Annotated in this window: 51 protein-coding genes (1 of these 51 only partly in view); 27 read left to right on the top strand and 24 right to left on the bottom strand. The window is 74.6% G+C overall.

Annotated elements, in window-relative coordinates:
• Window positions 1–77 carry the start of a hypothetical protein gene (locus JOE68_RS30230; protein WP_204845763.1) on the bottom strand. The gene continues 1,006 nt to the left of window position 1, outside the view, so 77 of the gene's 1,083 nt are visible here — the first part of the coding sequence; its start codon is at window positions 75–77; its stop codon lies off the left edge, out of view.
• Window positions 78–429: 352 nt separating this feature from the next.
• On the opposite strand from JOE68_RS30230, the gene JOE68_RS30235 reads away from it, so the two are divergent.
• Window positions 430–1,935: an amidase gene (locus tag JOE68_RS30235; RefSeq protein WP_204845764.1), complete on the top strand. Its 1,506-nt coding sequence runs from the start codon at window positions 430–432 to the stop codon at window positions 1,933–1,935.
• A 30-nt stretch (window positions 1,936–1,965) separates the two neighbouring features.
• Here JOE68_RS30235 and JOE68_RS30240 read toward each other — a convergent pair whose 3' ends face one another.
• Genes JOE68_RS30240 through JOE68_RS30255 form a run of 4 tightly spaced genes read right to left on the bottom strand, consistent with a single transcriptional unit; the run spans window position 1,966 to window position 6,006 of the window.
• On the bottom strand, window positions 1,966–2,739 hold the full coding sequence (locus tag JOE68_RS30240; protein ID WP_239562402.1) for an NUDIX hydrolase: 774 nt from the start codon (window positions 2,737–2,739) through the stop codon (window positions 1,966–1,968).
• Between the two features lie 20 nt (window positions 2,740–2,759).
• Window positions 2,760–4,022 carry an adenylosuccinate synthetase gene (locus JOE68_RS30245; protein ID WP_204845765.1) on the bottom strand — a complete coding sequence of 421 codons (1,263 nt, stop codon included), beginning with the start codon at window positions 4,020–4,022 and terminating at the stop codon, window positions 2,760–2,762.
• A complete protein-coding gene (locus tag JOE68_RS30250) occupies window positions 4,019–4,999 on the bottom strand; it encodes a hypothetical protein (RefSeq protein ID WP_204845766.1) in 981 nt (326 codons plus the stop codon). Before JOE68_RS30250 ends, JOE68_RS30245 begins: the two co-directional genes overlap by 4 nt.
• A gap of 2 nt (window positions 5,000–5,001) precedes the next feature.
• Window positions 5,002–6,006, bottom strand: coding sequence for a protein kinase family protein (locus tag JOE68_RS30255; RefSeq protein WP_204845767.1), 1,005 nt, complete (start codon window positions 6,004–6,006; stop codon window positions 5,002–5,004).
• A 747-nt stretch (window positions 6,007–6,753) separates the two neighbouring features.
• On the opposite strand from JOE68_RS30255, the gene JOE68_RS30260 reads away from it, so the two are divergent.
• Complete coding sequence (locus tag JOE68_RS30260; RefSeq protein ID WP_239562403.1) at window positions 6,754–7,884, top strand: nucleotide disphospho-sugar-binding domain-containing protein; 1,131 nt, start codon at window positions 6,754–6,756, stop codon at window positions 7,882–7,884.
• A 105-nt stretch (window positions 7,885–7,989) separates the two neighbouring features.
• Here JOE68_RS30260 and JOE68_RS30265 read toward each other — a convergent pair whose 3' ends face one another.
• Window positions 7,990–8,499: a DUF805 domain-containing protein gene (locus JOE68_RS30265; RefSeq protein WP_204845768.1), complete on the bottom strand. Its 510-nt coding sequence runs from the start codon at window positions 8,497–8,499 to the stop codon at window positions 7,990–7,992.
• Between the two features lie 472 nt (window positions 8,500–8,971).
• Here JOE68_RS30265 and JOE68_RS30270 point away from each other — a divergent pair, with 472 nt between their 5' ends.
• Both JOE68_RS30270 and JOE68_RS30275 read left to right on the top strand, forming a co-directional pair.
• Window positions 8,972–10,495 carry a tannase/feruloyl esterase family alpha/beta hydrolase gene (locus JOE68_RS30270; RefSeq protein ID WP_307819995.1) on the top strand — a complete coding sequence of 508 codons (1,524 nt, stop codon included), beginning with the start codon at window positions 8,972–8,974 and terminating at the stop codon, window positions 10,493–10,495.
• Window positions 10,496–10,790: 295 nt separating this feature from the next.
• Window positions 10,791–12,839: an acyltransferase family protein gene (locus JOE68_RS30275; RefSeq protein ID WP_204845769.1), complete on the top strand. Its 2,049-nt coding sequence runs from the start codon at window positions 10,791–10,793 to the stop codon at window positions 12,837–12,839.
• 82 nt (window positions 12,840–12,921) lie between these two features.
• Here JOE68_RS30275 and JOE68_RS30280 read toward each other — a convergent pair whose 3' ends face one another.
• From JOE68_RS30280 to JOE68_RS30290, 3 genes are all read right to left on the bottom strand, one after another.
• On the bottom strand, window positions 12,922–14,382 hold the full coding sequence (locus JOE68_RS30280; protein ID WP_204845770.1) for an aldehyde dehydrogenase family protein: 1,461 nt from the start codon (window positions 14,380–14,382) through the stop codon (window positions 12,922–12,924).
• 269 nt (window positions 14,383–14,651) lie between these two features.
• Window positions 14,652–15,323, bottom strand: a complete 672-nt coding sequence (locus JOE68_RS30285) for an HNH endonuclease family protein (RefSeq protein WP_204845771.1) — start codon at window positions 15,321–15,323, stop codon at window positions 14,652–14,654.
• Between the two features lie 167 nt (window positions 15,324–15,490).
• Window positions 15,491–16,573 (bottom strand): chitinase, encoded by a 1,083-nt coding sequence (locus JOE68_RS30290; RefSeq protein WP_204845772.1) that lies wholly within the window; start codon window positions 16,571–16,573, stop codon window positions 15,491–15,493.
• 310 nt (window positions 16,574–16,883) lie between these two features.
• Between JOE68_RS30290 and JOE68_RS30295 the strand changes: the two genes are divergently transcribed.
• From JOE68_RS30295 to JOE68_RS30305, 3 genes are all read left to right on the top strand, one after another.
• Window positions 16,884–17,819 carry an FAD-dependent oxidoreductase gene (locus JOE68_RS30295; protein WP_204845773.1) on the top strand — a complete coding sequence of 312 codons (936 nt, stop codon included), beginning with the start codon at window positions 16,884–16,886 and terminating at the stop codon, window positions 17,817–17,819.
• Window positions 17,820–17,879: 60 nt separating this feature from the next.
• The gene (locus JOE68_RS30300) at window positions 17,880–18,401 is read left to right on the top strand and encodes a hypothetical protein (RefSeq protein WP_204845774.1); all 522 of its coding nucleotides are present in this window, start codon (window positions 17,880–17,882) and stop codon (window positions 18,399–18,401) included.
• Between the two features lie 95 nt (window positions 18,402–18,496).
• Window positions 18,497–19,117 carry a class I SAM-dependent methyltransferase gene (locus JOE68_RS30305; RefSeq protein WP_204845775.1) on the top strand — a complete coding sequence of 207 codons (621 nt, stop codon included), beginning with the start codon at window positions 18,497–18,499 and terminating at the stop codon, window positions 19,115–19,117.
• Between the two features lie 70 nt (window positions 19,118–19,187).
• Here the strand turns inward: JOE68_RS30305 and JOE68_RS30310 are convergent, their stop codons facing one another.
• Together JOE68_RS30310 and JOE68_RS30315 are read right to left on the bottom strand one after the other, a co-directional pair.
• A complete protein-coding gene (locus tag JOE68_RS30310; protein WP_204845776.1) occupies window positions 19,188–19,772 on the bottom strand; it encodes a helix-turn-helix domain-containing protein in 585 nt (194 codons plus the stop codon).
• Between the two features lie 303 nt (window positions 19,773–20,075).
• Entirely contained in the window at window positions 20,076–20,831 is a 756-nt protein-coding gene (locus tag JOE68_RS30315) for a methyltransferase domain-containing protein (protein WP_204845777.1), read from the bottom strand.
• 400 nt (window positions 20,832–21,231) lie between these two features.
• Here JOE68_RS30315 and JOE68_RS30320 point away from each other — a divergent pair, with 400 nt between their 5' ends.
• Entirely contained in the window at window positions 21,232–22,116 is an 885-nt protein-coding gene (locus tag JOE68_RS30320) for an AraC family transcriptional regulator (protein WP_204845778.1), read from the top strand.
• Here JOE68_RS30320 and JOE68_RS30325 read toward each other — a convergent pair.
• The 3 genes from JOE68_RS30325 to JOE68_RS30335 all read right to left on the bottom strand — a co-directional run bounded on the left by JOE68_RS30325 (window position 22,090) and on the right by JOE68_RS30335 (window position 26,003).
• Window positions 22,090–22,923, bottom strand: coding sequence for an ion transporter (locus JOE68_RS30325; RefSeq protein ID WP_204845779.1), 834 nt, complete (start codon window positions 22,921–22,923; stop codon window positions 22,090–22,092). The genes JOE68_RS30320 and JOE68_RS30325 overlap by 27 nt on opposite strands.
• 256 nt (window positions 22,924–23,179) lie before the next feature.
• Window positions 23,180–24,403, bottom strand: a complete 1,224-nt coding sequence (locus JOE68_RS30330) for a pentapeptide repeat-containing protein (RefSeq protein WP_204845780.1) — start codon at window positions 24,401–24,403, stop codon at window positions 23,180–23,182.
• Between the two features lie 382 nt (window positions 24,404–24,785).
• On the bottom strand, window positions 24,786–26,003 hold the full coding sequence (locus tag JOE68_RS30335) for a cytochrome P450 (protein ID WP_204845781.1): 1,218 nt from the start codon (window positions 26,001–26,003) through the stop codon (window positions 24,786–24,788).
• A 730-nt stretch (window positions 26,004–26,733) separates the two neighbouring features.
• Here JOE68_RS30335 and JOE68_RS30340 point away from each other — a divergent pair.
• The gene (locus JOE68_RS30340; RefSeq protein WP_204845782.1) at window positions 26,734–27,873 is read left to right on the top strand and encodes a S1 family peptidase; all 1,140 of its coding nucleotides are present in this window, start codon (window positions 26,734–26,736) and stop codon (window positions 27,871–27,873) included.
• A gap of 262 nt (window positions 27,874–28,135) precedes the next feature.
• Here JOE68_RS30340 and JOE68_RS30345 read toward each other — a convergent pair whose 3' ends face one another.
• Window positions 28,136–29,518, bottom strand: coding sequence for a KamA family radical SAM protein (locus JOE68_RS30345; protein WP_204845783.1), 1,383 nt, complete (start codon window positions 29,516–29,518; stop codon window positions 28,136–28,138).
• A 107-nt stretch (window positions 29,519–29,625) separates the two neighbouring features.
• Between JOE68_RS30345 and JOE68_RS30350 the strand changes: the two genes are divergently transcribed.
• The 10 genes from JOE68_RS30350 to JOE68_RS30395 all read left to right on the top strand — a co-directional run bounded on the left by JOE68_RS30350 (window position 29,626) and on the right by JOE68_RS30395 (window position 39,522).
• Window positions 29,626–30,105 carry an FxsA family protein gene (locus JOE68_RS30350; protein WP_204845784.1) on the top strand — a complete coding sequence of 160 codons (480 nt, stop codon included), beginning with the start codon at window positions 29,626–29,628 and terminating at the stop codon, window positions 30,103–30,105.
• Window positions 30,106–30,180: 75 nt separating this feature from the next.
• Complete coding sequence (locus JOE68_RS30355) at window positions 30,181–31,140, top strand: TIGR03885 family FMN-dependent LLM class oxidoreductase (RefSeq protein ID WP_204845785.1); 960 nt, start codon at window positions 30,181–30,183, stop codon at window positions 31,138–31,140.
• The gene (locus tag JOE68_RS30360) at window positions 31,137–32,669 is read left to right on the top strand and encodes an alpha-amylase family protein (RefSeq protein WP_307819996.1); all 1,533 of its coding nucleotides are present in this window, start codon (window positions 31,137–31,139) and stop codon (window positions 32,667–32,669) included. The genes JOE68_RS30355 and JOE68_RS30360 overlap by 4 nt, the downstream gene beginning before the upstream one ends.
• Before the next feature lie 98 nt (window positions 32,670–32,767).
• Window positions 32,768–33,802: an L-erythro-3,5-diaminohexanoate dehydrogenase gene (gene kdd, locus JOE68_RS30365; RefSeq protein WP_204845786.1), complete on the top strand. Its 1,035-nt coding sequence runs from the start codon at window positions 32,768–32,770 to the stop codon at window positions 33,800–33,802.
• Window positions 33,799–35,379: an amidohydrolase gene (locus JOE68_RS30370; RefSeq protein ID WP_307819997.1), complete on the top strand. Its 1,581-nt coding sequence runs from the start codon at window positions 33,799–33,801 to the stop codon at window positions 35,377–35,379. The genes kdd and JOE68_RS30370 overlap by 4 nt, the downstream gene beginning before the upstream one ends.
• A 2-nt stretch (window positions 35,380–35,381) precedes the next feature.
• Entirely contained in the window at window positions 35,382–36,947 is a 1,566-nt protein-coding gene (gene kamD / locus JOE68_RS30375) for a lysine 5,6-aminomutase subunit alpha (protein ID WP_204845788.1), read from the top strand.
• On the top strand, window positions 36,944–37,873 hold the full coding sequence (kamE, locus tag JOE68_RS30380) for a lysine 5,6-aminomutase subunit beta (RefSeq protein WP_307819998.1): 930 nt from the start codon (window positions 36,944–36,946) through the stop codon (window positions 37,871–37,873). The genes kamD and kamE overlap by 4 nt, the downstream gene beginning before the upstream one ends.
• The gene (gene kal, locus JOE68_RS30385; protein ID WP_204845789.1) at window positions 37,870–38,256 is read left to right on the top strand and encodes a 3-aminobutyryl-CoA ammonia lyase; all 387 of its coding nucleotides are present in this window, start codon (window positions 37,870–37,872) and stop codon (window positions 38,254–38,256) included. The genes kamE and kal overlap by 4 nt, the downstream gene beginning before the upstream one ends.
• A 134-nt stretch (window positions 38,257–38,390) precedes the next feature.
• Window positions 38,391–38,744 carry a GntR family transcriptional regulator gene (locus JOE68_RS30390; RefSeq protein WP_204845791.1) on the top strand — a complete coding sequence of 118 codons (354 nt, stop codon included), beginning with the start codon at window positions 38,391–38,393 and terminating at the stop codon, window positions 38,742–38,744.
• Between the two features lie 16 nt (window positions 38,745–38,760).
• Window positions 38,761–39,522 (top strand): TetR/AcrR family transcriptional regulator, encoded by a 762-nt coding sequence (locus JOE68_RS30395; protein WP_204845792.1) that lies wholly within the window; start codon window positions 38,761–38,763, stop codon window positions 39,520–39,522.
• Here JOE68_RS30395 and JOE68_RS30400 read toward each other — a convergent pair.
• From JOE68_RS30400 to JOE68_RS30410, 3 genes are all read right to left on the bottom strand, one after another.
• Window positions 39,516–39,692 carry a PspC domain-containing protein gene (locus JOE68_RS30400; protein ID WP_204846376.1) on the bottom strand — a complete coding sequence of 59 codons (177 nt, stop codon included), beginning with the start codon at window positions 39,690–39,692 and terminating at the stop codon, window positions 39,516–39,518. The genes JOE68_RS30395 and JOE68_RS30400 overlap by 7 nt on opposite strands.
• A 271-nt stretch (window positions 39,693–39,963) precedes the next feature.
• A complete protein-coding gene (locus JOE68_RS30405; RefSeq protein WP_204845794.1) occupies window positions 39,964–40,254 on the bottom strand; it encodes a hypothetical protein in 291 nt (96 codons plus the stop codon).
• Between the two features lie 76 nt (window positions 40,255–40,330).
• Window positions 40,331–40,678 (bottom strand): peptidase inhibitor family I36 protein, encoded by a 348-nt coding sequence (locus JOE68_RS30410; protein WP_204845795.1) that lies wholly within the window; start codon window positions 40,676–40,678, stop codon window positions 40,331–40,333.
• A 395-nt stretch (window positions 40,679–41,073) separates the two neighbouring features.
• On the opposite strand from JOE68_RS30410, the gene lnt reads away from it, so the two are divergent.
• Together lnt and JOE68_RS30420 are read left to right on the top strand one after the other, a co-directional pair.
• A complete protein-coding gene (lnt, locus tag JOE68_RS30415) occupies window positions 41,074–42,546 on the top strand; it encodes an apolipoprotein N-acyltransferase (protein WP_307819999.1) in 1,473 nt (490 codons plus the stop codon).
• Between the two features lie 43 nt (window positions 42,547–42,589).
• Window positions 42,590–43,381 (top strand): polyprenol monophosphomannose synthase, encoded by a 792-nt coding sequence (locus tag JOE68_RS30420; RefSeq protein WP_204845797.1) that lies wholly within the window; start codon window positions 42,590–42,592, stop codon window positions 43,379–43,381.
• Between the two features lie 72 nt (window positions 43,382–43,453).
• Here JOE68_RS30420 and JOE68_RS30425 read toward each other — a convergent pair whose 3' ends face one another.
• From JOE68_RS30425 to JOE68_RS30435, 3 genes are all read right to left on the bottom strand, one after another.
• Window positions 43,454–43,798, bottom strand: a complete 345-nt coding sequence (locus JOE68_RS30425; protein WP_053722354.1) for an RNA polymerase-binding protein RbpA — start codon at window positions 43,796–43,798, stop codon at window positions 43,454–43,456.
• Window positions 43,799–44,273: 475 nt separating this feature from the next.
• Window positions 44,274–44,738, bottom strand: a complete 465-nt coding sequence (locus JOE68_RS30430; protein ID WP_204845799.1) for an NUDIX hydrolase — start codon at window positions 44,736–44,738, stop codon at window positions 44,274–44,276.
• Between the two features lie 199 nt (window positions 44,739–44,937).
• Window positions 44,938–45,654: a thymidine kinase gene (locus tag JOE68_RS30435; protein ID WP_204845800.1), complete on the bottom strand. Its 717-nt coding sequence runs from the start codon at window positions 45,652–45,654 to the stop codon at window positions 44,938–44,940.
• Between the two features lie 219 nt (window positions 45,655–45,873).
• On the opposite strand from JOE68_RS30435, the gene JOE68_RS30440 reads away from it, so the two are divergent.
• Complete coding sequence (locus JOE68_RS30440; RefSeq protein ID WP_204846378.1) at window positions 45,874–46,188, top strand: PadR family transcriptional regulator; 315 nt, start codon at window positions 45,874–45,876, stop codon at window positions 46,186–46,188.
• Window positions 46,185–46,967 (top strand): hypothetical protein, encoded by a 783-nt coding sequence (locus JOE68_RS30445; RefSeq protein WP_204845801.1) that lies wholly within the window; start codon window positions 46,185–46,187, stop codon window positions 46,965–46,967. Before JOE68_RS30440 ends, JOE68_RS30445 begins: the two co-directional genes overlap by 4 nt.
• 51 nt (window positions 46,968–47,018) lie before the next feature.
• On the opposite strand, the gene JOE68_RS30450 is transcribed toward JOE68_RS30445, so the two are convergent.
• On the bottom strand, window positions 47,019–48,416 hold the full coding sequence (locus JOE68_RS30450) for an MFS transporter (RefSeq protein ID WP_204845802.1): 1,398 nt from the start codon (window positions 48,414–48,416) through the stop codon (window positions 47,019–47,021).
• A 60-nt stretch (window positions 48,417–48,476) separates the two neighbouring features.
• Window positions 48,477–49,253, bottom strand: a complete 777-nt coding sequence (locus tag JOE68_RS30455) for a glycerophosphodiester phosphodiesterase family protein (RefSeq protein WP_204845803.1) — start codon at window positions 49,251–49,253, stop codon at window positions 48,477–48,479.
• Between the two features lie 68 nt (window positions 49,254–49,321).
• Here JOE68_RS30455 and JOE68_RS30460 point away from each other — a divergent pair, with 68 nt between their 5' ends.
• The 4 genes from JOE68_RS30460 to JOE68_RS30475 all read left to right on the top strand — a co-directional run bounded on the left by JOE68_RS30460 (window position 49,322) and on the right by JOE68_RS30475 (window position 53,192).
• On the top strand, window positions 49,322–49,678 hold the full coding sequence (locus tag JOE68_RS30460; protein ID WP_204845804.1) for a hypothetical protein: 357 nt from the start codon (window positions 49,322–49,324) through the stop codon (window positions 49,676–49,678).
• Between the two features lie 238 nt (window positions 49,679–49,916).
• Window positions 49,917–51,947 carry a putative bifunctional diguanylate cyclase/phosphodiesterase gene (locus tag JOE68_RS30465; protein WP_307820001.1) on the top strand — a complete coding sequence of 677 codons (2,031 nt, stop codon included), beginning with the start codon at window positions 49,917–49,919 and terminating at the stop codon, window positions 51,945–51,947.
• Window positions 51,948–52,026: 79 nt separating this feature from the next.
• On the top strand, window positions 52,027–52,650 hold the full coding sequence (locus JOE68_RS30470; RefSeq protein WP_204845806.1) for a VOC family protein: 624 nt from the start codon (window positions 52,027–52,029) through the stop codon (window positions 52,648–52,650).
• A 92-nt stretch (window positions 52,651–52,742) separates the two neighbouring features.
• A complete protein-coding gene (locus JOE68_RS30475) occupies window positions 52,743–53,192 on the top strand; it encodes a GNAT family N-acetyltransferase (RefSeq protein ID WP_204845807.1) in 450 nt (149 codons plus the stop codon).
• 109 nt (window positions 53,193–53,301) lie between these two features.
• Here the strand turns inward: JOE68_RS30475 and JOE68_RS32060 are convergent, their stop codons facing one another.
• Entirely contained in the window at window positions 53,302–56,298 is a 2,997-nt protein-coding gene (locus tag JOE68_RS32060; RefSeq protein WP_275585004.1) for an AfsR/SARP family transcriptional regulator, read from the bottom strand.
• Between the last annotated feature and the right edge of the window lie 97 nt (window positions 56,299–56,395).

Below are 56,395 nucleotides of genomic sequence, written 5' to 3' on the forward strand. Positions count from 1 at the left end.
GTGCGGCGCGCGCCGCGCGCGGTGGCCCAGCCGGTGGTGGGCAGGTCCGGGCGGACCGCGTGGTGCAGGACGGTCATGGTGGCCTCCGGGTGCGCCGGGACGGTGGCTCCTGCTTCGGCTCCTGCTCCCGATGGTGGGCGCGGAACCTGAGCGCGGCCTGTGAATCGCCTGTGGACGCCTTCTGGACCCGGCCCCGCCGCCCCGCTCCGCTGCCCGCCCCGCCCGCTCGCCCCGCTCCGCTGCCCGCCCCGCAGTCCGCCACTGCGGGACCGCCACCGCGGGACCGCCACCGCGGGACCGCCACCGGGGGATCCCACCGCTGCGGGACCTTCGTCACCTCGCGACCCCGCCGCCTCGGGGCCGCAGACGGGCCAGGCTCCGACCAATGGCGGGTTTACGACCGCCGGGGCGGCGTCTGGACTGGAGCCCATGCGATCCCTGCTCGCGGCGCTCCTCGCCGTGCTCCTCGTGGCGCCGCCCGCCCACGCCCACGGCGGCGGGCCCGGCCTGGGCTTCGACCTGGACTCGGCCACCATCCCGCAGCTGGCGCGCCGGCTCGACGCGGGCACGCTGACGTCGGTCGACCTGACCCGCGCCTACCTGCGGCGCATCGACACCGTGGACCGCCGGGTGCGGTCGGTGGTGGCCGTGGACCCCACCGCGCTGGGCCAGGCGGCCGAGAGCGACCGCCGCCGCGACCGCGGGCGCGCCCGCGGCCCGCTGGACGGCATCCCGGTGCTGCTCAAGGACAACATCGACACGAAGGGCCTGGCGAGCACCGCGGGGTCGCGGGCGCTGCGCGTGCCGCCGCGCCGGGACGCCGAGCTGGTCGGCCGGCTCCGCGCCGCGGGCGCGGTGGTCCTGGGCAAGACGAACCTGTCGGAGTGGGCCAACTTCCGCTCCACCCGCTCGACCTCGGGCTGGTCGGGCGTCGGCGGCCAGACCAACAACCCGCACGTGCTCGACCGCAACCCGTGCGGCTCGTCGTCGGGGTCGGGCGCGGCGGTCGCGGCGTCCCTGGCGCAGGTGGCGGTCGGCACCGAGACCGACGGCTCGATCGTGTGCCCGGCGGGGCAGAACGGCGTCGTGGGGCTCAAGCCCACCCTCGGCGCGATCAGCGGCGAGGGCATCGTGCCCATCTCGTCCCGGCAGGACACGGCGGGCCCGATGGCCCGGCACGTGGTGGACGCGGCGATCCTGATGTCGGTGCTGGACCGGCGCGGCGGCGACTACGCGACGGCGGCGGGCGCCGACGTGCTGCGCGGCGCGCGCGTCGGCGTGTGGCGCAAGGCCGGGGCGAGCCCGGAGGCCGACCGCGTGGTGCAGGCCGCCGTGGACGCGCTGCGCCGCTCCGGCGCGACCGTGGTGGACGTGGAGCTGCCCTACCAGGAGCAGATCGACGCGGTCGAGTTCCCGGCGCTGATCACCGAGTTCAAGCACGACCTGGAGCGCTACCTGGCGACCCGGCCCGGCGCGCCGCGCACCCTGGACGAGCTGATCCGGTTCAACGAGCGGGACCCGGTCGAGCTGTCGAAGTTCGGCCAGGAGCTGTTCCTGGCCGCGCGGGACGCCCCGCCGCTGACCGACCCGACCTACCGGCAGCAGCGCGACACCGCGACGGGCCTGGCCCGGCGCTCCATCGACGAGGTGCTGGCGGCCCACCGGCTCGACGTGGTCATGGCGCCGACGAACTCGCCCGCGTGGCGGACCGACCACGCGGCGGGCGACGCCTACGTGCTGGGCACCTCCACCCCCGCGGCGGCGGCGGGCTACCCGAACGCGACGGTGCCGGCGGGCTTCGCCGGGCCGCTGCCGATCGGGGTGTCGTTCATGGCGGGCCGGGACGCCGACGCGCGGGTCCTGCGGTTCGCGGCGGCCTTCGAGCACACCACGCGCGCCCGGCAGGCGCCCCGCTACCTCCCGGCGCTGCCCTGACGCGGGCCGGCCGGTCGGACCGGCGGCGGGTCAGGCGGGCAGCCGGTCGCCGGTCCAGCGCCACACCAGCGGCGGTCGTCCGCCCTTGGGCAGGGCGCTCGCGTGCCGGGTGGTGCGCTGCAGGCCGGGCACGCGGTCCATCGTGCGGCCGAGGTTGGCCGGGTACGGGCGGTCGCCGGTGAGGGACTCGGTCGCGTCCAGCGCGTGCGCGGTGGTGAACTCCGGGCCGAGCAGGCCGGCGGTGAACGCCACGTCGCGCCACAGCCGGTCGGCCAGCATCGGCCGGCAGTCGGCCACGATCCGCGAGTGGTCGAAGGCCAGCGGCGGCACGGCGTCCAGCGCCGTCCACCGCAGGCCGTCCACCGGCCGCACCCGGTCGCCCTCCGGGCGGGCCGGGTCGTCGCCGGCTCGACCCGGGTCGTCGGGGGTCGGGCCTTCAGGGGTCGGGTCCCCGGTCGGCGGGGCCGGGGTGAGCGTGGCCCACAGGGCGATGGACAGCGTCGGGCCGCGCGGGTCGCGGGAGGGCTCGTCGAAGGTCGCCAGCTGCCCGGTCGCGATGACCTCCCCCGCCGGCACGCCGAGCTTGCCGGTCACCGCGCGCAGCGCCGCGTCCCGCAGCCGCTCGCCGCGCCCCAGCAGCACGCCCGGCAGCGCCAACTCGCCCGCGAACGGGTCGAGCGCGCGCGGCGCCACGGCCAGCAGCACAGCCCGCGCCCGCGCGTCGAACCGCAGCGTGAGCACGTCCACCGACACCGGAGTCGATTCGACACCCTGCCCGCCCATGTCGACACCCTGCCCGCCCATGCGCGGGATTCTCCCGCACCTCATCGCGGCACGGGCACGCGCACCGCGTAGTCGGCCCGGTCCGGCCCGCGGCCGGTGACCGCCACCGGCAGGCCGAACTCGCGTTCCAGCCACTCCACCGGGTCGGTCAGCGGGCGCAGCCGCGGCGCGCAGCCGGCCAGGAACGCCGTCCGGTCGGGCCCGGCGGGCAGCCGGGTCACCGCGCCGCCGTCGGTGCGGTAGGAGGTGGCCACCCGCAGGTCCTGCGCGTCCAGGTGCGTCACGGCGAGCGCGTCGACCCCGCCGCACGCCGCGACCGCGTGCCGCAGCAGCACGGCGTCCAGGTGCCCGGCGCGCCACGCCCCCTGGTACCGGCCGGTCGCGTTGTGCCGCTCGGGGAACCGCTCCAGCACGGCCGCGTCCTCGGTGGGCAGCGGGCCCGCGCCGTGGCGGGTCTGGTAGGTCCGGGTCACGCCCAGCACCCGCGCCGGGCGCCCGCCCAGCAGCGCGCGGGCGTTGCGCGGGGTCACCGACGACCACGTGGTGTGCGGGTGGAACCCGTGCCGCTCGTCCAGCAGGACCCCCTGCGCCCCTTCGAAGACCAGCCTCCCGCCCGCGGCGAGCCGCCCCACCTCGTCGCCGCGGACCACCCGCACCGCGTCGGCGAACGCCTCGTAGAGCGACACCAGCTCGTCGACCGCCGTGCCGTCGCCGACCAGCGGCTCGTAGAACCGGGCCAGCGCGTCGAGCTTGCGGCGCAGCACGGCCGGGCGCGCGCAGTCGCCCACCGTCGGCGCCGGTCCCGGCTCGCCGGGCACGACCTGGCCCTCCACCACGTCGCCGGGCCGGGCGCCGCGGCGCGCCAGCAGCGAGTACCACACCGTCTCGCCGATGCCCTTGCCGCACGAGCCGTGCCGGTCCGGGCCGCGCGCGTCCTCGCGGGCGCGGTTGGCCGCCACGTGGACCGGCGTGGTCAGCAGCGCCTCGGCGTGCACGGTCAGCAGCCGCAGCGGGTCGGCCACGCCGAGCGCCGCCAGCTCCCGCGACTCGGCGGCCAGCGCGATGGGCTCCACCAGCACGTGCCGGGACAGGTGGGTCGGCACGCCCGCGAGCGTGCCGGCCCCGAACTGGCTGAACGCGTGGTGCCGGCCGGCCGCGACCACGTTGTGCGCGGCCTGCGCGCCGCCGTTGAACCGCACGACCGCCGACACCGACCCGTCCCGGCACAGCGCGTCGACCACCGCGCCCTTGCCCTCGTCGCCGAAGCCCAGGCCGACGACGACCACGTGCCCCGAGGTGATCACGACAGCGTCACGTCGTCGGGCCCGTCCAGGTCCGGGGGAGCGGCCGACGTCGCGACCGCCGCCGACCCGACCCGCGCCAGCGCGGCGCCCACGGCGCGGGTCTCCGCCGCCGACCCGACCTCGGCGAGGTCGACCAGCGCCTGGTCCAGGTCGACCACGCGCTCCTCCAGGCCGATGGTGGCCGCGATCAGCTCGCACACCGCGCCGGGGTCCTCCAGCTTGAGGAAGTTCTGCCCCAGCAGCTCCCGCCAGTGCTCGGCGATCTGCGGGTCGTCGTAGTAGTGCGACTGCCGGGGCAGCACGAAGTAGACGTGCCACCTGCGGCTCAGCTCCCGGTACACCGAGGCCGGGTCGATGTCCTGGCGCACGTCGTCGCCGATGACGCGCCGGATGTGCCGGGCCTCCAGCCGGGGCTTGTTCAGCTCGTCGCCGATGAGGAACAGGTAGCCCTTGCGGCCCCGCTCGCGCCAGGCGTCGGTGACCACGTGCCGGGCCACGAAGTACGCGGCCAGCTCGTAGGACTCGCTCTTCTGCCCGCCGCCGTTGCCCTCCAGGAAGATCGTGCGCAGCTGCTCGTCCATCCGGTTGTCCGACTCGAACTGGCCGACCTGCAACGGCACCCGGTCGCTGTCGGCGTCGCCGATGCCGCCGAACATCAGCTGCGGGTCGGCGAGGTAGCCCTTGCGCTGCAACAGGCCGTGCAGCCGGCCCAGCTTGCGCTGCATGACCTGCGGCACCCGGCCCATCGAGCCGGTGACGTCGAACAGCACCGCGATCGGGGTGGAGTCGGCGTGCTCGGCCGAGTCCCGGCACTCCCGCGCCACCACGCCCAGCGGGTCCAGCGACGGGTCCGCCTTCCACTGCTCGCGCGGGGCCGAGCGCAGCTTCGCGGTGTAGCCGAAGTCGTCGATGCCCTTGGCCGCGCGGAAGGTCTTCGCCGCGGCGTAGGCGTTGTCGTCCCACCTGCCGTGTCCCATGGTCAGGCTCCTGTCCTGTCGGGTAGGGCGAAGGGGCGGAACACCCGTTCGCCGTAGAGGTCTTCGAGCAGTTCGTCGTACTCGTCGAGCAGGTCGACGGCGTCGGGCCGGCGGCCCGGGTCGTCCTGCGTGCAGCCGCGCGCGAACGCGCGCTGCCCGGTTTCATCGCGCGACAACAGCTCCAGCATCAGGGTGTGGGTCATGTGGACGTCCGTCGCGGCGGTCACCGGCCGGCCCGCCGCGACCTCCGGCGGGTAGCGGACGGACTTCGCGGTCGCCAGCGGCGGTTGGCCGTCCTCCACGCAGAACGACCAGCCGACCAGCACGATGCCGTGCTGCTCGGGGTGCACCAGCACGTTGTCGGCGGTGATCGCGCCGTGCACCAGCCCCGCGCGGTGCGCGGCGGCGACCGCGCGCAGCAGCCTGCGGTGCATCCAGGCGTAGTCCCGCCCGTCCAGGCCGTGCGGGAACGCGCGCCGCACCTCGGCCAGCGTGACGAACCCGTGCAGCAACGGCTCGAGCACGGTGAACGCCCGCTCGCCCCTGCCCACGTCACCGTTGTCGGTCATGACGGGGAAGTAGGGGCGCAGCCAGCGGTGCGCGTCGGTGAACCGCCGCAACCGCTCCAACGCCGCCCATTCCGCGCGCAGCAACGGGTTCAGCCGCGGGTTGCGCACGATCTTGACCACGTGGTGGCCGTCGGTGCGGTAGACGTTCGCGACGCTGCCCACCGCGTGCCGCCCGGCGAGCCGGTAGACGCCGCCGGCGGTCCGCAACTCGACCGGCCGCGCCTGCCGCCACCGGTCGTAGAGGCGGGTCAGCTCGGCCGAGGCGGCCAGGGCCCGGACGTCGTCCCGCCCCGCCCGGTCGGGGTGCAGGACGGCGGCCAGCGCCCAGTACAGCCGTTGGCCCTCCTTCCGCTCGGCGGGGCTGGCCGGAGGCGGGCCGAACAGCGCGGCGGTCGAAGCCCCCTCGACCCTCGCCAGTGCCTCTTGCCTCGTGAACATGGTTTGAGTCTATGCGACTCAAACCAGGATGGCAACAGGCGGTGACCAACTCCGGGTCCGATAGGGGGAGCAGCACGTCACCCGAAGGGACGCCATCCCGCCCAGGGCCGACCCCACCCGACAACCTCTCCGCCCGGCGTTGTCGGTGCCGCGTGGGACAATGGAAACCGGGGGCCGGAGGCCGACCCGAAGCCCGGCCCGGAGCCCGAGGGGCCGACCCCGCAAGCCCACCCGCAACCGCGGAACCCCGATCCCGATCCCGATCCCCGTTCTCAGCTCGCGCACCCGAAACCGTCGGTGCCGCGTGGGACGATCGAACCGGGGGCCGGAGGCCACGGGACCCGAGGCCGGAAGCCGCCCCTGCTCCGGCCCGACCAGGACGGCCCGCCTGCTCCTGCCCGCCTGCTCCAGCCCGGCCGCTCCAGCCCGGCCGCTCCAGCCCGGCCCGACCCCGACCGATCCGCCCCGCCCCGCCCCGCCCCGAGCCGACCCCAGGTCCACCCAGCTCGATCAGTCGAGCCACCGAGCCCCGCAGGCAGCGCCCGCGCGCCGATCCTGCGCGCCGGCCGATTCCGCCGCCGACCCAGGCAGCGCCCGCGCTGACCCCGCCGCCGATCCCGCCGACCCGGGCAGCGCCCGCGCGCCGGCCGGCCCCGAGCAGCGCACAAGCCCGGGCGGACCGACCGTGCGTAAGACCGCGCGTAAGGTGGCTCCACCGCTGGAGTCGTGACACCCCGGGGGAGTGGGATGGGACGACCACACGACGAGGTGACCGGCCAACGCGTCGCGCGCGGCATGAGGGTGCTGTTCGTCGCCGCACCGCTCCTGGGCCACGTGTTCCCCATGGTTCCGCTGGCCTCGGCCCTGCGCGCCGCGGGTCACGAGGTGCTGGTCGCCACCGGCGGTGACGCCCTGTCCGTGCGGGACTCGGGTGTCGAGGTCGCGGACGTGGCGGCGGGCATCGGGTTCGGGCGGATCGCGGCGGCCATCGCCCTGCGGCACCCGCTGGAACTGCGCTCGCAACTGGCCGGCGGGGAGGACCTCCGCTTCCCCTCCCGGTTGTTCGCCGCGGTGAACGCCCGGATGGCCGGCCCGCTGCTCGCCGCGGCCCGGCGCTGGCAGCCGGACCTGGTGGTGCACGAGCCCTTCGCCGTGGCGGGCGCGTTGGCGGCGGCGGAGCTGTCGGTGCCGGCGGTCGTGCACGAGGTGTCGCTGTTCGACGGCGCCGAACTCGCGGCGGCTGCGCTGGCGCGGACCCCGTGGCCGGCGGCGGACCCGGTGGCGGTGCTGCGGATCGCCCCACCGAGCCTCATGGCGACCGGGGACGCGTGGCCGCTGCGGGCCGTCCCCCACGGCGACGGCCCCGTGCCGCAGTGGCTGTCGGCCCGGCCGCGGCGTCCGCGCGTCCTGGTCAGCCGCAGCACCGTCGGCGGTCCGGGCGGGCACCGGTTGATGGCGTCCGCGGTGGCGGTCGCCGACCGGGTGGACGCGGAGATCGTGCTGGTCCGCCCGGGTCGCCGGCTCGTCGGCGCGTCGCTGCCGGACAACGTCCGCACCGTGGACTGGGTGCCCTTCCCCCGCGTCCTGCCGACGTGCGCCGCCGTGGTGCACCACGGCGGCGCGGGGACGCTGTTCGGCGCGCTGGCGGCGGGCATCCCGCAGTTGGTGGAACCCGGCGCGGGCGACCGGGCGCGGCACGCCCGGCTGATCGCGCGGCGCGGCGCGGGCCTGGCCGCCACCGACGTCACCGCGGACCTGCTCACCAGGCTGGTGACCGACCCGGCGCTGGCCACCGCCGCCCGCGAGGTGAGCGCCGAGGTGGCCGCCATGCCCGCCCCCGCCCGATTGGTCGCGAGGCTGGAGACCCTTGTCGGCTGACCGCGGGAGGTGTGCTTGCCTGCGCTGAGCGGCATTCCCCGGGCCACCCGGCAACCGCTCGCACCGCCCGCGAACCCCGCAAGGTCGAACCGGGCAGGACGGTCGTCAGGAGTCGAAGCGGTTCAGGTGCGGTTGGCCGGGTTCGGTCCACAGGACCACCAGGACGAAGAACAGGCAGGTCGGCAGCAGCAAGAGCCAAGCGCCACTGCGGCCCGTGTCGTGCAGGCGACGGATGCCCACGGCGACGAAGGGGATCAGCAGACCCAGGTAGGCGATCGCCCCGTAGATCAGCAACCAGGCCGAGTCCAGGTTGTTGCCGACGGCGAGGGGAATCCACGCCACGATGGAGTAGAACAGGCTGAACAACCAGAATTCGCTGCGGGAGGCGCGGCCACCGCTTTGGAAGGACTTGCGCAACGCGCCGGCGACGGCCGTGGCCGGGGTGACCGGCGGCTGCGGTGGTCGTGGGAGGGGCTGCCCGGGTGTTCCGGATGCGGAGTCCTGCGAAGGCGCGGGTGGCATCGCGGCCGCGGATTCCGGGTGGTCGGGAATCCGCGCGCGATCCGCCTCGAACGGTCCGAACTCGGGCGGGTCACGGGGCGCCTCGTGTGTCACGCACCACATCGTGCCGTTCCCCGCCCCTTGCCCGCGAAGCGATCCGTGGAGGGCACCCGATCGTCGCAACGGGTTCCGCGCAGCGGGTCCGCACACCGCCGACTTCGTCCGAGCAGGACCACGACAGCCCGCTGCCCGTCATACCCCTGTGGTTGGCTGTATGTCGGGGGGAGCTTCCCCGAAGGGGACCCCTGTTCCAGTGCGCGCAGGCGATCACTCGGGGGTGGGTGCGGTGAGCACACGGGTCTTCCTGGCAGCGTTGGCGGCGTCCGTGGTGGTGATGCCCATCGCGGCGAACCCGGCGGCCACGACAGGGCTTCCGATCGCGACAGGCCCAACGGCCTCGGCGGACCCGGCGACCCCAAGAAGTCCAGCGGCTCCAACGGATCCAACAGATCCAACGGATCCGGCGGCTCCAACAGATCCAGCGACCCCGACGGATCCCGCGGCCGCACCGGTCCCGGCCAAGCCGGTGCGGGCCTGCGCCGACCTCGTCGGGGACCACGCGCTGCCGGGCGCCGGGGCCCGCGTCGAACGGGCCACCCCGGTGCCGGCCGGCGCCGAGCCCGAGCACTGCGACGTGCGGGGCCACGTCGAGCCGGCGGTGCGGTTCCACCTCAAGCTGCCCACCACCTACTCCGGCCGCTACCTCCAGTACGGCTGCGGAGGGCTGTGCGGGGAGCTGACGGCCCCCGGCATCCGCTCCTGCGCGCCGGAGCCCGGCGACTTCGCGGTCGCCACGACCGACGACGGGCACGTCGGCGAGGGGCCCGTCCCCTCGCTGGACGGGCGGTGGGCCGCCCGGGACCAGGCGGCGCGCGACGACTTCGCGTTCCGCGCCCCGCACGTCGTGTCGCTGGCCGCCAAGCACCTGATCGGCGTCTACTACGGCGAACCGCCGCGCGTCTCCTACTTCGACGGCTGCTCCACCGGTGGCCGCGAGGGGCTGCTGCTCGCCCAGCGCTACCCGCACGACTTCGACGGCGTCATCGCGGGGGCGCCGGCGAACTACTTCTCGGCCCTGGCGCTCTACCAGGCGTGGCTGGCGCGGACCAACACCGACCGGTCGGGCGGGCCGATCCTGGGCGCCGACAAGCTCCCGGCGCTGCACGACGCGGTGCTCGCCCGGTGCGACGGGCTGGACGGCCTGGTCGACGGCCGGCTCGACGACCCGCGCCGCTGCGACTTCGACCCGGCCTCCGCGCAGTGCCCGACCGGCGTGGACGACCCCTCCTGCCTCACCCCCGACCAGGTGGCGGTGGTGCGCGCGTACTACCGCGGCCCGGTCGACGAGCACGGCCGCCGGCTGTACCCGGCGGCCCAGCCGCGCGGCTCGGAGCCGGCGTGGGCCGGGTGGGTGACGCCGCTGCCCGGCGTCGGCCCGCTCGCCTCGGCCCTGGCGGACAACTACCTGAGCCACCTCGGCTACCCCCTGGGGACCCCGCACAGCTCGGTCGACCAGGTGGGGTTCACCGCCCGGGAGCTGCACCGGCTCGCGGTCGAGGGCAGGCGCGCCAACGCCGCCGCCCTGGACCTGTCCGGGTTCCGCCGCGCCGGCGGCAGGCTGCTGCTCTGGCACGGCTGGGCCGACCAGGCCATCCCGCCGGGCGGGCTGCTCGACTACTACGAACGGCTGACCCGCCGCAACGGCGGCCCGGAGGCGACGCGCCGGTGGGCGCGGGTGTTCATGGTCCCGGCGGCGCACCACTGCGGCGGCGCGCTCACCGCGTTCGACCCGCTGCGCGAGCTGGTGCGCTGGACCGAGGACGGCACGGCGCCCGACCGGGTGATCGTCTCGACCAGGACCGCCGACGGCGCCGTCACCCGCACGCGCCCGGTGTTCGCCTACCCGGCGCAGGCCCGCTACGACGGCAGCGGGAGCATTGACGACGCGGCGAACTTCGTGCCCGTGCCGCCGTCGGACCCGCCGCGCGACGCCGTCGACTGGGCCGGCTCCTTCCTGCACCACCTGCCCGGCCCGGTGACCCGGCCGTGACGGGGCCGGCCGCGGTCGCCGCCTGAAACCACCGCCTGAAACCACCGCCTGGAGCCACCGCTCGGCCCGGCGGGGGACCGAGCGGGCGGTCTCGCTCACGCGCACCAAGAGCGACGTAACGGGGGTCACATTCGAGCTATTCGGATTAGCCGATAGGGGGAGACATGGGACGTGTGGTCACGAACGGTCACCACCCTCCGGTATCGTCCGTTCAGCGTCATTCGACCGAGTGACGTATGAGGGGGCGTCCCGAAACTCGGGCTCGGAGACGCGAACGACCTGCGATCCGGAGCCGATGGTGACCCTAGCCCCGTCCGCGCGCACGGACACCGGCAGCGCCCCGCCGCCGGGCGCCGCGCCCCGCCGCTTCCGGCCCGAGATCCAGGGCCTGCGCGCCGTCGCGGTCGCCCTCGTGGTGGTCTACCACGTCTGGCTGGGCCGCGTGTCCGGCGGCGTGGACGTGTTCTTCGTGGTCTCCGGCTTCCTGGTCACCGGGCAGGTGGCGCGCGCCGCCGCCAAGGGCCGCATCGCGTTCGCGCCCCTGTGGGCGCGGATGGTCAAGCGCCTGTTCCCCGCGGCCCTGACCGTGCTGCTGGTGGTCATGGCCGTGTCGGTGCTCGCCCTGCCCGCCAACCGCTGGCTGCAGACCGCCCGCGAGATCGCCGCCGCCGCCCTGTACCTGGAGAACTGGCAGCTCGCGGCCGACTCGGCCGACTACTTCGCCGACCACGACGCGGCCAGCGTCGTGCAGCACTTCTGGTCGCTGTCCATCCAGGGCCAGTTCTTCGTCGCCTGGCCGCTGCTGGCGGCGCTGGCGATCGCCCTGGGCCGGGTCACCCGGTGGGGCGCGCGCCGGGTCCTGTGGTGGCTGGTCGTGGCCGTGTTCGTGGAGTCGCTGGTCTTCTCCGTCGCGCTGACCGCCGTGGACCAGCCGCTGGCCTACTTCCACTCGCTGACCCGGGCGTGGGAGTTCGCGCTCGGCGGGCTGCTGGCGCTGGTGGTGGACCGGATCACGCCGACCCGGCCGGTGCGGGTCGTGCTCGGCTGGGCGGGCCTCGCCGGCCTGGTGGCCTGCGGCCTGGTGCTCCAGGTCGGGGCGGTGTTCCCCGGCTGGGCCGCGCTGTGGCCGACGCTGTGCGGCGCGGCGGTGATCGTCGCGGGCGCCTCGGGCAGCGGGGCGGGCGCGGACCGCCTGCTCGGCTCGGCGCCGCTGCGCTACGTCGGCGACCTGAGCTACGCGCTGTACCTGTGGCACTGGCCGGTGCTCGTGCTGTTCCTGGTCGTGCGCGGGCAGCAGGAGATGGGGCTGGTGGACGGCGCGGTCGTCATCGCCGTGTCGGTGCTGCTGTCGGTGGCCACCCACCACCTGGTGGAGAAGCCCGTCCGCGCCTCGGCGATCGGCGTGGCCAAGCCGTGGGGCGCCTACCGGTTCGGCGCGCTGCTGATGGCGCCGGTGCTGCTGGGCGCCGGGACGTGGCTGGTGGTGACGCAGCAGCGGATCTCCGCCTACGCCTTCGCCCCCGACCCGGACCACCCCGGCGCGGCGGCCCGCGCGCCCGGCTTCCGGTACGAGGGCTCGCCCGACGCGCAGGTCGTGCCGCCGCTGGAGGCCGTGCGCGAGGACGTGGGCCGGGTCGCCCCCGAGTGCATCAACGGCAACGAGCAGGTCGAGCCCGTCCTGTGCACCTTCCAGCGCGCCGAGCGGCCCACCAAGCGGATCGTGCTGTTCGGCGACTCCCACGTGCACAGCTACCTGCCCGCGCTGCTCGACATCGTCGAACGGCGGGACTGGCAGGTCACCACCGTGCTCAAGGGCTTCTGCCCGGCGTCGGTGGACTCCCACGTGCCGCCCGGCCAGCCCGACGACTGCCGCGAGTGGAACGCCGCCGCCCTGGCGGAGGTCGTCGACCTGCGCCCCGACCTGGTGGTGGTCAACGGCAGCCGCGGCGCGAGCAGCAGCCTCACCGAGGAGACCCCGTCCGGCTACGTCGAGCAGTGGCGCAACCTCGACCGGGCGGGCCTGCGGGTGCTGGCCCTGCGCGACAACCCCCGGTGGGACCGCTCGCCCGCGGAGTGCCTGGCGCTGAACAACCTCGACCACGCCGCGTGCAGCGCGCCGCGCGCCGAGGTGTACGAGCCGACCCCGCCCTGGGAGCAGGTCCCCGACCTGCCCGGCAACGTGGCGTTCGCGGACTTCGGCGACTACTTCTGCGAGCCGCAGGTCTGCCCGCCCGCCATCGGCAACATCCACGTCTACGGCGACCACAGCCACATCACCCGCAGCTACATGCTCACCATGACGCCCTACGTGGAGCGGGAGCTGGCGGCCCGGCTGGGGGAGTAGCCCGCCCGCGGGACGGCCCCCGGTCGGGCCGGCCACCCGCGGGCGACCGGTCCGACCGGGGGCCGGAAGGCTTGCCGGGCGGTCAGAACGGGTAGTGCGCGTGCTCGGTGGCCAGGGTGATCCAGCGGGTCGTGGTGAACGCCTCCACGCCCCAGCGCCCGCCGAACCGGCCGTAGCCGCTGGACTTCACGCCGCCGAAGGGCGCCTGCGGCTCGTCGCCGACCGACTGGTCGTTGACGTGCACGATGCCGGTCTGGATGCGGCGCGCCAGCGACAGGCCCCTGGTGCCGTTCTCGGTCAGGATGCCGCACGTCAGGCCGTGCTCGGTGTCGTTGGCCCGGGCCACGGCCTCGTCGTCGGAGGCGAAGGTCTCCACCACGCACACCGGCCCGAACGCCTCGCCGTAGTGCAGGTCCATCTCCGGGGTGACCCCGGCCAGCACGGTCGCCGGGTGCAGCGCGCCGTCGGGCTCGTCGCCGCCGGTCAGCACGGTCGCGCCCTTCTCGCGCGCGTCGCGCACCAGCTCGGCCACCCGCTGCGCGGACCGGGTGTTGACCAGCGGCCCGATCACGGTGGCCGGGTCGACCGGGTCGCCGGCCGGCAGCGCGGCGACCTTGGCGACGAACCGGGCGGTGAACTCCTCGGCGATCCCCTCCTGCACCAGGACCCGGTCGCCGGACATGCAGATCTGCCCGGAGTTCATGAACACGCCGAACGCCGCCGCGTCCACGGCGTGATCGAGGTCGGCGTCGTCCAGCACGATGATCGCGTTCTTGCCGCCCAGCTCCAGCACGGCCGGCTTGAGGTGGCGGGCGGCGTGGGTGCCGATGATCCGGCCGACCTCGGTGGAGCCGGTGAAGTTGACCACCCGGACCCGCGGGTCGGCGATCAGGGCCTCGGCGACCTCGGGCGCGTCGGCGGGGTCGTTGGTGACGACGTTGAGCACGCCGGCGGGCAGGCCCGCGTCGCGCAGCACGTCGGCCAGGAACAGCCCGGACGCGACGGGCGCGTCCTCGCTGGGCTTGAGCACCACGGTGTTGCCCGCCGCGAGCGGGGCGGCGAACGCGCGGGTGCCCAGGATCAGCGGGGCGTTCCACGGCGCGAACGCCGCCACCACGCCGACCGGCTCGCGCACCGCGAGGCCCAGCGCGCCCTCCTCCTGCGCGGCCAGCACCTCGCCGCGCGGCGCGGTCACCGCGGCGGCGGCCTCGCGCAGGATGTTGGCGGCGAGGAAGACGTTGAACATCGCCCACCGCTTGGTGCCGCCGGCCTCGCCCGCCATCAGCGCCACCGCCTGCTCCGCCCGCGAGTCGAGCAGGTCGGCCGCGTCCAGCAGGATCTTGCGCCGGGCGAACGGGCTCAGCGCCGCCCACGCGGGGAACGCGCCCGCGGCGGCGTCCACCGCCCGGGTCACGTCCGCGACGCCCGCGGCGGCGACGGTCGCGTAGACCTCGCCGGTGAACGGGTTGACGTCGTCTACGGTGCGGCCGTCCGTCGCGGGCACGTCTTCGCCGGCGATCAGCAGGTCACGGTGGATGGTCATGGTCAGCGCCTCCCGACCAAGGCAGAGTTGGTCCGCGCAAGCATACGGACCAGTGGCGTGGCCCCTTTGCGCCAACGGGTCCGCCTCTTGGCCCTTGGCGCACGTGTGCTCGTCCTGACCGGTGCCATTGTGACGAAAAACACCGGGATCCGGGGATCGGGACACCGGAAAAGTCGTGCTGCGTCACGAACAGCGCCCTTTCGGGCACGGACGGTGGTCATTAGAGTGGCGAACGAAACGGTGTGACGAGCCGCACGTGGGCGGCGTGGTCACCCGCAGGTGGCCAGCGCGTTCTCCAGCGCCACGCGCTCGGCCGCCGTCACCGTCAGCCCGTACTCGGCCTTCACGCCCACGTAGATGCGGGCGTACTCGCACGAGTAGCCGGCGTTGGGCGGCATCCACTCGTCGGGCGTCCTGTCGCCCTTGGCCTGGTTCGCCTTGCCCTGCACCGCCAGCAGGTTGCGCAGGTCGTTGGCCGCGGCGGTGCGCCGCTCCGGCGCCCACCCCGCCGCGCCGCTGCGCCACATCTCCGCCAGCGGCACGACGTGGTCGATCTGCACCTTGGCGACGTCGGAGACCGTGCCGCCGGTGTACGGGTCGTCCAGCGTGCCGTCGGTGACGGCGCACCGGCCCTCCTTGCGCACCACGTCGCCGAGGTCGCGGGCCAGCACCTGGCTGCGCTGGTCGCACCCGTCACCGTCCACATCGGACCACGGGCGGCCGAACACGCACGCCGCCCCGTCGTCGCAGTCGCGGGCGTAGCCGTCGAGGGTGCCCGGCTCGGCGACGGTCAGGCCGCCGAGCCGGGCACGTGCGGTCGCGGCGTCCGAGGTGCCCGCGGGCACCCGGTCCGCCGCACCGCCGGTGGTGGGAGCGGTGGCTCCGGGGAGCGCGGCGCAGCCCGACAGCAGGGCGGCGATCAGCACGGCCAGGGCGCGCATCGGGTCCTCCCGGGTGGTCTCACCCGTTCAGGTACCCCGGCGGGCGCCGCCGCCCAACGCGCCCGGACGGCCGATCCCGCTGCGCCGTCCGGGCCGCCCGCGGGGTCACGTGCCCCGCGGGCGGCATCACCTGTTCCGCGGGCGACTTCACCTGCCCTGCAACGGCATCACCTGCCCTGCAACGACTTCACGTTCCGGCCGAAGGTCCAGCCGCGCGAACCGTCCCAGTTGATCGACCACGTCATCAGGCCCTTGAGCTTGCCGCTGTAGCTGTTCCAGGCTTGCGCGACCAGCCCGGTGGACATGTGCCCGCCGCCCGCGCCGGGCTGGGCGGGCAGGCCCGGCACCTGCTTGTCGAACGGCACCCGGATGGTCGTGCCCTGGATGACCAGGCCCTTGTCCAGGCAGTTGGTCTGCGCGGTGAAGCCCTGCACGGTGCCCGCCGAGTACGAGTCGCCGCTGCACCCGTACATGTTGCCGTTGTAGTACTGCATGTTCAGCCACCACAGGCGGCCGTTGTCGGCGTACTTCTTCACGATCGGCAGGTAGGCGCCCCAGATCGAGCCGTAGGTGACGCTGCCGCCGGTCACGTACGCGGTCTCCGGCGCCATCGTCAGCCCGAAGTTCGACGGCATCTGCGCCAGCACCCCGTCGATGATCCGGATCAGGTTGGCCTGCGACGGCGAGAGCGTCTTGATGTTGCCGCTGCCGGTCAACCCGGTCTCGATGTCGATGTCGATGCCGTCGAAGTTGTACTTCTTCAGGATCGGCACCACCGTGGCCACGAACCGGTCGGCCACCGCCGACGAGCTCAGGTCGATGCCCGCGGTCGCGCCGCCGATGGACATCAGGATGGTCAGGCCCGCCGCCTTGGCCGCGCACATCTCGGCGGGGGTGGCGACCTTGACCGTGGCGTCCATCCCGTCCTCCCACAGCACCGTGCCGTCGGAGCGGATCACCGGGAACGCCGCGTTGATCACGTTGTAGCCGTTGTCCCGGATGCGCTGGTCGGTGATGGGGATCCAGCCCATCGGCGGGTGCACGCCGTTCTTCGCGCCGTCCCAGTTCTCCCAGTACCCGTGCAGGACCTTCCCGGTGGGCCTGGACTTCACCGCGCACACCTCCTCGGCCGGCGCCGGGCCCGCGGTCGCGGGCGACGCGGTCGCCGTCGCGGTCGCCGCGCCGCCCAGCGCCGCGGTCAGGACCAGCGCCGCGCCGACGGCGAGCGCTCGTGGTAGCCGACGAATCATGTCCGACTCCTTCTCCGGCGGGGCGCGGTCAGCAGGGCCGCCCCGTCCGTGGTCGTTTTCGGCGAGGTCCGCCCGCCCGGCGCGTCGTCAGGGCCGCGCCCGGCTGTGCCGCGTGGTCGGAGAGGGCTTCTCCCGGGCAGCGCACGAACCTCCGGGGTTCTCGCTCACTGGCCCCCGGCGGGGGTGCCGCCGGTTTGCGCCGCCAGAAGTGATCTATCGGAAACCCCATGGAAGCAGCCGGGCACGGTCGGTCACAACCCGACGTTCGGCGGAAACCCGGCGGCGGCCCGGCTCTGGTACGACCACGGGCATGGGCGATGTGGCGGTGGTCGGGTCCGGGGTGGTCGGGTTGACGTGCGCGGTGCTGCTGGCCGAGGCCGGGCACCGGGTCGAGGTGGTGGCCGACCGGTGGCCGCCGGACACGGTGTCGGCGGTGGCGGGCGGCCTGTGGTTCCCCTACCGCGCCGCGCCGCCCGGACCGGTGCTGCGGTGGGGCGCGGCGTCGCTGACCCGGTTCGCCGCGCTGGCCGCCGAGCCCGGCAACGGCGTCCACTGGCGGGAGGGCGTGGTGGTGCACCGCGACGACGACCCCGACCTGGGGTGGACCGCGGCCGTGCGCGGGCACCGGCCCGCCACCGCGGCGGAGCTGCCGCCGGGCGCGGTGTCCGGGGTGGTGTGCTCCGTGCCGGTGGTCGACATGCCCACCTACCTGCGGTGGCTGTTCCGGCGGTGCGAGCGGGCCGGGGTGCGCTTCCGCGGCGCGACGGTCCGGCGGGTCGCCGACCTCCCGCAGGAGACGGTCGTGGTCGCCGCCGGCCTGCGGTCGGGGGAGCTGACCGGCGACCGGGCGCTGCTGCCGGTGCGCGGCCAGGTCGTGCGGCTGGCCAACCCGGGGCTGACCCGGTGGGTCGTCGACGACGACAACCCCGACGGCATGGCCTACGTGATCCCCCGCGGCGACGACGTGGTGTGCGGCGGCACGGCCGACGAGGGCGAGACCGACCTCGCGGTGGACGCCGAGGTGGAGCGCGCCGTGCTGGACCGGGTGACCCGGCTGGTGCCGCGGCTGCGCGGGGCGCCGGTGCTGTCGCGCGCCGTGGGGCTGCGGCCGGTCCGCCCCGCGGTGCGGGTGGACCGCGTCGCGCTCGACGGGCGGGCGGTGATCAGCTGCTACGGGCACGGCGGCGCGGGTGTCACCCTGTCCTGGGGCTGCGCCGAGGACGTGGTCGGGCTGGCCGGCGGGTGACGGCGGGTTTGCCGCACCGCCCCCGCGGGGAAACGCAGTGGTGGCGGGAAGGAGCACCTGGTGGGAGCCGGAGGCGTGATCGCGGCCACCGCGCTGGCGGGCGTGGTCGTGGTGGGGGCGGGCGCCGCCGCGCCGCCCGACGACAGCGCGTGGCGCGGGATCGGGCTGCGGGTGCTCGACCAGGTCACCCGGGACGACCGGGACTGCGCCGCCAACTCGTTCGGCCAGGTGCGCGAGCTGCTGACCGCCGCGCCGTGCGCCTCGCTGAGCCGGATGCTGATCACCCTCGCCGACGCGGAGGACGACGTCGTGGCCGTGGCGGTGGCCTGGGTCGAGTTCGGTGCGCACGACACCGCGGCGGAGTTCAAGCGCGTCGAGGACATCCACGGCACCGGCGACATCACGCCGCTGTCGGCCCGGCTGCTGCTGCGCGACGAGATCACCTTCACCGCCCACCACTACGCCTCGCAGCAGCAGGGCTCCACGGTCGTCGTCGCGGAGGCGGAGACCACCGAGGGGCAGGCGACCCCGGAGTTCCTGCGCCGGGTCGCCGAGGTCGCCGTGCGCACCCCGCGCCCCTAGCCGATCGGCCCCTGACCTGCACGTCGCCGCGCCGCGGGTTGCCGAAGCGGCAAGCTGATTGGCCGGATTTCCCGGAAACCGGGCAGGGTTCGGCCATGACGACGACCGAGCAGTTCTGGGAAGGCTTCTACCTCGAGCAGGAGCAGGTGTGGAGCGGGCGGCCCAACCCGCTGCTGGTGCGGGAGGTCTCGGCGCTCCCGCCCGGCGCCGCGCTGGACCTGGGGTGCGCGGAGGGCGCGGACGCGGTGTGGCTCGCGCGGCGCGGCTGGCGGGTGGTCGGGGTCGACGTGTCGGGCACGGCGCTGGGGCGCGCGGCGGCGCGCGCCGAGGCCGCCGGCGTGGCCGACCGGGTGCGGTGGCAGCGGCACGACCTCGCCGAGACCTTCCCCGAGGGGGTGTTCGACTTGGTGTCCGCGCAGTTCCTGCACTCGCCGGTCGAGCTGGAGGGGGAGCGGGCCGCGGTGCTGCGCCGCGCCGCCGGCGCGGTGGCCGGCGGCGGGGTGCTGCTGGTGGTGGGCCACGCCGGGTGGCCGTCGTGGATGACCGAGCCGCCCGGGGACTACCGCTTCCCGACCACCGGCGAGGTGCTGGCCTCGCTGCGGCTGGACGACCGCTGGGAGGTGGAGGTGGAGGAGCTGGTCGAGCAGGACGTGCCCGGACCCGACGGGCAGCCGGGCCGCCGGGTGGACAACGTGCTGCGGGTGCGGCGGCGGTAGGCGCTGTGCTCGCGGCGGGCGCTGTGCTCGCTGTGGGTGGTTCCCGTGCGGCGGAGGTCCGTCGGGGTGGTCACCGGGAGCGGGCGCGGAGGTGGGCGCGGAGGTGGGCGCGTTCGCCCTGGTGGCCGAACAGGGTCAGCAGCTCGACGGGCTCGGGGTCCACGGCGCCGAACCAGTGCGGGACGTGGGTGTCGAACTCGGCCGCCTCGCCCGGCTTGAGCACCAGGTCCTGCTCGCCCAGCAGCAGCCGCAGCTTGCCGTCGAGCACGTAGAGCCACTCGTAGCCCTCGTGGACCCGCGGCTCCGGCTCGACCAGCGGGTCCACCCCCGGAATGATGATCTTGTACGCTTGCAGCCCGCCCGCCCGCCGGGTGAGCGGGATGATCGTGCGGCCGTGGCGGCGCACCGGCCGCAGGTGCACGCGCGGGTCGCCGGTGTGCGGCGCGCCGACGAGCTCGTCCAGGGGCACGCCGTGCGCCCTGGCCAGCGGCAGCAGCAGTTCGAGGTTCGCCCGGCGCTGACCGCTCTCCAACCGGGACAGCGTGCTCTCGGAGATGCCGGTCTCCGCCGTGAGGTCGGCCAGCGTCACGCCGCGCTGCCGGCGGATGGCCCGCAACCGGGGACCGACGGCCTGGAGCACGGAGTCGAGGTCCATCCTGCCAGCCTGCCGAAGCGGCAAGCCCCCGTGCAACCCGGCGTTCCGGCGATCCCGCGCCGCGCCGGCCAGACCCCCGACAACCGGGGGACGGACCGCTCCGCCTTCCCGCACCGTCAGCCGGCCCGCCGGGGCCACCGCTCCCGGCGGGCCGCTTCCGGCGCACCGGCCCGCGCGTCGGTTCGTCGGCGTCGGTGGCCCGGTTCGGCCGAACCGGGCCACCGACGCCGATCAGCCTGCCGATCAGCCTGCCGATCAGCCTGCCGATCAGCCTGCCGATCAGCCTGCCGATCAGCCTGCCGATCAGCCCGCCGGGCGGTCCATCAGGGCGAAGACGCCCCAGCCCAGGTACTCGCGCTGGTACCGGACGTGCCGGAAGGCGGCGGTGCGCAACTCCTCCCGCATCCGCCCGGCCAGCTCGTCGTCGGGGTTCCCGTCCAGCCACCGCCGGGTGTTCAGCCACTGCGCGGCGGCGTAGCGGTCCCAGCTGTCCTGGTCGGCCAGGACCATCTCCACCACGTCGCACCCCAGCCCGCCGAACTCCGCGACCAGCTCGTCCAGCGGGCGGAAGTCGTCCTTCGCCGTGGCGGAGCAGGCCCGGACGGTCTCCTCGTCCGCCGGTTCGCGCCGCCAGTACGGGTGGCCGACCAGCATCAGCCCGCCCGGTCGCAGGCTGCGGCGCAGCAGGTCGACGGTGCCGGGCACGCCGTCGCCGATCCACGTCGCGCCGAGGCAGGCGGCGACGTCCACGGGTGTCGCCGCCACGTGGCCGGCCGCGTCGCCGTGCACGAACGCGACCCGGTCGGCCACGCCCAGCTCGGCCGCCCGCGCCCGCGCGCCGGCGAGGAAGGCGGTGCTGATGTCGACGCCCACACCGGTGATCCGGTGGTCGCGGGCCCACGTGCACAGCATCTCGCCGCTGCCGCAGGCGAGGTCGAGCACGGTGGCATCGGGCGGCAGCCGCAGCGCCGCGCCCAGGACGGCGAGCTTGGTGTCGTCCAACGGGTTGTGGATGCGGTGCGTGCTCTCGCGGATGGTGAAACTACGGTGCAGATCCACTTCTGGGGGTCCTCACGTCAGAGGGGTCGGAGGTCGGGCGGACGGGACGGCGGCCGAGGTCGGCGCCGGGCGTCTGGACCGTCATGAAAAGCACCCCTTCGAGTGACGTGGTGGTCGTGCGGAGGCGCACGCTAGCCAGGGTTCTCCGATGCCGTCCACCGGTTTCCACGCCAGGCCGGCCCGCGCACCACGGGCAGGCGTCGGCCCCTGCGCCGCGAGCGATCGCCGACGGGCGCGGCATCGGTCGCGTCGCCGACCGGCGACGGCACGGCGGTCGGTCCGGGCGGTGCCCTTGAAGACCGGCACCGGTTTGGTGGTCGTGAGACGGGCCGATCAGACAAAGGTGAGACGCTGATAGCCTATTCGCCGTATTCGATGTTTGATCGTCTACTCTGCTCTCGTGGACCTGCTCGCCGACCTGCTCGATGGTGTCCGTGCACGTGGCGCGGTGTTCAGCCGGGCGGCCCTGCGCCCGCCCTGGTCGCTGCGGTTCGCCCCGCGAGCCCCGTTGACCGTGGGCGCGGTCCTGCGCGGCGCGGCCTGGGTGATCCCCGCCGACGGGGAGCCGGCCCCGGTCCGGGCGGGGGACATCGCGGTGGTGCGGGGCCGGGCGCCGTTCGCGGTGGCCGACCGGCCGGACGCCGCGCCGGGTCGGCTGGTCGGGCCCGCCGACCACTGCGGGTGGGACGCCGGCGACGGGCCGGCGGTGCTGGTCGCGGGCGCGTTCGAGGGGGTGGTCGGCGATCGGCTCCTGCGCGCCCTGCCCGAGGTGCTGGTCGTGCCCGACGCGGACTGCCCCACCCCGCTGCTCGACGCGGTGGCGGCCGAGGTCATCGCCGAGCGGCCCGGCGGCCGGGTGGTGCTCGACCGGCTGTTCGACCTGGTGCTGGTGTCCGCGCTGCGCGCCTGGTTCGACCGGGGCGACGCCCCGGTCTGGTACCGGGGCAGCGACGACCCGGTGGTGGCGCGCGCCCTGGACCTGCTGCACGCGTCGCCGGCCGAGGCGTGGACGGTGGGCGGCCTCGCCGCCCGGTGCGGGGTGTCCCGGGCGGGCCTGGCCCGGCGGTTCACCGCCGCGACCGGCGAGCCGCCGATGGCCTACCTGGCGGGCTGGCGGATCTCGCTGGCCGCCGACCTGCTCGCGGGCACCGACGACACGGTGGCGGCGATCGCGCGCCGGGTCGGCTACGCCGACGCGTTCGCGCTCAGCACGGCGTTCAAGCGGCTGCGCGGTGTCGCGCCCAGCGCGCACCGGGCCTCAGTTCGACGCCCCGCGCTCGGCTGAGCCGACCGGGTGGAGCCGCTCGGCCGGGCCGACCGACGGTGCCCGCTCGGCGGCCAGCGCCCGCACCTCCTCGCGCAGCGCCCGCAGCTCGCCGAGCACCGCGGGGTCCGCGGCGGGCGGCCGGTCGTGCACCTCGGACTCCATCGCGCTGCACACCACCGCGATGAACAGGTTGAGCATGGTGAAGGTGCCCACCAGCAGGTAGCAGACGAAGAAGACCCAGGCCAGCGGCTGCTCGTCCATCACGTCGCGCATGACGTCGGACCAGCTGTCGCCGGTGGTGATCTGGAACAGGGTCAGGACGGTCGCGCCCAGGTCCTCGAAGCGGGCGTCGCCGCTGCCGCGGAACAGGTTGATCGCGACCACGCCGCCGACGTAGAGCAGCAGCAGGAGCAGCCCGGACAGCGACAGCAGGCCGGGGATGGAGCGCACCAGCGCGGTCACCACGCGGCGCATGCTGGGCACCATCGCGACCAGCCGCAACGCGCGCAGGACGCGCAGCGACCGCACGATCGACAGCGGCCCGGCGGCGGGCAGCAGGGCCAGGCCGACCACGACGAGGTCGAAGCAGTTCCACGGGTCGCGGAAGAAGCGCAGCCGGTGGGCGTAGAGGCGGGCCGCCAGTTCCGCGGTGAACACCGCCAGCGCCGCCCGGTCCAGCGCGGTGAGCACCCCGCCGTGCGCCTCGACCAGCGCCGGGGAGGTCTCGCAGCCCAGCGCGATCGCGTTGACCGCGATCACCCCGATGATCACCCGCTGGAAGGGCCTGCCGTCCACGATCGCGGCGGTGCGGTCGCGCACTGTCATCTGTCGGTACTCCTCGCCGGCCGGGCAGCTCTCCGGGGCCGGCGGCGTCCGGCCCGGAGCCGGGCAGGCGGTGTCCGCCCTCCCCGTGGACACGGTGCTGCATCGGCGTGCCCACGGGCAGGCTTGAGCCGGTTCACCCCGGCGGGTGATCGTCCGGTTCGGCGGGTGACCGGCTGGCAGGCGACCCCGGGCCGGGTGATCCCCTGGTCGCGGTGCGGGTCGCGGCCCGGTGGGCGACGGATGCGGGCAGGGTTGCTCACCCCTCCGGCGCCGCGAGAGGGGTGTCGACGTGTTCGAGCGGTGCCCACACGGTTCCGCCTTCGACTTCCTGTGCTTCTCCTGCTTCGATCCTCCAGTTCGGCGGGAACTCCGACTTCTCGAGCCGGTTGATCCGCACGACGGCCGACCCGAAGTTCGGCTCGGTGTCGAACACCGTGTTCCGGAACAACGTCCAGCCGCCGAACCTCGAATTCTGGAAGTCCGTTTCGGACGTGTGGTTGAAACCGGCGGACAGGAAGGTCGAGAACCCCCTGAAGTCGACCGCGTTGAACGATGCGGAACCGTCGAAGGAGGCTTCCCGGAAGCTGGCCGTGTTGTGGAAGAGGGCGTTGAAGAAAGAGACACCACCATCGAACGTCACGCGTGTGAACGAAGCTCCCCGGCGGAACTCGGCCCCGGCGAAGCTCGCTTCACCCAAGCGTGCCCCGGTGAAGCGGGTGATGCCCAGGAAGGAGGCGTTGTCGAAGGTCGCCTCGGCTATCCCCGCTTCGTTGAAGCGCGTTTCGCCGAGGAACTCGGCGCCGGTGAACGACGCGGTGCGGACGACGCAGTGGCGGAGGTCGAACGTGTCGAGAGTGGCGCCGGCGAGGTCCAGCGCCGCGACTTCGGTCCAGTGGCCCGGATCGGCGGGTTCCCGCTCGCCGGGCCGGTGCGAGCGGAGGTGGTCGGAGATGATCCGCTGGGCGGTGAGGCGGACTTCGCGCTCCTGGACCGCCTGCCGGTAGTCGGCGAGCTGCCGTGCGCGCTCTTCCGCCGGCACCGGTCCGTCGTGCTCCCCGACAGTCCTGCCCGGGGGTTTCGCCGGTGGGTCGTAGGGCATCCGCAGGTAGGCGCACAGCACGTTGACCACGGTCTGCCGCTGGTGCGGGTTGTCCTGGGCGAGGCGTTCCAGGGCGTAGAGGCCGGCGAGTCGGACCGGGGCCTTGTCCGAGCCGAGCTGATCGGCGGCCTTGGTGTACAGCTCGGTGATCCGGCGGGCCTCGGCGTCGCGCCGCGTGTCGGCGGCGACCTGTTCGGCGTGCCGCCGGTTGTTCTCGGCGACGGCCTCGGCGTGTTGCTGGACCCGGTCGCGTTGGGCGAGTTCGGCGCGCCGGACCTCCAGCTCGTCGTGCTGCGTCCGCTGGCGCAGGAACGCCAGGTACAGGGCGAACAGCCCGCCGCCGGCCACGACGATCGACGCGGCGATCTTCACCGCTTCCACGTGGGAGGCGATCCTCTTGTCCGCGTCGGCGAAGGGCAGCCCGTCGACCCACCGCCACATCACCACCAGCACCGCACCGGCGAGGGCGAACACCACCGCGGCGGTCGCCGGCGCCACCCAGCGCGGCAGGGGGTCGCGTGCTGTCCGGTGCCGCGCTGCGGGCGGTGGGTCGGTGGCGGGGCGCTCGTCGGTCACACCGGGATGATCGCGTGGTGGCGCGGAACCGCTTCAGGGACCCCCGGACGGCGCCCGGGTCGTTGGCGGCTCGCCCCACCGGGTGATCCCCAGGGGGCTGTCGCCCGGTCGGCGCAGCGCGTCCCCCGCGGACACCTGCCGCGGTGACGTGTCCACGGGGGAGTGGGGCGCTTCCGGTCGCGGACGGTCAGAAGGCGACCTCCAGGGTGGCCAGCCGGCTGCCCAGCGGTTCGGTCACGACGCGGTCCGGGGTGTCGTAGGCGGGTCGCAGGTCGGGCAGCCGGTCGAGCAGGACGTCGAAGCACACGTCGGTCTCCATCCGGGCCAGCGCCGCGCCCAGGCAGTAGAACGCGCCGAGCCCGAACGCGGTGTGCCGGTTGGGCTTGCGGGTGATGTCGAAGCGGTCGGGGTCGGTGAACACCTCCGGGTCGCGGTTGCCCGCGAGCATCGCGAGGAAGAGCACGTCGCCCGCTGCCAGCTCGTGCCCCGCGACCTCGACCGGCTCGGTGGCCACCCGCGCGATCACGCTCGCCGGCCCGTCGCAGCGCAGCATCTCCTCCACGGCGGTGGGCAGCAGGTCGCGGCGGGACTTGAGCAGCGCGAGCTGGTCGGGGTTGTCGAACAGCAGCACCAGCCCGTTGGCGATGAGGTTGGCGGTGGTCTCGTGCCCGGCGAACAGCAGCAGCACGCAGTTGGCGACGATCTCGTCCTCGTTCACCACGCCCTCGCGCTCGGCGGCGACGAACACGCTCAGCAGGTCCTCGCGCGGTTCGGCGCGCCGCTGGGCGACCAGGCCGCGCAGGTAGTCCTGCATCTCCAGGACGCTGCGCTGGCTGCGCCGCAGCGCCTCCATGTCGGCGGGCGCGAACAGCGCGAGGATGTCGCGCGACCACGCCTGCAGCCGCTCGCGCTCGGTGGTGGGCATGCCGAGCATCTCGGCGATCACGTTGGCGGGCAACGGGTAGGCCAGGTCGCGCACGACGTCCATGCGGCCGTCGGCGGCCACGGCGTCGATCAGCTCGCCGGTCAGCTGCGCGACGCGGGGCCGCAGGGCGTTGACCGTCGCGGGCGTGAAGTAGCGCTTGAGCAGCTGCTGGAACCGCACGTGGTCGGCTTCGTCGGTGTGGCCCATCCACAGCGCGATCGACTGGAGCACCGGGGCCAGCTCGTCGCGCTCGGCCTGGGTCAGCCGGTCCAGGCCCCGGCCGAGGTTCCCGGTGGTCAGCCGGCGGTCCTTGAGCGCCGCGACGATGTCCGCGTGCCGGGTCAGCAGGTAGCCGCCCAGCTGCGGCGCCGGGCACAGCGGGCTCTCGGCGCGCAGGCGGTGCAGCAGCGGGTGGGGGTCGGCGACGACGTCCGGGGCGAGCAGGTCGGGGGCGGGCACTGCGATGGCTGAATCGCTCATGAACCCGAAGTCTGTCCGAACGGCGTCCGGTCCACAGGGCCCCGGATGAGGGAATCGAGGCGCAGACGGAGCAACCCCGTGCGCCCGCGGGCGGCGCGCGGCTACGGCACTTCCCGGCCCGCGCGGTCGACCGGCTGCGCCGATCACCGCACTTGTCGTGCCCGGCCGCTCCGGGCGGGGCGCCCGGGCCCCGGTCCGGTCGAAGGGCTCCCGTCGCCGCGGCGGGCGCCGGGCGCGGGGGAGGGGCCGGCGGCTTCCCGGGTGGTCGCGCGCGCCGCCCCGGGAGGACGGCGGGGCGGCGCGCGCCTGTCCACCACGATGGGCCCCGGGGCGGCCGGGAGACATCGGTCGGATGACGGAGAAAACCACGTCCGTCGGCACGCGCCCGTCCGCACGGCCGTCCCGGCCGTCGGTGCCGGACCGCCCGCGCCCCGGGCCTCCGCAGGGGTCCGCCCGGCCGCGGAAGGGCCACAGGGGCTGCGGTGTGGTCGCTATCACATTTCTCCGTCCGCGCGTCATGATTTCCGGTGCGGGTTGTTCCGTCGCCACCCCGGAGTAATTCGCCTACTTTCGTAGGTGTGCTCGGACGGTTTCCGGGGGTTAGCGTTGCGGCGGTCCACCGGAAACGGTCGGACCACCGTCGCCCGACGACTCCGCAAGTTAACCGGGCGACCTCCCCGTGATAACCGCACGGCTGTTCTGCCATCCCTGCGATTGAAAGCCGACAAAAATGAACATCCGCACTTTCGGCGCCCTCGCGACAGCGGGCGCCGCGCTCGGGGCCGCCCTGCTGGTCCCGACCGCCTCCGCAGCCGCCGAGTACGACCCGGCGATGCTCGCCGCCCTGGCCGCCGACCTCGGCTCCACGCCGCGCGAGGCCGCCGCCCGCCTGGACCGCGAGCGCGCGCAGGCCGGCGCGCTCGACGACCTGCGCGCCCGCGGCGTGCAGACCGACGGCGCGTTCTTCGACCGGGACGGCCGACTGGTCGTCAACACCCCCGACGCCGCCGCCGCGTCCTCGGCGGGCCTGACCCCGCGGGCGGCCGTGCGCGGCGAGCGGGCGCTGGACGCCCTCGCCGCGCGGGTCGAGCGGGTGATCGGCGCCGACCTGGCGCAGGTCCAGGCGTGGGGGCCGGACGTCGTGGGCGACCGCGTGGTGGTCACCGTCGAGCCGACCGCCACCTCCGCGCTGGTCGCGAAGCTGTCCGCGGTCCCCGGCGTGGCCGTCGAGCGCGGCGCGGCGCGACCCGTGCCGCAGGCCGACGTCGTGCCCGGCCGGATCATGGACCTGGTGCCCGGCACGAACTGCTCGCTGGGCTTCCCCGGCACCCGCAACGGCGCGAAGGTGCTGCTCACGGCCGGTCACTGCGTCGAGGGCAACCCGGACGTCCTGGACGTCAACGGCACGCACATCGGCAAGGGCGTCGCCAGCCGCTTCCCGTCCTACGACATGGGCCTGATGGCGATCGACGCGGAGGACACCGGCCGCCCCTACGTCGACACCCGGATGGGCACGGCGGTCGCCGTGCGCGGCATGTCCAAGGCGGCGGTGGGCGCGAGCATCTGCAAGGCGGGCAACACCACGGGCTGGACGTGCGGCCGGGTCTCGGCCTACAACCAGACCGTCCGCTACTCGGGCGAGTCGACCTCGACCAGGGGCCTGGCGCGGTCCACGGTGTGCACCGAGGGCGGTGACAGCGGTGGCGCCTACATCTCCGGCAACAGCGCCCAGGGCATGACCTCCGGTGGCCCGTCCGACGGTCACGACTGCGGTTACAACCAGGGTTCCAACGCGACCGGTTCCTATTCCTACTACCAGCCGGTGGTGGACGCCGCGAACTACTACGGCGTTCGTCTGCTCACTTCCTGACAAGGGCTTCCGGCACTGCGGCGGCGGCCACCGGCCGCCGCCGCTCCACCCATTTCCTAGTCTTCCCGGGAAAGGGGTTCGTCATGTTGTCCCGAGAACCGGGAAGAAGTCCGACTGATCATTTATTCCACTTAATGATTTCAGTGTCGACTTAAAGATCAACTGAACCGTCTGCGCTGGCCCGACCGGGAAGGACCACCCCGCGGAAGGCCGGTCCCGGAGAACCGGCTTCTCCGGGACCGGCCTCGCGGGGGCAGGGGGCTCAGGGCTGGTCGGCCCACCAGCGGCGGCCGGTCTCGCCGAGGGTGGAGATCGGGTCGTAGTACGGGTAGCGCCGGTCCAGCGCGGCCGGGTCCTCCAGCTCGATCCCGGTCCGGTAGTTCTTCGTCCAGTAGGAGATGCCCAGCTCGCGGTCGTACTCGGCGAGTTGGTGCACCCACCGCTTGCCGACGTAGGGCACGTCGCACACGATGCGCGGCGTCGCGTAGCCCGGCAGGTAGCCCATGATGGCGTGCTGCAGCTCCTGCGCCTCCCACACCGCGACCCGCCAGTGCTCGGCGTTGGGGATCATGTCGCACATGTAGAAGTAGTAGGGCAGGATGCTCGCCTCGCCCTGCAGGGCGAAGCACAGGTCGAGCAGGTCGTCGGGGGTGGCGTTGACGCCCTTCATCAGCACGCCCTGGTTGCGCACGTCGCGCACCCCGACCTCCAGGGCGGTGCGGGCGGCCTCGGCGACCAGCGGCGTCACCGACTGCACGTGGTTGACGTGGGTGTGGATGGCGAGGTTGACGCCGCGCCGCGCGGCGGTGCGCGCCACCCGCTCCAGGCCCTCCACGACCCGGGGCTGGAGCCAGTGCTGCGGCAGCCCGGCCAGCGCCTTGGTCGCCAGCCGCACGTCGCGGACGGTGTCGATGTCCAGCACGCGCATGAGGAACGACTCCAGCTGCGGCCAGGGCACGTTGGCCACGTCGCCGCCGGAGACCACCACGTCCCGCACGCCGGGCGTGCGCTTGAGGTAGTCGATCATGCGGTCCTGCCGGTCGACCGGTTTGAGCAGCAGCTTGTGCTTGCGGACCTGCGGGGTGGAGTTGCCGACCAGGTCCATGCGGGTGCAGTGCCCGCAGTACTGGGGGCAGGTGGAGACCAGCTCGGCCAGGACCTTGGTGGGGTAGCGGTGGGTCAGGCCCTCCTCGACCCACATCTCCGCCTCGTGCAGGGAGTCGCGGGTCGAGTGCGGGTGGCTGGGCCACTCGGGGTCGCGGTCGGAGCGGACCGGGACGAGGTAGCGGCGGACGGGGTCGGCGAAGAACGCCTCGGTGAAGTCGGCGGGCCCGGCGTCGGGGGCCATCGTGTTGAGCATCTGCGGCGGCACCAGCATGGACATGGTGGCCAGCTCGGCCTGGTCGGCGGCCAGCTCGTCGTAGAAGCGCTCGTCGAGCAGCCCGCCCAGCAGGGCGCGCAGCTGGCGGGGGTTCTTCACGCAGTTCGCCCGCTGCCACTGCGCGTCGCGCCACTGCCGCGCGGTGACCTCCCGCCAGCCGGGGAACCGGCGCCAGTCGGGTTCGACGAGTTCCCGCCGGGCGTAGGTGTAGGGCTGGAGGCCCGGCCGCTCCAGCGCGGGTGCGACATCGTGCAGCGCAGTCATCTGTGCTCCCTACCCGTTGAGTGGCATGAAGATATGCTGCCAGAAGGGCGGTTGGGCGTAAATATTTCGGCAGGGAGTGTTTTGGTCGGTTCGTTCGTTGAGCGGGTATGCGCGTGTTCGCCGTAGTGCTGGTCGGGCTGGCCGTCGAGATCACCGCCCTGGTGGCGGCCTTCGGGGCGTGGGGCCTGCTGCCCACCCTGGGGTTGCTGATCCTGGGCGGGGTGGTCGGCTCGGCGCTGATGAGGCGGGAAGGCGCGCGCACGATGGCGGCGTTCTCCGAGGCCCTGCGCACCCGCCGCGCCCCGCACCAGGAGGTCGCCGACGGCGCGCTCATCGCGGTGGCCGGGTTCCTGATCGTCGTGCCGGGGTTCCTCAGCGACGTGGTGGGGCTGTTCCTGCTGCTCCCGCCGACCCGGCGGCTGATCAGCAGGCGCCTGGCGGAGCGGTCGCGGCAGCGCGAGCGGGAGGTGGTGCTCAACCTGCGCCACGGCCGCCCGCCGGCCGCCGGCGGCGTGGTGGTCGACGGCGACGTGGTGGAGGTCCACCCCGACGGTCCGCGGCCCGCGCGGCGGCCCGAGCTGACCTGACCGGTCCGGCCGGGCGGACCGTTCCGCCCGGCGTTCCCGGTGTCACCGGGGCGGCAGGCGGGTAAGTGGGACGGCATGACCGTCATCGGCGTGCACGCCTCCCACGAGCAGGTACACCCTTCCCGGCTGCTGGACGCCGTCCGTCGGGCCGAAGAGGTCGGCTTCGACGCGGCGATGTGCTCCGACCACTTCTCGCCGTGGAGCGAGCGGCAGGGGCAGTCGGGGTTCGCCTGGTCGTGGCTGGGCGCGGCCATGCAGGCGACCGGGGTGCCCTTCGGCGTGGTCAACGCCCCCGGCCAGCGCTACCACCCGGCGATCGTCGCGCAGGCGATCGGCACGCTGGGCGCGATGTTCCCCGGCCGGTTCTGGGCCGCGCTGGGCACCGGCGAGGCGAGCAACGAGCACATCACCGGCGGGGGGTGGCCCCGCAAGGACGTCCGGTCGCGCCGGCTGCTGGAGTGCGTGGAGGTCATCCGCGCCCTGCTGGCCGGTGAGGAGGTCAGCCACGACGGCCTGGTCACGGTGGACCGCGCCCGGCTGTGGACCAGGCCCGACCGGCCGCCGAAGCTGGTCGGCGCGGCCGTGAGCGCCGAGACCGCCCGCTGGTGCGCGCGGTGGGCCGACGGGCTGATCACGGTCAACGCGCCGGCCGAGCACCTGCGGCGCGTGGTGGGCGCCTACCGGGACGCGGGCGGCGCCGGGGCGCTGGCGCTGCAGGTGCACCTGAGCTGGGACCCCGATCCCGGGCGGGCCGCGGCGCTGGCCCACGACCAGTGGCGCAGCAACGTGTTCGGCCCGCCGGTGTGCTGGGACCTGGAGACGCCCGAGCACTTCGACGTGCTCTCCGAGCACGTCACGCCCGAGCGGGTGGGCGCGACGGTGAACGTCTCCGCCGACCTCGGTCGGCACGCCGAGCTGCTGCGCGGCTACGCCGAGCTGGGCTTCGACGAGCTGTACCTGCACCACGTGGGCCAGGAGCAGGACGCGTTCCTCGACGCGTTCGGCGAGCACGTCCTGCCGGGGGTGCGCCGGTGAAGCTCACCCGCACCGCCGACCTGTGGTGGAAGAACGCCGTGGTGTACTGCCTGGACGTGGAGACCTTCCACGACTCCGACGGCGACGGCCACGGCGACTTCCGCGGCCTGATCGACAGGATCGACCACCTGCACCGCCTGGGCGTGACGTGCCTGTGGCTGATGCCGTTCTTCCCCACGCCCGACCGCGACGACGGCTACGACATCACCGACTTCTACAACGTGGACCCGCGCCTGGGCACCCTGGGCGACTTCGTGGAGTTCGTCCGCACCGCCCGCGACCGGGGGATGCGGGTGATCGCCGACCTGGTGGTCAACCACACCTCCGACCAGCACCCGTGGTTCCGGCAGGCCCGCTCCTCGCGCGAGGACCCGCGCCGCGACTGGTACGTGTGGCGCGACCAGCCGCCGCCGGACGCCGAGCAGGGCGTGGTGTTCCCCGACCAGGAGAAGTCCCTGTGGGAGCTGGACGAGAACACCGGCCAGTACTTCCTGCACCGCTTCTACAAGCACCAGCCGGACCTGAACGTGGCCAACCCGGCGGTCCGCGACGAGATCGCCCGGGTGATGGGCTTCTGGATGGAGCTGGGCCTGTCGGGGTTCCGGGTGGACGCGGTGCCGTTCCTGCTGGAGGCGCCCGTGCAGGACCTGCCCGACCCGCACGACTACCTGTGCGACCTGCGCGCGTTCCTGTCGCGCCGCAACGGCGAGGCCGTGCTGCTGGGCGAGGTCAACCTGCCCTACACCGACACGATGGCGTTCTTCGGCGACGCCGGCGGGGTGGGCGACGAGCTGCACATGTGCTTCGACTTCATCGGGATGCAGCAGATGTACCTGTCGCTGGCGCGCGGGCAGGCCAGCCCGCTGGCCCACGCGCTCAAGGAGCGCCCGCTGCCGCCGCGCGACTGCCACTGGGCGACGTTCGTGCGCAACCACGACGAGCTGATCCTGGACAAGCTGACCGAGCCCGAGCGGCAGGAGGTGTTCGCCGCCTTCGGCCCCGACGAGGACATGCAGCTCTACGGCCGGGGCCTGCGCCGCCGCCTGCCGTCGATGATGGGCGACCCCCGGCGCACCAGGATGGTCTACAGCCTGCTGTTCTCGCTGCCCGGCACCCCGGTGCTGTTCTACGGCGAGGAGGTCGGCATGACCGAGGACCTGTCGCAGCCCGACCGGCTGGCGGTGCGCACCCCGATGTGGTGGGACGCGGTGGACGAGCAGCGCCACGACGGGGATTCGCTGCTGACGTGGGTGCGCGCGCTCGTGGAGCGCTACCGGGAGTGCCCGGAGCTGGCGTGGGGCGAGTTCCAGGTGATCGACACCCCCGAACCGGCCGTGCTGGCCCACCGCTGCGACATCGACGGCGGGACGGTCGTGGCCGTGCACAACCTGGGTGAGGCCAAGGCGCGGGTCGACCTGTCGGGCGTGGGCGGCGAGCTGGTCGACGTGTTCACCGGGCAGCCCGCCGGGGCGGACCTGAAGCTGGAGCCCTACGGCTGCCGTTGGCTGCGCGCCCACCCGGCCCCGTGACCGCCGGGTCGGCAGGCGACTGCGCGCTGATACTTGCGCAATCTTCACCACTCACGTGAAGATATCCGCGTCCAGTCGCTGCCGACCGGAGGATTTCCATGACGTCGCCGTACGGTCTGCACCGGGTCCTCGAACCGGCCGGTGTGCTGCCGCAGCAGGCGTGGCGGCTGGACGCGTCGCCGGGGTGCGGCGCGGACGAGGTCGTGGTCGACGTCGAGCGGCTCAACCTCGACGCCGCGTCGTTCCGCCAGCTGCGCGAGCGGCACGGGACCGGCGCGGCCCTGCGGCGGGCGGTGCTCGACATCGTGGCCGAGCGCGGCAAGCTGCAGAACCCGGTGACCGGCTCGGGCGGGATGCTGCTGGGCGTCGTGCGGGCGGTGGGCCCGGCCTCCCCGCTGGGCCTGCGGGTGGGCCAGCGGATCGCCACGCTGGTGTCGCTGACCCTCACGCCGCTGCGGATCACCGACGGGCTGGCGGCGTGGGACGGCACGACCGAGCAGGCGCCCTGCGCCGGCACCGCGGTGCTGTTCGGCCGCTCCGTCGCGGCCGTGCTGCCCGCCGACCTGCCCGACGAGCTGGCGCTGTCGGTGCTGGACGTGTGCGGCGCGCCCGCCCTGACCGACCGGCTGGTGCGCCGCCGCGCCGCCGAGGGCCGGCCGGTCGGGTCGGTGCTGGTGCTCGGCGGCGGCGGCAAGTCCGGTTCGCTGTCGCTGGCCGCCGCGCGCCGCGCCGGCGCGAGCCGGGTGGTGGCGCTGGTGCCCACCCCCGGCGAGGCGGCCCGGGTGCAGACCTCCGGGCTGGCCGACGAGGTGGTCCTCGCCGACGCCCGCGACCCGGTGGCGGTGCTGGCGGCGGTGGGCAGGCCGGTCGACCTCACCGTGGTGTGCGTGGACGTGCCGGGCTGCGAGCACGGCGCGATCCTGGCGACCGCCGAGGGCGGCACGGTGGTGTTCTTCTCCATGGCCACGTCGTTCCCCGCCGCCGCGCTGGGCGCCGAGGGCCTGGCGGCGGACGTGGAGCTGCTCGTGGGCAACGGCTACGTGCCCGGTCACGCGGCGTTCGCGCTGGAGCTGGTGCGCTCCGAGCCTGCCGTGCGCGCGCTGTTCGACCACCGGCAGACTGCACAGGCGTGACTACTGTGAATGGCGCCCCGGCGGCGACGGGCACGCAACTGCTCGTCGGCGGCCGCATCCACTCCCCGACCGCGCCCGACGCCACGGCGATGGCGATCACCGACGGCACCGTGGTGTGGCTGGGCGGCGACCGGGTCGGCCGCGCGCTGCACCCCGGCGCCGAGGTCGTGGACCTGGGCGGCGCGTGGGTCGCGCCCGCGTTCGTCGACGCCCACGTGCACGCCACCTCCGCCGGCCTGCTGCTCACCGGCCTGGACCTGACCGGCTGCGCGTCCCCGGGCGCGCTGCTGGAGGCGGTGCGGTCGGCCGAGGGCCCCCTGGTGTGGGGCCACGGCTGGGACGAGACGCGGTGGCCGGGCGACCGGCCGCCCACGCGCGCGGAGCTGGACGAGGCGGCGCGCGGCAAGGCCGTCTACCTGTCGCGGATCGACGTGCACTCGGCGCTGGCGTCCTCGGCGCTGCTCGACCTGGCGCCGGCCGCGCGCGGCGCCGACGGCTGGTCCCCGGACGGCCCGCTCACCCGCGCCGCCCACCACCACGTGCGGGGCGCGGCCAAGGACGCCATCCCGGCACCCGCCCGCCGCGCCGCGCAGCGGGCGTTCCTGGCGCACGCCGCCTCGCGGGGCGTCGCCTCGGTGCACGAGTGCGCCGGCCCCGACATCTCCGGCCGCGACGACCTGGCCGACCTGCTCGCCGGCGCCGACGGGCCGCAGGTCGTGGGCTACTGGGGCGGCCTGGAGCCGATCGACCTGCCGGTGCGCGGCCTGGCCGGCGACCTGTTCGTCGACGGCGCGCTGGGCTCGCGCACGGCCGCGCTGTGCTCGCCCTACGCCGACGCCGCGACCACCGGCGCGCTGTACCTGGACGCCGAGCGGATCGCCGAGCACCTGGTGGCCTGCACGCGGGCCGGGCTGCAAGGCGGGTTCCACGTCATCGGCGACGCCGCGGTGGCCGAGGTCGTGGAAGGCTTCCGGCGGGCGGCCGAGGTCGTCGGCGTGCCCGCCCTGGCCGCGCGCAGGCACCGCCTGGAGCACGTGGAGATGATCACCGCCGAGCAGGCGGCGCTGCTGGGCTCGTGGGGCGCGGTGGCCTCGGTGCAGCCGCTGTTCGACCGCGAGTGGGGCGGCCCGTCGGGCATGTACGCGCAGCGCCTGGGCGTCGAGCGCGCCGCCGCGCTCAACCCGTTCGCCCGGCTCGCCGCCGCCGGCGTCGTGCTGGCCCTGGGCTCGGACGCCCCGGTGACGCCGGTCGACCCGTGGGCGGCGGTCCGCGCGGCCGTGCGCCACCGCACCGACGGGTCCGGCCTCTCGCCGCGCGCGGCGTTCACCGCCCACACGCGCGGCGGCTGGCGGGCGGCGGGCGTGGACGACGGCCTCACCGGCACGCTGCAGCCGGGCGCGCCCGCCACCTACGCGGTGTGGGACGCGGGCGAGCTGGAGGTCACCGCCCCCGACTCGCGCGTGCAGCGGTGGTCCACCGACCCGCGCTCCGGGGTGCCGGGCCTGCCGTCGCTGGACACCGCGCCGACGTGCCTGCGGACGGTCCTGCGCGGGCGGACGATCTACGACAAGGGGTGACGATGGCGTTGCTCGACCTCGACCCGGCGGTGGTCGCCAGGGCGCGCGAGCTGGCCGCGAAGGCCGCCGAGCCGGTGGTGGCCCTGGCCAGGGCGCACACCACGGTGGCGGTCGAGCGCGCCGCGCTGCGGCTGGCCGGGATCACCGGCGCGGACTCCACCCACCGCGCCGGCGACGTGCCGTGGGTCAACCGGGTGGTCGACACCGTGCGCGAGCACTGCGGGCTGGAGCACGGCGTGGCGCTGCCCGCCTTCCACGCCCTGCGCGAGCACGGCCTCGCCACGCTGACCGAACTGGCCGAGGCCACCGCCGCCGGGCAGGTGCGGTTCACCCTGCCGCGGGGGCGGGACCGGGCGCGCGCGGAGAAGGCCGCCCGGACCGCCGTCGCCCGGGGCCTGCGCACCGTCGACCGCAACCGGGCGCGGCGCGACCGGCTGGTGGCCCGGCTGGGCGACCCGCCGCAGCGGCCCTGGATCTACCTGATCGTGGCCACCGGCGACATCGACGAGGACGTGGTGCAGGCGTGCAACGCCGCCCGCGCCGGCGCGGACGTCATCGCGGTGATCCGCTCCACCGGGCAGTCGCTGCTGGACTACGTGCCCGAGGGCGCCACGCACCACGGGTTCGCCGGCACCTACGCCACCCAGGAGAACTTCCGGATCATGCGCGCCGCGCTGGACGAGGTGTCCGCGGAGGTCGGCCGGTACGTGCGGCTGACCAACTACGCCTCCGGGCTGTGCATGCCCGAGATCGCGGTGCTGGCCGGGCTGCAGCGGCTGGACATGATGCTCAACGACTCGATGTACGGCATCCTGTTCCGCGACATCAACCCCGTCCGCACGTTCGTCGACCAGCGCTTCTCCCGCCAGGTGCACGCCCGCGCCGGGATCGTCATCAACACCGGCGAGGACAACTACCTCACCACCGCCGACGCCGTGGACGCCGCGCACACCGTCACCGTCTCCCAGCTGCTCAACGAGCACTTCGCGCACGAGGCGGGGCTGCCCGACCACCTGCTCGGGCTGGGGCACGCCTTCGAGATCGACCCGAAGGTGCCCGAGTCGTTCCGGCTGGAGCTGGCGCACGCCCTGCTGGCGCGCGAGCTGTTCCCCGACGCGCCGCTGAAGTGGATGCCGCCGACCAAGCACATGACCGGCGACGTGTTCAACGGCTACCTGCTCGACGGGTTCTTCAACCTGGCGGGCGTGCTGACCGGGCAGAGCATCCTGCTGGTGGGGATGATGACCGAGGCGGTGGTCACGCCGTTCCTGTCCGACCGGGACCTGGCGCTGGCCAACGTCCGCTACGTGCTCGCCGCGGCGGGCGGCCTGCGCGAGGACTTCCGGCCCGCGCCCGACGGCCTGATCGTCCGGCGCGCCCACCGGGTGCTGGGGGAGGCGGTCGCCCTGCTGGAGCGGATCGTGGCCGACGGGCTGCTGGAGGCCATCGCCGAGGGCACCTTCGGGCTGATGAAGCGCCCCGCGCACGGCGGCAAGGGCGCGGACGGCGTGGTGGAGAAGGCCGACGGCTACTGCAACCCGGCCTCGGAACTGCTGGAGGCACGGTGAAGCGGCACGTGCGCCCCTACGGCGACACCACCGGCGACGGGATGGTGCAGACCTCGTTCACGCTGCCGGTGCCCTTCGGCCCGCAGGCCGACGGCGCCGCGCAGCAGCTGGCCAACAAGATGGGCATCGACCCGGCGATGGTCGTGCACTCCCACCCGATCGGGGCGGATTTCACCTTCTTCGTGGTCTACGGGTCGGTCCGGCACGTCGTGGACCTGGCCGAGGTGCGCGTGGTGGAGCGGGAGTACCCGCTGCTGTCGCCCCCGGAGGTCAACGCGGCGGTCAGGAAGCTGCTGCGCCGCAAGCTGGTCGTGGTCGGCGGGTGCATCGGCACCGACGCGCACACCGTGGGCATCGACGCGATCCTCAACGTCAAGGGCTTCGCGGGGGAGAAGGGCCTGGAGTACTACCGGGAGCTGAAGGTGGTGAACCTGGGCGCGCAGGTGTCGGTGCCCGAACTGGTGCGGCGGGCGCGGGCGGAGAAGGCCGACGCGGTGCTGGTCTCGCAGGTCGTCACCCAGCGCGACGCGCACCTGCTCAACACGCAGGAGATGTCGGCGGCGTTCCGGGAGGCGATGGGGCGCCGCCGCCCGCTGCTCATCGCCGGCGGCCCCCGCTTCGACCCGCTGATGGCCGGGGAGCTGGGGGTGGACCGGGTGTTCGGCCGGGGCACCACGCCCGGCGAGGTCGCCAGCTACCTCGTGCACGCCGTGCGGTCGCGCACCGACACCCCCGAGCCGCGCGCCACCCGCGCCGCACCGACCCGCTCCAAGACCGCGCGCACGAGCACCGCGCGGGCAGCCACCCCGCGCACGAGCACCGCGCGGGCCGAGGACACCGGCGGCGGCGACCGAGCCGACAGGGGCGCCGACGGCGCCACCACGCGGGCCGCCACCACGCGGACCGGGAAGGAAGGGGCAGCGTGAGTCCGACCGAGGGGTTGACCGTCACGCACCGGCGCTACGTGCCGCACTCCCACGCCCACTACGGCGGCGACCTGGTCGACGGCGCCTACGGGCTGGGCCTGTTCGGCGACGTGGCCACCGAACTGCTCATCCGCACCGACGCCGACGAGGGCCTGTTCGCGGGCTACTCCAGCGTCGAGTTCGTCGCGCCGGTCCAGGCCGGCGACGTCATCGAGGCCACCGCGACCCTGGTCCGCGTGGGCAACCGCTCCCGCGAGATCGACTTCGAGGCCCGGGTCGTGTGCCGGGCGGCCCCGCACCGCGGCCCCTCGGCGGCGGACGTGCTGGACCCGCCGCTGGTGGTCACCCGCGCCCGGGGCACCGTCGTCGCGCCCGCCCGGTGACGCGCTGGTCCGGTGACGCGCTGGTCCGGTGACGCGCTGGTCCGGTGACGCGCCGGTTCGGTGACACCGGCCGCGCGACACCGGCCGCGCGGTTGCCGCCCTGCCGGCCCGGTGTCTCTGCCACTATCGAGGGCGTGATCAGCCTCGATCCGGTTTCCCCGGTGCCGCCCTACGAGCAGGTGCGGTCCCAGTTCGCCCGCAAGATCACCGACCGGGAGCTGGCCGTGGGCACCCGGCTGCCCACCGTCCGCGCGCTGGCCGCCGAGCTGGGCATCGCGGTCAACACCGTGGCCCGCGCCTACCGCGAGCTGGAGGAGGCGGGTCTCATCGAGACCCGCGGCAGAGCCGGGACCGTGGTCAGCGCGGCGGGGGAGCGCAGCCGGGAGCGGGTGCTGCGCGCGGCGCGCGCCTACGCGGCCACGACCCGCGAGCAGGGGCTGACCGCCGAGGAGGCGCTGGAGATCGTCCGGGCGGCGCTGGCGGATTGATCAGTAGTGTGGTCGGGTGGCGACCGGACACAGCGGCGGCGGCGACCCGGCACGCACCCTCGCGGTGCTGTGGCGCACGGCGACGCCCAGCGCGCGCAAGGACCTCGGGGTGGACCGCATCGTGGCCGCGGCGGTGGAGCTGGCCGACGCCGAGGGGCTGGACGCGCTGTCCATGCGCCGGGTGGCCGACCGGCTCGGCGTGGGCACGATGTCGCTCTACACCTACGTGCCGGGCAAGGCCGAGCTGGTCGACGTCATGGTGGACACCGTGCAGGGCGAGACGGCGCGCCCGGCGCGGGTGCCCGGCGGGTGGCGCGGGCGGCTGACGCAGGTCGCGCGGGAGAACTGGTCGCTGCACCTGCGCCACCCGTGGCTGCTGCAGGTGGCCACCAACCGCGCGGTGCTGGGCCCGAACGTGGCCGCCAAGTACGACTACGAGCTGTCGGCGGTCGACGGCATCGGGCTGACCGACCTGGAGATGGACTCCGTGCTCAGCCTGGTGCTCGGCCACGTGCAGGCCGCGGCGCGGCTGGCGGTGGAGGCGGCGCGGATCGAGCAGCGCACGGGCCTGACCGACGAGCAGTGGTGGCAGGCCGCGGCGCCGTTCCTGGCCAAGGTGTTCGACCCGGCGAAGTTCCCGACCGCGGCGCGGGTGGGCGCGGCGGCGGGGGAGGCGCACGGGTCGGCCTACTCCGGCGAGCACGCGTTCGCGTTCGGCCTGGAACGCGTGCTCGACGGCGTGGAGGCGCTCGTCGCCGCCCGGCGGGGCGGTCAGTAGGGCCGCTTGGGCATCATCACCCACAGCACGAGGTAGACGAGGAACTGCGGGCCGGGCAGCAGGCACGACAGCACGAACACCAGCCGCACCGCGTTCGGCTTCCAACCGAACCGCGCGGCCAGTCCCGCGCACACGCCGGCGATCATCCTCTGGTCCCGGGGCCTGGTCATCGTGGTCATGACTCCACTGTCCCCGCCCCGGGCGCACCTCGCATCGGTGGGAACCCTGAGATGTGCCCTGACCAGCCCTGATCCGGGTCCGCGACGTGGCCGCCGTCACCGCGGGCCCGCCTTGCCCGGGGTGCCCCGCGCCGGATCCACCGACGCGGGGCACCCCGGAACGGCAGCGGTGACGCCGCGCGTGCCGCCGAGTGCCGGAGATGCGCGAAAGGCGTGGCCGGCACGTCGACGTCGTCGTGCTCGGAGGCACGACCGGAGCCGGTCAGTGCCACAACCACAGTTCCCAGCCACCGGCGACGGCACGGCAGTCGTAGGGCCAGCCGAACAGGTCGTTCGCGAGTTCGCCCTTGTCGTTGCACTCGTCGAGGTTGGGCCAGGTGCCGTGGTACTGCCACGTGGCGAGCGCCGTGGCGTCACCGGTGCGTGCCGCCGCTGCCGCCGGCGGGCGCGGCCGATCCTGCGGACCGGCACCCGCACCGGGCGTGGCACCGGCGACCGCCCCCGTTCCGCCCAGCGCGATGGCGGTGACGATGGCGGACACGCCGATCGCCATTCGGATTCTCGTTCGCATGGTGTTCCCTTCCAGGCATTCGTGATCGCTGCCGAATTCCGGGTCCAGGGCCCGCCCGTCAGATGCCGCCCCACCCGTGCACCACGAACTCGAACGCGGGAACGTCCTGGTTGTGGAACACGAGGACGTTCCTCCCGGTGCAGTTGAGGTTCTCCCAGAAGCGCTGGGCGATGTACACCCGGTTCTTGACCGAGAGCACGCCGACGACCAGGCCGATGCACTCGCCCGACGGCATGGCGTAATCGTGGTCCCACTGCGAACCCTGGTAGTTCACGTCGGTCCACGTGCAGATCCGCGCCTGGTCGGGCGAGCAGTAGTCACCCTCCCGGGCGTTCGCCGCAGTGGCCGAGCACATCGACGCAGCGACGATGAAAAGGGCGACCAGTGCCGTTCTGATCGCGCGCACGGACGAAGCTCCCATCCCGTTCCCCCTGTCTGCTTCTCGTGGGTGGCGCCGGACCGGGATCCGGCCCCGCGCCACCCTGATTAGCAGAGGCGGGTTGTTCACGGTCGGGCGCTGGGCAATGGACAACGAAGCTGAACAACCGCGACGAGGCCACGACCCCCTGGTCATCCAGGGGGAACCCGTGACGGACAGGGGACGCCGTGCCCGCCCCGCCTCACACCGGCGCGCTCGGGTGCACCGCGGCGGCGCCGACTCGCGGCGGGATCACGCGCCGCGAGTCGGCGGTCCTTGTCGGGCGCTTCACGCGGTCCTCGTAGGCTGATCGGGTGGTCGCACCCCCCGTGGTTCCGGACCGGTCCGGAGCCGAGCACCCCCCTGCCCGCCGCCGTCGTGACGTGCGCGGCGCCCTGGCGCGGGTCGCGCTGGCCGGGGCCGGGGGCGCGCTGGTCTACCTCAGCTTCCCGCCGCGCTCGGCGTGGTGGCTCGCGCCCCTGGGCTTCGCCGTGCTCGGCGTGCTGCTGCACGGGCGGCGGGCGCGGGCGGGCTTCGGGCTGGGCGTGGCGTGGGGCCTGGGGTTCATGGCGCCGCTGCTGCGCTGGACCGGCGAGTTCGTCGGGCTGATCGCCTGGCTGCCGCTGGCGCTGCTGTGCGCGGTGCTGATCGGGCTGGGCACGGCGCTGATGGCGCGGGTGTCGACGCTGCCGGGCGCGCCGCTGTGGATGGCCGCGCTGTGGGTGGCCGACGAGTGGCTGCGCGGGCTGTTCCCCTTCGGCGGGTTCCCGTGGGGCCGCATCGCCTTCGGCCAGCCCGAGGGCTGGTACCTGCCGCTGGCCTCGGTCGGCGGCGCGCCGCTGGTGGGCTTCGCCGTGGCGCTGACCGGTTTCGCCCTGGCGCGGCTGGGCCGCCGGTGGCGGGTGGCCCTGCCGCTGGCGCTGGCGCCGCTGGTGGCGGGCCTGGCGGTGGCGCCGCTGGTGGGCGTGGCGCCCGACCGCGGCACGGTGGTGGTGGCCGCGATCCAGGGCAACGTGCCGCGCGCCGGGTTGGACTTCAACGCCCAGCGCCGCGCCGTGCTGGACAACCACGTGCAGCGGACCCTGCAGCTGGCCGAGGACGTGGCCGCGGGCCGGGAGCGGCAGCCCGACCTGGTGATCTGGCCGGAGAACTCCTCCGACATCGACCCGTTCCGCAACGCCGACGCCGCCGCGCTGCTGGACCGGGCCGCCGCGGCGATCCGCGCGCCCATCGCGGTCGGCGCGGTGGTGGTGGACCGGGCCGACGGGCTGCCGCGCAACACGGTGGTGCTGTGGGAGCCGGGCCGGGGCGCCACCGACACCTACACCAAGCGGCAGCTGCAGCCCTTCGGCGAGACGATGCCCTACCGGTCGTTCTTCCGGGTCTTCAGCAAGGCCGTGGACCGGGCCGGGCAGTTCCAGCCGGGCTCGGACCCGGAGGGGTTCGCGATGGGCGCGGCGAAGGTCGCCCTGGACACCTGCTACGAGGTGGCGTTCGACGGCGTGGTGCGCGACTCGGTCACGGCCGGGGCCGACCTCATCGCCGTGCCCACCAACAACGCCACGTTCGGCTACACCGAGATGACCTACCAGCAGCTGGCGATGTCGCGGGTGCGGGCGGTGGAGCACGGCAAGGCCGTGGTGGTCGCGGCCACCAGCGGGGTCAGCGCGATCGTGCAGCCCGACGGCTCGGTCACCCGGCGCAGCGGCCTGTTCACCCCCGACGCGCTGGTCGCGGAGCTGCCGCTGCGGGGGGAGGCTACGCTGGCCACCCGGCTCGGCGCTTGGCCCGAGTGGGTGATGACCGCGTTGGGCCTGGTGGCCGCGGCGGTCGGCTGGACACTGACACGACGATGATCGCGTCCGATCCCCGCTGCGGGGTTCGGCGAGGAGGAAACGGATGGCGGACCAGCAGGCGAAGCCTGACCGCGAGCTCGGGCCGGTGCTGGTGGTGATCCCGACCTACAACGAGCGGGACAACATCGGGAAGATCGTGAAGCGGCTGCACGCGGCCCTGCCGAAGGTGCACGCGCTCGTGGTCGACGACGGCAGCCCGGACGGGACGGGACAGCTGGCCGACGAGATGGCCGCCGCGGACGAGCGGGTGCACGTGCTGCACCGCACCGAGAAGGCCGGGTTGGGCGCGGCGTACATCGCGGGTTTCGGCTGGGGCCTGGAGCGCGGCTACGGGGTGCTGGTCGAGATGGACGCGGACGGCTCCCACGCGCCGGAGGACCTGCCGCGGATGCTCGACGCGCTGCGCGCCGCGGACCTGGTGATCGGGTCGCGGTACGTGCCGGGCGGCAGCGTGGTGAACTGGCCGAAGAAGCGGGAGTTCTTCTCGCGCGGCGCGAACCTGTACTCGCGGCTGGCGCTGGGCGCGAAGGTCAAGGACATCACGGCGGGCTTCCGCGCCTACCGGGCCGACGTGCTGCGCCACCTGAAGCTGCACAACGTGGCCTCGGCGGGCTACTGCTTCCAGATCGACCTGGCGTGGCGGACGATCGAGCTGGGCTACCGGGTGGTGGAGGTGCCGATCACGTTCACCGAGCGCGAGATCGGCGTGTCGAAGATGACCGGCGACGTGGTGCGGGAGGCGCTGGTGCGGGTCACCAAGTGGGGCCTGCGCCGCCGCTACACGCAGCTGCGCGAGGTGTTCGCGCCCAAGGCGGGCGCCGGGGCGCGCCGCTAGGGCAGCGGGCGCCACGTGTGTGAAGGGGCCCGCCGGTCGACCGGCGGGCCCCTTCACACACGTGGGGGGAGGTCAGGCGGTGCGGGTGCGCCGGCCCTTCAGCTCCTCGAGCCGCTCGTCGAGCAGCTCTTCCAGTTCCGGGATGGTGCGCCGCTCCAGGAGCATGTCCCAGTGCGTGCGCGGCGGCTTGACCTTCTTCGCCTCCGGCTCGGCGCCGTCGATGATCTTGGATTCCTGCCCGTGGAGGCGGCACTCCCAGGTGTGGGGGATCTCGGCGTCGTCGGAGAAGGGGACCTCGAAGTCGTGGCCCTTGGGGCAGGCGTACCGCACCGACCGGCGCGGGGCGAGGTCGTGATTGCGGTCGGTCTCGTAGCTGACTGCTCCGAGCCGGCTACCCCGTAGAACGCGGTCGGCCATGGCGGTGTCCTTTCGCTCGGCTCAGGGCCGGGGCCCAGGCGTGGTGCTCACCGAGTGCAACGACCGGATTGCTCCGTTCGTTCCCGGTATGGCGGTCATGGTCGCCCACAGTGACGTCGTTCACCCGTCAACGAAGGCTTCCTCCTAAGGGATGCAATCGCGGCGGGATCGTGACGCGTTATCAAGCTGTCGGGCCGGCTCATCACACGGATGGAGCAGCACCGGCAGATGGTGTGCGGCTGCGACAGCTTAGACCGAACACGCAGGGCGACGTTAGAGCGGGCTTAACGCAACAGTAGTGACGGCCGTCATGTTTGCGGTTACTCCACGTGAGTTCGGTCGGGTTCGAGGGAGTCGCCACGCTGCGTGTCGCACCGACGCGGCTGCGTGGTGGCCAACCCCAGGGGTCACCCGTCCGGCCCACACCCAAACGTTGACCGCCGGAATTTATTCCAGCAATGATTTCAGTGTGGACTTAAAAATCAAGAGCGGCGAGGCGGTCGAGGAGCACCCGCTGGGCCGTGACGAGCTTCCCGGCGGCCTCGGCGAGGGGGAACCAGGCGACCCGGTCGACCTCGGGGAAGCGGCGCAGGACGCCCGAGCCGCGGGGCCACTCCAGCTCGAAGGTGCCGGGCACGACGCGCTCGGGGTCCAGGTCGCCGCGCAGCGCCCAGGCGTGGACGGTCTTGCCGCCGGACTGGCGGACCTCGCCCAGCGGCGCCAGCTCGCCCTCGGGCACGGGCAGGCCCAGCTCCTCGGCGAACTCCCGGCGCGCGGCGTCCTGCAGGGGTTCGTCGCCGTCGGGCTCGCCCTTGGGGATCGACCAGGCCCCCGCGTCCTTGCGCGCCCAGAACGGGCCGCCCATGTGCCCGATGAGCACTTCGAGCCCGTGGCCCCGGTCGCGGTGCAGCAGGATGCCCGCGCTGATCTTCCCCGTCACGGGGGACAGTGTGGCGGTGCGGGGCCCGGGGCGCGGCGGTGGGGTGGAACCCGGCGGGGCGGGCGCGGCGCGTCGTCACGGGCCGCCGCGCGGTCGGCCGGAGGGCCGGGGGCCGTGCGCTCGGGCAGGGGGCGCCGCGCCGGCTCCGGCCGTGGCGTCGGCGCGCTCGGGCCGGCACGGGAGGGCGGGGGCCGGCGCCTCAGGTGAGGCTGAGCTGGCGGCCCTGCGCGGCGGCGGGGCCGAGGTCGCCGGTGCGGTAGTGCTGCCGGCACAGCACCTGGTAGCGGACCTCGTCGGTGGTCGGGGCGGTGTCGGCGACCAGGACGGTGTCGCCGGCGCGCAGGACGTCGCCGTCGTGGACGCGGGCGTTGAACCGGCCGGGGTGGCCGCACCAGCACAGGACCTCGACCTGGATGGCGTTGAGCTCGTCGGCCAGTTCGAACAGCCGCCGGGAGCCGGGGAACAGGGTGCTGCGGAAGTCGGTGGCCAGGCCGAAGCAGTAGACGTCGAGCCGGGCGTCGTCGGCGAGTTCGGCGAGCTGGTCGACCTGGGCGGGGGAGAGGAACTGGGCCTCGTCGACGACGAGGTAGTCGACGCGGGCGCCGGCGGCCCAGCGGTGGCGCACCAGGTCGCGCACGTCCAGGTCCTCGTGGACCTCCAGGGCGTCGCGGGCCAGGCCCATGCGGCTGGAGATGGCGGGGGCGCCGGAGCGGTCGTGGCGCACCAGCAGCAGGCCGGCGCGGCCCTGGCGGGCCTGGTTGTGGTCGATCTGGAGGGCGAGGGTGGACTTGCCGCAGTCCATGGGGCCGAAGAAGAACCGGAGCCGGCCGGTGGGGGCGGCGCCCCGGTGCGCGCCGGCGGCGGGCACGGCGGACAGGGCGTCGGTCGGGTCGGTGCTGGGGTTCGTCGGCTCCACGGCGGGCCACCTTAGTGCGTGGTCGGCGGGGTGGCGGCGGTCCCGTCCGCGGCAGGAATATTCCTTTCTTTGATCAGTAATTTCAGTGCAGACCAAAAAGCGCTCCACCCTCTGAAGCGCCACCTGGGAGACGAGCACGGGAAGAACGCCAGGATCACGAAGCAGTGTCTTCGTGGACGAGATATACCGCTTCGCGATATAACCTGCGGTGTGAAGGGTATGTCGGAGCAGGCGTTCCTGGTGCTGACGGCGTTGGCGGAGGAGCCGTTGCACGGGTACGCCATCGTGCGGTCGGTGCAGGCCCTGTCGGAGGGGCGGGTGGTGTTGCGGGTGGGCACGCTGTACGGGGTGCTGGACCGGTTGGTCGCCGAGGGCTTGGCGCGGCGGGACCGCGAGGAGGTGCACCAGGGGCGGTTGCGCCGGTACTACCGGCTCACCGACGCCGGGGTGCGGGCGTTGTCGGCGGAGGTGGCGCGGTTGTCGGCGAACGTGCGGGTGGCGTCGTCGGTGTTGCGGGCGAGGGAGGCGCGGTGAGGGCGGACGGGACCGGTCGGGACGAGGCGGGGCGGGACGCCGGGCCGGAGGTCGAGGGGGCCGGGTCGGGGTCGAACCTGGAGCGCCGGTACCGGGCGCTGCTGCGGCTGCTGCCGGCGTGGTACCGGGCGGAGCGGGAGGAGGAGATGGTGGGGATCTTCCTCGCGGGCCGGTCGGGCGGGTTGGACGGCGAGTACGGCTGGCCGGGGTGGGGCGAGGCGTGGGCGACCTCGGCGTTGGCGGTGCGGGTGCGGCTGCGGGCCGGTGGCCGGGCCGGCGAGGTGACGCGGGTGCTGGCGCTGGCGGGGTTGGTGGGCCACGTGGTGCTGGCCGCGCAGGGCGCCGCGGCGGCGGTGCGGTTCGGCGGCGCGTGGGCGGTGTGGTTCGACGCGTTGGTGGTGGCGGCGTTCGCGGGGCTGCTGACGGGGCGCCGGGTGGTGGCGCGGGCCGCGATGGGGGTGGCGGCGCTGGTGGGGGTGGCGGCCGTGGTGTCGGCGGTGGCGCAGGGGCCGGGGTGGTGGGTGCTGGCGGCGCAGGCGCCGTTGTGGGTGACGGCGGTGGCGGTGTTGGCGGGGTTCCACCGGGAGGCTCCGCAGCCGCCGCGGGTGCGGTGGGTGGTGGCCGCGGTGGTGGGCGCCGCGGTGGGCGCGGTGTGGGCGTTGTCGGCGCCGTTGTCGGTGGTGGCGTTCGGTGGGGCGTGGGTGGTGACCGCGGTCGTGGTGGTGGCGGCGCGGCCGTGGGTCGGGGGTGGCGCGGGGGCCGGTGCCCGGCTGCGGTGAGGGGTCGGGGGGCCGCCGCGGTCGGGCGGCCCCCGTCGGGCGCGGGTGGGGTCAGACCTTGGCGGGCAGCGGGTTGCCGGCCGCGGCGATGGCCTTGCGGACCGGCACGAAGATCATCAGCACGAACCCGACGACGAAGAACACCACCAGCGAGATGATCGCCAGCCGGAACGAGCCGGTGGCCTGGCCGACGCCGGCGAACACCAGCGGCCCCAGCCACGAGGTGGAGCGCTCGCCGACCTCGTAGAGGGAGAAGTACTGCGCTTCGCGGCCGGGCGGGATCATCTGGGAGAACAGCGAGCGGGACAGGGCGTTGGTGCCGCCCAGGACGATGCCGATGCCCACGGCGAGGCCGTAGAACTGCAGCTGCTGCCCGGCCTGGACGAAGAACGCCGCGCCGATGACGAAGATCCACACGATCAGGCTGACCATGATGGTGCGCTTGGCGCCCCAGTGCCGGGCCAGCCACCCGTGCAGCACCGCGCCGGCGAAGGCGACGAACTGCACGATGAGGATGGTGGCGATCAGGACGGTCTCGTCCAGGCCCAGCTCGTCGCGGCCGTACTGGGCGGAGACGTTGGCGACGGTGGCGATGCCGTCGGTGTAGATGAGGTAGGTGCCCAGGAACGCCAGGGTGAGCGGGAAGGTGCGGGCCTGCCTCATGGTCCGGCGCAGCTCGCGGAACCCGGCGGACAGGACCGAGGCGCCGGACTCGCCGTCGCGGGGCTGCGGGTCGCGCTTGAGGCGGGCCAGGGGGATGAGGGTGAACCCGGCCCACCACAGGCCGGACAGGACGAACCCGACCCGCACGGCCGCGCCTTCGCTCAGGCCGAGGGCGTCGTGGCCGATGAACAGGCCCAGCTGCACGGCCAGGGCCAGGCCGCCGCCGAGGTAGCCGAAGGCCCAGCCGCGGGAGGACACCGCGTCGCGCTCGTCGGGGGTGGCGATCTCGGGCAGGAACGCGTAGTAGACCACGACCGAGGCGCCGTAGCAGATGTTGCCGAGGATGAACACCGCGACGCCCAGCTGCCAGTCCGAGCCGCCGACGAAGGCCAGCGCGACGGTGGCGGCGGCGCCGGTGAAGGCCAGGCCGCCGAGCATCCGCCGCTTGTTGCGGGTGCGGTCGGCGATGGCGCCCATGACCGGCAGCACGACGACCTGCACGACGGTGGCGATCGACAGCAGGTAGCCCCACAGGGACCCGGCGGGGAAGTAGGCGCCCAGCAGGGAGATGTCGCACTGCTGCAGGGAGCCGGTGGCGCAGGCGTCGGGTCCGTTGCGGGCGACGTCCTCGCGGGCGGCTTCCTTGGCCACCGCGGTGAGGTAGCCGGAGAGGAACACCGTGACCACGGAGGTGGGGAACACCTGGTTCGCCCAGTCGTACCAGGTCCATCCGCGTTGTTCCCGCTTGCGGTCGATCGCGGGTGCTGGGCTGTCGGCCACGCTCATGGGGGCGGACTGTACTTCCCGCCGGCGCGCCGGTGGCGATCACCGCCGAGCTGTCGCCGTTCAGCCACCCGCCCATGACCCGCGCGACCGCAGGACGTCACGCAGCAGGTCGGGTCGGTCGGTGACCAGTCCGTCGACGCCCAGGTCCAGCAGGGCCCGCATCCGCGCCGGGTCGTCGACGGTCCACACGTGCACCTCCAGGCCGCGCCGGTGGGCGGCGCGCACGAACCGCCGGTCGACCACCACCAGGCGGCCCCGGGTGGCGGGCACCTGGGCGATGCTGCCGGCGACCGGCAGGCCCGGCAGCATCGCCCGGCCGGCCGCCCACAGCGCGCCGGCGGAGCGGGGTCCCATCGAGGTGATCAGCCGCGGGCCGCCCAGCGCGCGCAGCCGGGCCAGGCGCCGGTCGGAGAACGAGGCCAGGCACACCCGGTGCAGGGCGTCGGCGCGGCGCAGCAGCTCGATGACGGGCCCGACCGCGCCGTCGGCCTTGACGTCGACGTTGACCAGCGCGTCGGGCAGCTCCTCCAGCAGGTCCTGCAGCCGGGCGACGGGTTCGCGGCCCCCGACCTTGGCGCGGCGGACCGCCGACCAGGGCTGGGCGGCGACGGGGCCGACGCCGTCGGTGGTGCGGTCGAGGGTGTCGTCGTGGTGGACCACCACCACGCCGTCGGAGGTGGCGTGCACGTCGGTCTCCAGGTACCGGAAGCCCTCCCGCGCGGCGCGGCGGAACGCGGCCAGCGAGTTCTCCATGCCCGCCAGGTCGTCGAGGTGCCAGCCCCGGTGGGCGTAGGCCCTGGGGTGCGGGCCGGACAGGTAGGGGTGCTTCGCGGTCACGGTGTGGAGTCTGCCCTGGCGGCGTGGCGCGGCGGTGACCGGTGGGTAGCGGGATACCGTCGCGCGCCATGGAGTCGGTGACCGGGGCCGTGGCGGCCCGCCGGGAGGAGGCCAGGCACTGCGCCTGGTGTGGCCGCCGGCTGCCCGACAGCGGCCGGATCGGGCGGCCTCGCCGCTACTGCGCCCAGCCGTGCCGCCAGCGCGCCTACGAGCGGCGGGCGGCGGTGCAGCGCGGGGGGCTGCCGGAGGACGCGGTGGTGCTGTCGGCGGCGGAGCTGGGCGACCTGCAGGACCGGCTGTTCCAGGTGCGGTGCGCGGCGGAGGACGTGGCCACGGCGGCGGCCGACGGGGCGGACCGCGCGGAGCTGCGGCGGTTGGCCGACGCCCTGGTGGAGACCGCGCGGGAGCTGGAGCGGCTGCGGTGAGCCGGCCCCTCCCGCCGGGGCCCGGTCCGGGGTGCGGTCCGGGGCCGTGGGCGGGGTGTCGCGCCGCCGCGGGGGCGCGGCGCGCGGGCGCCGGGAGGGGCCGGGACCGCGGATGTGCGGCGCCGGGGGAGCGGGGCGCCGCGACCGGTGACAGCGTCACCCGGGTGGCGGCGGACGTCGGCTTGCCCCCCGTGCGCGGACTCCACCATCATTGCGCGCGGGTGGGCGAGGAGGGCGCGTGGACGACAACGGCGCGTTGCACCGGGAGGTGCTCGACCGGGCCGATGTCGGTTTCGGTGTGACCGATGGGCAGGGCACGCTGCGCTGGGTGAACCCGGCGCTGGCGGAGGTCCTGGGTGTCGCGGCGGACCGGGTCGCGGGGCGTTCGCTGCTCGCGCTGCTGCCCGGGGTGCCCGAGCGGCCCCGGTCGGGGCTGGCGCTGCTGACGCCCACGACGCACCGGCGGGGCCACCGCTGGCTCGAGGTGACCTGCCAGTCGCTGGGGCCGCGCGGCGAGCTGCTCTACCGCGTGGTGGACGTGACGGCGTGGCGGGACCGGGAGCTGGAGGCCACGCACGAGGCGGACGCGCTGCGCCGCGCCCAGGTGATGGGGCGCATGGGCACCTGGGAGTGGCACATCCCCGAGGACCGGGTGGAGTGGTCGGACGCGCTGCTGGAGATGTTCGGGTTCCCGCCGGGCACGCGGCTGGACTTCGACGGCTACACCGACCTGATCCACCCCGACGACCTGCCGATGATCCAGGCGACCCTGGAGCAGGCGATGCGGTCGGGCTCGGGGTTCTCCTACACCCACCGCATGGTGCTGGCCGACCGGCGCACCGAGCGGTGGTTCGAGTGCTTCGGCGAGGTCGTCAGCGCCGAGGACGGCACACCGCTGCGGGCGTTCGGCACCGCCCACGACATCACCCGCGCCCGGCTGGTGCACGACGAGCTGCTGGCGCTGGCCGAGCAGGACCCGCTGACCGGGCTGGCCAACCGGCGGGCGGTGACCCGCGAGCTGGAGCGGCAGCTGGGCTCGGGCGCCTCGGGGTCGCTGCTGCTGCTGGACCTGGACAACTTCAAGGACGTCAACGACCTGCGCGGGCACGCGGTGGGCGACCGGCTGATGAAGGCCCTGGCGGGCGCGCTGCGCTCGCGGCTGGCGCCCGACCAGCTAATCGGCCGGCTGGGCGGCGACGAGTTCGCGGTGGTGCTGCCGGGCTGCGCGGCGGCGGAGGCGGCGCGGGTGGCCGACGGGCTGCGCGACGCGGTGGCGGCGCTGCCGCTGGTCGCGGCGTCGGCGCGGGTGACGGTCAGCACCGGGGTGGCGGAGTTCGGCGCCGGCGACACCTGGGAGCTGGTGCTGGCCAACGCCGACCTGGCGCTGTACGCGTCCAAGGCGGCCGGCCGCAACCGGGTCACCGTCTACGAGCCGGGCCACTACGCCGACACCGCCAAGCGGGTGTCGGTGATGGACCGGCTGCGGGCGGCGCTGGCCGGCGGCGGGCTGGCCCTGCACGCGATGCCGATGGTGGAGCTGTCGTCGGGGCGCACGCTGGGGCACGAGCTGCTGCTGCGGCTGGAGGACGGCCAGCTGCCCCGGCTGGGCCCGGCGGAGTTCCTGCCCGAGGCCGAGCGCTCGGACCTGGTGCTGGAGATCGACCGGTGGGTGCTGTCCACGGCGATCGACGCCCTGGTGCGCCACCCGGACCCGGCGCTGCGGTTCAACGTCAACGTCTCCGGCCGCACCCTGGAGGACGAGGACTTCGCCGGGTTCGTGCTCGACCGGGTGGCCGGGGCCGGCGTGGCGCCGGGCCGGCTGTGCCTGGAGATCACCGAGACCGCGGCGGTGACCAACCTGGACGCGGCGCGGTCGCTGGCGGTGCAGCTGCGGGCGTTCGGCTGCCGCATCACCCTGGACGACTTCGGCTCCGGGTTCGGCTCGTTCGTGCACCTCAAGCACCTGCCCATCACCGGCATCAAGATCGACGGGGAGTTCGTGCGCAACGTCGACGAGCGCTCCACCGACGCGGTGCTGGTGTCGGGGATCGTGGAGATCGCCCGCGGCCTGGGGCTCTCGGCGGTGGCCGAGTGGGTGGAGCGGCCCGCGCAGGTGCAGACCCTGACCAGGCTGGGCGTGCAGGTGGGGCAGGGGTTCCACCTGGGCCGCCCGGTACCCCTGGCAAGCGTCCTTTCGGGCGAGCCGATGGCTCCGGACGGCGCATTGTCCTCACCGTTGACCGGTGCGGAGGATGGGGCGCGTTCGTGATCACCGCCACCGCCGCCCGCCGATGGGAACCCGCACCGTGCCCGGTCCTTCCGCCAGTCCCGCGCGCGGTGTGCGCCGCGTGGAGCTGACCACCGCCGACCCCGAGCCGATCGCCGACTTCTACGCCCACCTGCTGGGCTGGGTTGTGCTGGCCGAACCCGACGGCGGGTTCAGCGGCTGGGTGGGCGACCGCCTGGCGCTGCGCGTGCACCGGGGCGGCGACGGGTTCCTGGTGGTGTTCGCCGGCGCCCGCCGGGACGGGCTGCGCGACGGGGCGGCGGTGGACCGCGGGCGGGTGCTGCACGGCCCGTGGGCGCCGCGCCCGCGGCCGGGGGAGCCGTGCTGGGTGGAGTTCGCCGGCGCCGCCGACGACGCCTACTGGACCGGCGAGCTGGGGTGGCGCGCCCGCACCCCCGACGAGCCGTTCACCGTCTACGACACCCCGGCAGCCCACGACCCGGCCGGGCGCCGGGCGGTGGCCGGGCGGCGCGCGGCCGACCGGCAGCGGTGGCTGTGCCACTTCGCCGTGCCCGACACCGCGCGGACCGCGGCCCTGGCCGAGCAGGCCGGCGGCCGGGTGCTGGACCCGCCCACCCGGACCCCCACCGGCCTGGCCGCCTCGATCGCCGACCCGGCGGGCGCGGTGTTCGCCGTGCTGCAGGACCCGCCCGGCTGGGGCGGGACCTGGTCCACCACCCCCTGACCGCGCGCGCCGAGCACCCGGACGGGGTTGAACCGATCACCGAACGGCAACCTTCGGAGCACCTCGCCCCTCCCCACGAGCAGGTGACACCCATGATCGTCCCCCTGGACCTGACCGACGACGCCACAGCCGAAGCCGTCCACCACGTCGGCGCCCGCTGCCACGAGGTGGAAGCCGGGCTGATCGGGTCGACCGCCGTCCCCGGCCTGCACGAGACCCTCGATGAAGTGCGCGCCCTGCCGCTGCGCTGGCTCGGCGGCTACGTCGACAACCAGCTGGTGGCGTTCGTCGGGTTCGCCCGCGTCGACGACGTGCTCGACATCGAACGGCTGTGCGTGGCCCCCAGCCACTTCCGGCTCGGCTTCGCCCGCCGCCTGGTCGAGCAGGTGCTGGCCGAGGGCGGCCCGGCGATCGTCTCCACCGGCGCCGACAACGCCCCCGCCATCGCCCTGTACGAAGGGCTGGGGTTCCGGCTGGTGGACACCACTGCGGTGCGGGGCGGGCAGCGCATCGCCCGCTTCGGCCACCCCGGCCTGACCTGACCACCACCAGCGGGACCGGAGCAACGACCCGCCCACCCCACCACGACCGCGGTCCCGGCCACCCGCCACCGGGACCCACCCGCCGAGCACCGCGCCCGCCGCGCGGCGCTCACCCCCCGAGCACCGACAACACCCCGTCACGCCCCAACGCCGCACCCCGCGCCACCTCAGCCTCGAACACCCGCGCCCCCAACACCGCCGCGACCTCCCGCCGCGTGTCCAGCACCTCCGCCTCCACCACCACCCCCGTGCCCCGCAACCCACCCGCCGCGCCCAGCAACAACGCCGCGCACGCCGCATCACCCTCCGCCGCCGCCAACGCCGCCCGCACCTCGGCCACCCGCGCCAGCACCACCCAGTTGCCCCACTCCACCGCCGAACCCAACGCCACCCCCACCAACTCCCGCGCCGCGGCCCGGTCACCCTCGGCCAACGCCACCCACCCCAACGACACCCGGACCACCGCCCGCACCTCCTCCGGCCCGAACCACCCCACCGGGCACACCCGCAGCGCCTCCTCGCACCACCACCGCGCACCCGCCAGATCACCCCGGCACCGGCACACCTCCGCCATGCCCCACCACACCTCGGCCAGCGTCTCCACCGCGCCCTGCGACCGCGCCAACTCCGCCGCCCGCCCCAGATCCGCCCACGCCGAGTCGAACCCGCCCCGCCGGCACTCGCACTCCGCGCGCTGCGCCAACATGCTCGCCGTGTGCTCGGTCGCCCCGAACACCGCCGACAACCCCAACGCCTCGTCCAGGAACGCCACCGCCCCCGCCAGATCCCCCTCCACCCGCGCCAACGCCGCCAACCGCGTCAACGACATCGACGTGCCCCACCGCTCACCCAACGCCCGGAAACCCGCCAACGACTCCTCGTGCGCCACCCGCGCCTCGGCCAACCGGCCCGCGTACTGGTACTGCAACCCCAACCCCAGCCGCGCCAACGCCTGCGACCACGCGTCCGGACCGATCAGATCACCCCGCGCCGCCAACGACGGCGCCGCCACATCCGGCACCCCGTGCACCATGCCCCACAACATCGTCACGAACGGCCGCGTCGGCGGACCCGAAAACCCCTCCGGCGCCGCCCGCCCGGGCGAGACCACCCCCGAACCCGACGAAGACCCCCGCGACGACGCGCTCAACACGCACAACAGGTGCTCCTCGGCCAACCCCGGCGGCGCCACCGGCCCCACCGCCCGCACCACCTCCTCGGCCAACACCGACCCCTCCGTGCGCAACCCCCGCACCCAGAAGTACCAGCCCGACTCCGCGGCCAAGCGCAACGCCAACCCCACATCCGCCCCCGCCGCCCACCGCACCGCCGCCTTCACGTTCCCGTGCTCGGCCGACAACCGCTCCAACCACGACAACTGCTCGGCCCGCAACAAGTGCGGCGACGCCTCCACCACCAACCCCAGCACCCACCGCGCGTGCGCCGCCCGCACCACCTCCTGCTCACCGGCCTCCACCAACCGCTGAGCGCAAAACGCCCGGATCGTGTCCAACATCCGGTACCGACCGCCCGAAACCTCCACCAACGACTTGTCCACCAACGACGGCAACAACTCATCGGTGCCCGCCACCCCGCACACCACCGCCGCCGACTCCAACGTCGCCCCACCGGAGAACACCGTCAACCGCCGCGCCAACACCCGCTCCTGCTCCTCCAGCAGGTCCCAACTCCACTCCACCACCGCGTGCAGCGTCCGATGCCGCGGCGCCGCCGCCCGCGACCCCCGCGACAACAACCGGAACCGGTCACCCAACCGCGCCGCCACCTCCACCACCGGCAACGACCGCACCCGCGCCGCCGCCAACTCGATCGCCAGCGGCATCCCGTCCAACGCCCGGCAGATCTCCACCACCACCGGCCCCGACACCCCGTCCAGCACGAACGACGGATCCACCGCCACCGCCCGATCGGCGAACAACCGCACCGCCGGCGACCCCACGTCCGCCACCCCCAACGGCGGCACCGGCCGCACCACCTCCCCGGTGACCCCCAACGCCTCCCGACTCGTCGCCAACACCCGCAACCCCGGACACGCCGCCAACAGCACACCCGCCAACACCGCCGCATCGGCCACCACGTGCTCGCAGTTGTCCAACACCACCAGCACCGACCGCTCCGCCAACGCCGCCACCAACCGCTGCACCGGCGAAGACACCACCCGCGGCCCGTCCTCCCGCAACCCCAACGCCGTCACCACCGCCTGCGGCACATCCGCACCCGCACCCAACGGCGCCAAGTCCACGAAGAACACATCACCCGGGTCCAGCGACGCCACCTCCACCGCCAACCGCGTCTTGCCCGCCCCACCCGGACCCACCAACGTCACCAACCGCGACGACCCCAACGCCGCCCGCACCGACCGCACCTCCGGCGCACGACCCACGAAACTGGTCAACTGCGCCGGCAGCACGTGCCGCCCCGGCGCCCGCTCACCCCGCACCACCTCCAGGTGCGCCTGCGCCAGCACAGGGGAGGGGTCCGCACCCAACTCCCGCGCCAACACCCGCCGCGTCCGGTCGAACAACCCCAACGCCTCCGCCTGCCGGCCCTCCCGGTGCAGCACCCGCACCAACCGCGCCACCAGCCGCTCCCGCAACGGGTGCGCCGCCACCAACTCCCGCAACACCCCCGTCGGCACCACCCCCTCGTGGTCCTCCACCGCCCGCAGCCGCAACTCCTCCCACCGAGCCGCCACCCCCGCCGCGAACGGCGCGTCACCCACATCCCGCAACGCCGGCCCCCGCCACAGCGCCAACGCCTCACCCGGCAAACCCCGCGCCAACAAATCCTCGAACAACAACGCGTCGACCTGCTCCCGACCCACCACCAACCGGTAACCCGCCGCCGACCGCTCCACCTCCACACCCAACAACGACCGCAACCGCGACACCTGCGACTGCACCGCGTTCGCCACCCCCACCGGCGGCGCCTGCCCGTACACGGCCTCGACCAGCCGATCCACCCCCACCACCCGGCCCGCGTCCACCAGCAACACCGCCAGCAACGCCCGCAACCGCGGCCCACCCACCGGGACCTCGGCCCCATCCGAACGCCGCACCACCATCGGGCCGAGCACACCGAACATCACGAAGCGGGATTGTCCCGCACCCCCGGAACCGACGTGGCCCATCCGGAGCAACCCGCCCCCTCACCACGCCCACGCGCGAGGACCACGTGCGAGG

Origin of the sequence: Saccharothrix algeriensis (assembly GCF_016907655.1) — a bacterium.
Classification (GTDB): Bacteria; Actinomycetota; Actinomycetes; order Mycobacteriales; family Pseudonocardiaceae; genus Actinosynnema; species Actinosynnema algeriense.

Excerpts from the sequence above, each read along its gene's own strand:
- JOE68_RS30325 (WP_204845779.1), bottom strand. The coding sequence starts at position 22,923 with ATGACAGTGCGCGACCGCACCGCCGCGATCGTGGACGGCAGGCCCTTC.
- JOE68_RS30250 (WP_204845766.1), bottom strand. The coding sequence starts at position 4,999 with ATGGGACACGGCAGGTGGGACGACAACGCCTACGCCGCGGCGAAGACC.
- JOE68_RS30345 (WP_204845783.1), bottom strand. The coding sequence starts at position 29,518 with ATGACTGCGCTGCACGATGTCGCACCCGCGCTGGAGCGGCCGGGCCTC.
- JOE68_RS30305 (WP_204845775.1), top strand. The coding sequence starts at position 18,497 with ATGACGACGACCGAGCAGTTCTGGGAAGGCTTCTACCTCGAGCAGGAG.
- JOE68_RS30310 (WP_204845776.1), bottom strand. The coding sequence starts at position 19,772 with ATGGACCTCGACTCCGTGCTCCAGGCCGTCGGTCCCCGGTTGCGGGCC.
- kdd (WP_204845786.1), top strand. The coding sequence starts at position 32,768 with ATGACGTCGCCGTACGGTCTGCACCGGGTCCTCGAACCGGCCGGTGTG.
- JOE68_RS30335 (WP_204845781.1), bottom strand. The coding sequence starts at position 26,003 with ATGAGCGATTCAGCCATCGCAGTGCCCGCCCCCGACCTGCTCGCCCCG.
- kamD (WP_204845788.1), top strand. The coding sequence starts at position 35,382 with ATGGCGTTGCTCGACCTCGACCCGGCGGTGGTCGCCAGGGCGCGCGAG.
- JOE68_RS30400 (WP_204846376.1), bottom strand. The coding sequence starts at position 39,692 with ATGACCAGGCCCCGGGACCAGAGGATGATCGCCGGCGTGTGCGCGGGA.
- JOE68_RS30275 (WP_204845769.1), top strand. The coding sequence starts at position 10,791 with ATGGTGACCCTAGCCCCGTCCGCGCGCACGGACACCGGCAGCGCCCCG.
- JOE68_RS30355 (WP_204845785.1), top strand. The coding sequence starts at position 30,181 with ATGACCGTCATCGGCGTGCACGCCTCCCACGAGCAGGTACACCCTTCC.
- JOE68_RS30450 (WP_204845802.1), bottom strand. The coding sequence starts at position 48,416 with ATGAGCGTGGCCGACAGCCCAGCACCCGCGATCGACCGCAAGCGGGAA.
- JOE68_RS32060 (WP_275585004.1), bottom strand. The coding sequence starts at position 56,298 with ATGTTCGGTGTGCTCGGCCCGATGGTGGTGCGGCGTTCGGATGGGGCC.
- JOE68_RS30405 (WP_204845794.1), bottom strand. The coding sequence starts at position 40,254 with ATGGCGATCGGCGTGTCCGCCATCGTCACCGCCATCGCGCTGGGCGGA.
- JOE68_RS30280 (WP_204845770.1), bottom strand. The coding sequence starts at position 14,382 with ATGACCATCCACCGTGACCTGCTGATCGCCGGCGAAGACGTGCCCGCG.
- JOE68_RS30340 (WP_204845782.1), top strand. The coding sequence starts at position 26,734 with ATGAACATCCGCACTTTCGGCGCCCTCGCGACAGCGGGCGCCGCGCTC.
- JOE68_RS30290 (WP_204845772.1), bottom strand. The coding sequence starts at position 16,573 with ATGATTCGTCGGCTACCACGAGCGCTCGCCGTCGGCGCGGCGCTGGTC.
- JOE68_RS30460 (WP_204845804.1), top strand. The coding sequence starts at position 49,322 with ATGGAGTCGGTGACCGGGGCCGTGGCGGCCCGCCGGGAGGAGGCCAGG.
- JOE68_RS30235 (WP_204845764.1), top strand. The coding sequence starts at position 430 with ATGCGATCCCTGCTCGCGGCGCTCCTCGCCGTGCTCCTCGTGGCGCCG.
- JOE68_RS30350 (WP_204845784.1), top strand. The coding sequence starts at position 29,626 with ATGCGCGTGTTCGCCGTAGTGCTGGTCGGGCTGGCCGTCGAGATCACC.
- JOE68_RS30260 (WP_239562403.1), top strand. The coding sequence starts at position 6,754 with ATGGGACGACCACACGACGAGGTGACCGGCCAACGCGTCGCGCGCGGC.
- JOE68_RS30240 (WP_239562402.1), bottom strand. The coding sequence starts at position 2,739 with ATGGGCGGGCAGGGTGTCGACATGGGCGGGCAGGGTGTCGAATCGACT.
- JOE68_RS30440 (WP_204846378.1), top strand. The coding sequence starts at position 45,874 with ATGTCGGAGCAGGCGTTCCTGGTGCTGACGGCGTTGGCGGAGGAGCCG.
- JOE68_RS30425 (WP_053722354.1), bottom strand. The coding sequence starts at position 43,798 with ATGGCCGACCGCGTTCTACGGGGTAGCCGGCTCGGAGCAGTCAGCTAC.
- JOE68_RS30475 (WP_204845807.1), top strand. The coding sequence starts at position 52,743 with ATGATCGTCCCCCTGGACCTGACCGACGACGCCACAGCCGAAGCCGTC.
- JOE68_RS30420 (WP_204845797.1), top strand. The coding sequence starts at position 42,590 with ATGGCGGACCAGCAGGCGAAGCCTGACCGCGAGCTCGGGCCGGTGCTG.
- JOE68_RS30285 (WP_204845771.1), bottom strand. The coding sequence starts at position 15,323 with ATGCGCGCCCTGGCCGTGCTGATCGCCGCCCTGCTGTCGGGCTGCGCC.
- JOE68_RS30295 (WP_204845773.1), top strand. The coding sequence starts at position 16,884 with ATGGGCGATGTGGCGGTGGTCGGGTCCGGGGTGGTCGGGTTGACGTGC.
- JOE68_RS30255 (WP_204845767.1), bottom strand. The coding sequence starts at position 6,006 with ATGTTCACGAGGCAAGAGGCACTGGCGAGGGTCGAGGGGGCTTCGACC.